Origin of the sequence: Caldicellulosiruptor sp. DIB 104C (assembly GCF_028198085.1) — a bacterium.
Taxonomy (GTDB): Bacteria; Bacillota; Thermoanaerobacteria; order Caldicellulosiruptorales; family Caldicellulosiruptoraceae; genus Caldicellulosiruptor; species Caldicellulosiruptor saccharolyticus.
This window is the reverse complement of the sequence record NZ_CP116337.1, coordinates 999132-1056802: the sequence shown is the minus strand read 5'-3', so window position 1 is coordinate 1056802 and position 57671 is coordinate 999132. Positions and strand designations below refer to the sequence as shown.

Here is a 57671-nt window from a genome sequence, read left to right as displayed (position 1 = left end):
TATACACTTTATCACCTTTCACATCAAAAGCATCTGGTCCCCCTGTTCCAGTCATATCTGAAACATATTCAATCCCTTTTTCAGACACTGGAATACTAACAACTTTTTCAAAGCTTGAAAACCATAGTTTGTCTTTTTCTTCTCCACTTCCAAGTGCTTTGCTTTTGACAGTTGAAAAGGATAAAATCGATAATAGAACCAGACTGCAAACTGTCAAATAAGTTATTATTTTTTTGAAATTTTTCATAGTAAATGCCCTCCTTTATTTTTATTTGCACACCCTCTTAAGCGCTCAAGAAGGTTAAAGCCTATGTTATTTGAAACAATCAAAATTTTCAAAGCCTTCAACTTTAATTCCTAATGGTAAGAATATTTTTTTACTCATATTTATTAAGATAACCGATATTATTTTATATTTGTAGTTACACCTATATTATACATCTGTAAAATTGACTTGTAAAGAAGTTTTAAAATATTTTTCAGATCATTTAATTTGTAAAGCTGTATATATAAAACCTCATATATAATCTTTTAGTTTGATTTTTTTAAACATGAAACAAACTTTAAAAAGCATCCTTGAATATACTTTAAACTTTGGTAATTAATCAAAAAGTAAGAGTTATTTCGATTTAAACCCAACTACCTTACACTCATAACAGTCATAACCTATATCTTCGTATCTATTTACTATTTCTCCTTTTGCGTTATATAAGATTAAGTCTTTCATCTTTTTATAACCGTCTACGATAACAATATATCCTTTATCACCTTTTACATTTTCTATTAGTTTTGTCCCATTTTCAAATTCAAATATCATTTTAGTGTAATTAGTAGGTTTTCGTGCACCTGTTGATGGTATCCAAGTGGAAGTATTTAGGTTGCAAAAATAAATGCTTTTACCTTTGTATTTGACCCGATTTACTCCAAATCCCATACTCATTGCTGGATCAGCAGGTGCATACCATAACGCTTTATTGTTTTCAACCAAACATAATAAATATTGGGGTGCATTATCGGTAGTCATATAAAATAAAAATAGATACCAATTATCATGTTTTTTATATTTAAGTACATTAAAATTCTTATTTTTAACCATATAAAAAGCATCTGACAATGCTGAAACAGCTATTTTTTGAGCTTTATGGTATTCATCTTCTTTTTTTGTAAAACCCTTTCTTGTGCACCCGCTTATATTTAGCATCATTAGTGTGAATAATAAAATATATGGAATAACTTTTTTTATCTTCAATGTATTCGCCTCCCATTTTATAATTTCTTAATTTCTTAATAAAAGCACACCTTCAGAAAAACATTAATAAACAGTGGAAAATATTCATAATCAAATTTCTATTCTGAAGGTGTGCAATCTTTGAAGATAGTGGGAAATAAGATTGTATCTATTACATTCTATTCTATTTCTCTAAAATAATACGGATTAAAATATCTTTTTGCACCTGTGTACTCTTGATAATAACGATAGGTATTTGGTGTATGCTGAGCAAATTTCAAGGTAGTTTTATCTACAAGAATTACTGTATGCTCAAATCTTCCGTCATTAGAAAAATCAATTTGCATTATTCCTCCATTATCTAATGAATTTACACTGTCTACTACAACAACGCGTGGTCCAGGTGTATCAATGGACTTAAAGCTTGTCATATAAGTCCAGAAAGCTTCAACACTCTCCCAATTTTTTGAGCCTCCACCAGGACCAGCATACCATCCTTCTTCATATGAACCAGGAACCATCATCACTTTGTTTAATATATCGTTCATAGTATCATTTGCTCCAAATCCATACCATAAAACTTGAGATGCAAAGTTTGTGCAATCTCCTCCTCCAGAGGTTGCATCATAAAACTTGGTATTACGGTTATATACGTATTTGTTTGCATATTCAACAGCCCTTGATGTACTATAATAATGATTTACTGCTGGCAAACTGAGAATTCCAACATTGTTTTTCAATTCAACATCACTGAAGTTTTTATATTCTTTTTTCAAATCAGGAGAAAATTCTTGATCAATCATTTCAGCTAATTCTTTCGGTTGAAATTCTCTTATTAATTTTTCTTTTGAAATTTCATAGAAACTTAGATCTTCATAATCATGTTCTGTAATTTTCCAGCCATCTTCCATTTTTATTAACTTAAATATATTTTCGCCACCACAAATAAAAGGTGGATATGCATTCTGTGCATCTAATTTTATTTCTAATATGATGTTTGCTTGATTACCGTTTATATCAATAGCTTTGTAATTGAACTCTAATGGAAATCGTCTCTTTTCGATGTAACAGTAACCTTTTTGATAAATATACTTTCTTCTTGCTGTTAAATTTTTCAGAGCTATTACTTTGTTTTGATTTTTGTATTTTAGTCATATCAAGGTAAGGTGTTATATCCTTATATTCCATTTGTAAATATGCATCGTACTGAGTATTGTAAAAAGATTCGATAATGTTTTTTATGTTATCTTCTTCAGAGTTTTTTAAAAAATATAAGTTTGCATAGGCAATGGAATTTGGCATTATTAGAATGAAGCATAATAAAATCAATACAATTTTTCTCATTTAAAATATCCCCCTTCTTTTAGTTCTATATGATTTTCAGATTAAATTAAATAATAAATTTTTTGAAACTATTATTTTCTGTTTAATCAGGAACTATTGAAAATAAGAATGTACGACATAACTTTTCGCCTCCATTTTTAAATATCATCATGTAAGTTATTATTCAATTCTAAACTCCCTATCTATTTGCTTTTTTATCTGCTCATAATCAGATTCTGGTAATTTTTGGTCAGTAGAGAATTCATAATGCATTAAGGCCCATTTGTCATAGATATGCTTTATTAATTTCCATGTCCCATCCTGCTTTTCTAATTCAAAAATATTTTCTCCATATGAAATAAACGGTGGATATGCTTCTTTTAGTTTTATCTCTAAGTCAATAACTACCTTGGCTTTGTTGCCATCAAGCTCTATGTTCTTATAATGAAGTTCATATGGAAAATGTCTCTTCTCAACATAACAGTACTTTTTTTCGTCTATATATTTTCTTCTGAATACTAACATTTTTAATGCAACAACTTTATTATGATTCTGTATCTTTGACATATCCAAGTACGGTGTTATATCTATATACTCCATTTGAAGATAAGCTTTGTACTGTGTTTCATAAAATCCTTCTATAGTTGATTTGATTGCCTCTATCTCATCGCTATCAAAACTCAAAATATCTTTTGCCCATATTTGAACAAATGCACTTAAGAATATTGTTGTTGATACTAACACCACAACAAACACCTTTGCACCTTTGCTCATTTTCCTTGCCTCCAAACTCATAATAAACCTAAATCTCTCAACAATGCTTTCTTTTCTACCTACCAGACCAAATGCCGCGCCGGCTCCACTGCCTATACTCACCAAAAGTGTGTTATAAAGTACCTCTGCATACCTTCTTTTGCCATCATTCTTAAGCTTTCTTATTACTTCTTCGTCACATGAATATTCACATTCTCTATTTAGCTTTAAAACTGCAAAATATACCAAGGGGTTAAACCAATGAAGTGCATTTATCAATTTGCTTAACCATTTAATTAGTACATCTTTTCTCTTGAAGTGCACAAGTTCATGTCTTATGATTAATCTTAAATCTTCTCTTACTATGTCCTTTGTAGGTATTACTAGGATCGGAGTAATTATTCCGATTAACATAGGTGTTTGTATAATATCACTTTCTAATATCTTTATCTTTTTGGGAATTTTTCTTAGATTGCAATACCTTTCAATCATTCTCCTGCAATATTCATTTGAACATTTTCGTGAACTTCTTATAACTATCACTTTAAACCAAATATACCTTATCAAAAACCATGCAAAAAATACTATGGCACCTACAAGCCAGACATAACCAGTAAATTCTACAAATTTTTCAGGGTTAAAATAACTAATATTTTTATAAGGCAGGGCAGTTAAAGCCCCACCTTGTGCTGTATTTTCTATTAGTTGTAAGTTCAATGCGCTGTTGTTACTGAGTTTTGAGGTTATATAACTATTGTTATCTAATGTAACACTCTGATTTAGCACTCTGCCTGATTTCTTACTAAGTAATACATACCATGGAACCATAAAACAAAAGAGCACTATTATCCAAATATAATACCTTGCTCTTGCACTCAAATACTCTTTAAAAATTTTACCTAAAATAGCAAATACAAAGATAGCTGCGCTCCCACCTAATGTCATTGATAAAACCCACTTGAAGATAACTTCTATATTCATCTTGTCTCTACTCCTCTTTTCCTAATAACTTCTTAATCTCATCAAGCTCTTCTTTTTTTAAGTTTCCACTTTCAACTAAAGCTACTATTAAATCTTTTACAGAACCGTTAAATAGCTTATTCAATATCCTTGCTGTTTCTATCTTTGCGTATTCTTCTTTGCTAATTGATGGACTGTAATAGTAAAGCTTATCCTTTTTCTCTTGCTTTATTGCCTTTTTCTTTGCCAGCCTGTCAATCAAGGTGTATATGGTTGATTTTTCCCATTTGATGTGTTTTTCTTTTAATCTTTGCACTATCTCTGGCGCGCTGAGTGCCTTTCCTTCTTCCCACAAAACCTTCATAACCTCTAACTCAGCTTCTGATGGCATTAATAAATCCTTGTTCATTTGCTTCACTCTCCTTTTACAATTGTAATTACATATATATTTTACAATAGTAAAAACCAATTTGTAAAGAGGTTTTTGAAAAGTTTTTTGGAGATTTTTATACAAAAAAATTCAAGCCTAAACATGTCTTTCTATTCTTCTATGCTGAAAATTAGTTATTAGAACTTATAGTATGATATTTTACCAAAAAATTGAGAAAATGTGCTTATTTTTTCGTTTAATCTTACAATTGTAGTGTTGCTACATGCGTGGTATTATAATAATAAATAAAAAACTATTCAAGAGGTGAGTCAGAAATGTTAGGAAATTAGTAAAAGTAGATTTAAAATGACTCTAATATAAAGCAAAACAAAATAGCAACAATAGTAATACAAAGGCAAAATTACTCAACGTGATAAGGATCTTTCTATTATTGTTAAAATTTAGAGATATATCAAGGAAGGAGTGAATCTGTGATGAAAAATTATAAGAAAATGATAGCGTGTTTGATAATCTGTAGTTTGATTTTATTCTCTTCTTTATCTTTTTTAACTATCAAAACCAGTGCAACTGATAGTAAAGAAGTTAAAGAAGACTTTAAGCTTTCCAACTTCAAGAAAATTGTAAGTATTCCTGTATCTGAAGAGGGAATCGAATACACGGGTTCAGCTGGGCGAAGTGGTCCCGAAGGTCCAAATGCCTTTGATGTCAAAGGAGACAAAGTATATGTACTTGACAATGTTCATCATAGGGTTTTAATATACAGTAAAACCAATGGAAACTTAATTGATAAAATATTTTTCCCAGAGAATTATTGGATTTACAATATGGCAGTTGATAAGGTAGGGAAGATATATTTATTTGATGCTGGGTTAAACAGTTTGATTACAATATTGAATGGTCAAGTCGAAGTCAAATCCTTAGAAAGACAAGTTTATTTGGAGCCATTATCTGATTTTGGAGTTAGTGAAGATGGACCATATGTCGTAATTTCAGATGAAAGAGGAATTAAAACAGTGATATTAAAAGATAAGAAAATAAATAACTTTATACCAGATTCTAATGGCACAAAAACTCTTACGATTGCAGAAGAGAAAAAAAATAATATGTCTTATGATAAAATTGTATGGAAGCTTAATTGGGAAAATGGAAAAGTAATAGGAGGGCAGATTTCTACATTAACAGGAAAAATTATACGTTTTGAATTTCCTTCAGGATTTGAGCAAGGAACTAACCGCTATATTGGAATGAGTGGAAATATAGTATATTGGAAATTGGAAAACAAAGATGGAATTTCGATAGTTGGATTTGACAGTGAAAGTGGTAAAATTGAAAGAGCTGTTCAAATTCCTCTTGATATTTATTATATTATTCCTCAACGGCCTATTGTAATTGATGAAGGAAATGTCTATGTACTGGTACCTTCTGAAAAGAGTGTAGATGTACTTACGGTTACTTCTTGGCAATCTTCTGAAGAATTTATTAAAAATACAGAAAAATACAAAAATGAAAATATTCCAAATGATACAGTAGTTCAATCTGAAAAATCGGTAGAAAAATATTTTTCTTCTATTACAAATAGCAGCATAAGCAGATCTCAAATAATTTCAACGGCTCAAAATTATCAGTGGCATCAGTGGTATTGTAATAAGGAGAACTATGATGGTTCAAAAGTAGCAAATCCAAATTAGTGGAAAAGACCTTGTTTTATAAAATCATATAACACATCCTATTACCAAGTTCCTTATTGTTGGGGTGGTTTTAGCTCTTTGACTGGTTTTGATAGTGAGATTAGTCAGGGATATGCAGCTGGAAATGTTGATACATCTCCTCAGCATGGTTATGTAGGAGGAACAGCAGGAGTTGATTGCTCAGGATTTGTAAGTAGGTGTTGGGGACTAGCTAGTCATCACAGTACAACACAGTTAAAAAGTGTGTCAATTTCATTGGGCAATGTAGGAGATTATTCTTTATTAAAACAAGGAGATATTCTCTTAACAAGTAACCATGTAATGTTGTATTACACAAGAAATGCTAATAATGAATATGTGGTATATGAAAGCACTACGGGTGGGTATGACCGAGTAATCTGTCGAGGGCATACTTATACTAATTTAGTTAACAATAAGTATGAGCCATGGCGCTATAAGTATGTAACTGATTGATAATCAATAATAAAGAACATTAATGACTGTTAGATAGTTATATTTTTAATAGGACTATCCAGAAATACAGCTGGATAGTATTTATTTACTGATATTAGAATAGTTGTTTTAAAAGGGGATAGAATGTGTAATATGAAACTAAATGTTTTAAAAATAAAAAATATCTATAAGAGTTTACCTTTAAGTATACTTATAACATTAATAATAGCAGGAATAATTTATTATGCTATTATAAGTCATCTAATAGGGAATATTTCAGAAAAAGTAGGCTATGTAGAGCGTTTTGATAAAACTGAAAATGGTAACTTTTTTGCTTTATTTTATGGCAAAATCAGGCATAGTAGTGGTAGAGAAGATTTACTTTTCAGAATTAAAATAGACTATAAAATGACTTCAGAATGGGGTTATTTCCCAACTCGTTTTTTTGCATGGGGAATAGAACAGGTAGCATATTGTAGTGCAAATCTGAAAAAGCTAATTTTAGTGGATTATAAATCCAAAAAAGAGGTTTATTGTAAGCAAATGCCAGAGGAAATAGAATATATTAGTGTAAATAAAGAAAGAAATGTGTTTGTTATTGCAACTCAAAAAGGGCTGTATCTTCTAAAGTCTCAACCTGCTTCAAAAAATAAAGAGTCTTCTGCGAATAACAGTTTTATATTAAAACAAGTTGCAAAGGGGTCATTTTGCTGGCCTGTTCTATCACCAGATGGAAGATATATAGCTTGTGGAGAGAACGATAATAAAGAAAATGAACTTGCTACATCATTGGTTGTGATTGATTTAAATAAAAATATCAAGAAAAAATTGCTTTCCGAAAGATTTGGAGATTTGCCAATCAATAATGTATATAGAATCATTTACTCTATTGCATGGAGCAGGGATAGCAGATATGTTGCTATCAGCACTACAACTCCTGCTGATCCAGCATGTATTTGGGTTTCAGTTGCAGACGTGTTAACAGGGAAAATAACAGAGTTTACGAAAAATACAGGGCTATGTAATCCACCGGGTTGTTTTACTTCCGAAGATAAGTTTATTTTCTCGCAGGGTGAACCACAGTATAAAGGATTTGGCGATTATTCTACTATCAAAGAACCTTTTAGAGCGAAATTGGTTTTTCTTGATTTTAAGAGAGGAAATTTAGAGTTTATAGAGGAAATTTCAAAAGATTTGAATGCATACTGGCCTATTTATGTAAATGGAGAAGTTTATTTTCTTGATAAAAACTCTTTTTTGACATCTGAGGGTTGTACAATTTATAAACTGGAAGGTAAAACAGTTAAGCGTTTGTTCGAAGTTAATGGTAACTTAGTGAATTATGATGTTATTAAAAATTAATTTTTCATTTTCGACAAAATTTAAATATTTGAGACTATGTAAAGTATAAGGACCTCCTTCTTGGTAAGAACCAGAATATAAACAAAAATATCCAAGAGGGAGGTCTTTTGTTATGGAAAATGTTTTAACAAAAGAGCAGCTCTTAGAGTTTATAAGAAAAAACAATATTCAGAGTGTAAGTGATATTTACGAAAGTTTAAAAGATTTGTTTAAGGATGTACTTCAGAGTTTTTTAGAAGCAGAGGTTAAAGAAACTCTATGTTATGAGAAATATGATGTTAAAAACAAATAAACTACTAATTCTCGAAACAGAAATACTCATAAGACTGTAAAAATAAGATTTGGAGAGATGGAAATTAATATTCCAAGAGACAGAGAAGGTGAATTTGAACCAAAGATAATTCCTAACTACAAAAGAAATGTTTCTGAAATTGAAGATAAAATATTAACTGCTTCTACAGAAGCAGTTAAAAACCAGATAAAAAAGAGAACATTGTAAATCAGTGTTAATTTTCTCCACAAAGTTAAAAATATATGCATAAAAAATAATAAAATGGTAATTCTAGAATAGAAAGTTGGCAATTAATTTCTGAATAATTATTTACCATGATGAATGGTTTATTTTAAATATACAAAGTTTAAGTTATTGAATAAATAATTATACCATTAATGTTACTATATAGAACTATGAATTATTCCACGTGTATTAAAAAGAAAATTTACAGTTTTCAATTTTTTGAGTATAGACCTCTATCAAATAAGTAATCATTATCCAGTCTACATGCTTCTTATATGTTCTAAAACCTCTTAACCTTACTTGTTCTAAATTGTACTCTCCTTTTAACTTCCCAAATAATCTTTCAATTTTTGTCCTTTGCTTATATAACCTTTTCCCTTCTTCACTTCTTAAAAATTCCATATTTTTTATCCTCGAAATATTTTTTATATTACTGAAATCCTTACTATTTCTCTTATTTACCGCTGCTACAAACTTTATCTCAAGTCTATCTGCCACCTCAAACCATTTCGCACAATCATAACCTGCATCTGCCAATATCACATCAAGCCAAATATCTTTGCTTCATACAAAAGTTCTATTACTTTTCTGTCATGGATATTTGCAAGTGTCAACCACCATACTATAGGTATAACTTCGTCTTCAATTGTTGGTAACACATGTAATTTATACCCATTGTAAAAACCTAAACTAACACATACTCCTATTTCTGCCTCTTTGTCACCCCTCGAGCTTCTCAAAGGTGTGTAAATCTATAGCACAAACTTTTGTCTGCGGAACTATTCTTCATGCTAAAATTCTTGCTATTCCTTCTATATATTCTTCTTCAATTACTTTTGCCCATTTCGAAAAATATAAATGATCAGGGCTCTTCTCTATCCCTATAACCTTTTTAAATTCTTCATCTTCATTTATCCTGTATTCTAATTCCCTGAAGTTTTTATCTTGTTTTTGACTTTGTAAACAAAACAAGCTATTATATGGCTTAGCTTAAATTTCTTCGGTCTTCCTCTCCTGCTGCTTTTTATTTTTAATACCAGGGCTTTTATTACTTTCTCAATTGTCATAAGTATATTTAAAAATTTTTGTTTTTGTTTTTTAATAAAATTAGTCATTACCATCCTCCTTAGTTAGGTGTTTTTAGTCTTCCCTTACTATATTTTACCTCAAGGAGGATGGCTTTTTATATATATCTATTTATTGTCTTTTCTGTTAATCTGTTTTATTCAACAAGCTTATATATTTTAAAAACATAGTTATTTATGCTAAACATGTTTACCATTCTTATTAATTTTAATTTCTCTTCCTTATTAAAACAATTTTTATTGATAAACCTTTCTTCACTCCCATTTAATGTTTTTTTTTAATCTCACCTCTAACTCTGCTTTTGATGGCTTTAATAAATCCTTTTTCATTTTTACATTACTCTCTTTTACAATTGTAATTACATATATATTTTACAATAGTAAAAACCAATTTGTAAAGAGGTTTTTGAAAAGTTTTTTGGAGATTTTTATACAAAAAAATTCAAGCCTAAACATGTCTTTCTATTCTTCTATGCCGAAAATTAGTTATTAGAACTTATAGTATGATATTTTTCCAAAAATGGGAGAATGTGCCTATTTTTTTGTCTGATCTTACTATAATTGGAGTATTTTTACATGCGTAGTATAATAATAAAATAAATAAACCACTCAAGAGGTGAGTCGAAAATGTTTAAGAGCTGATATTTAAAATTGTGATAGGCAATTATAATTTTTCAAATTTCTTAATCTAAGAAAGGAGTTGATTTGTAATGCAAATTAGAAAAATTAATTATCGCAAACTTATGAAAATCGCATTATTAACTTTATTTTTAGCGTTATCTTCTATTCTGTACAACTTGAATTTCGTAGCTGCTGAAAGCACATCAGGGAACAACAAAAGTGATATAATAATTTTAAAAACGGAAGTTATTCCATCTCAAAATGGAGAGAAGATAAGAAAAAATTATTTTTCAAATGGTGGCTATGAAGAAATTTGTATCGACAAAAATGGTAAAACCAAAAAATGGGTATCATATGATAAAAGCGGCAATTTACTGATTGAAATAATTTATGATGATTATGGTGGTGAAGTTATTCATTTACCTGATTGGTCGATTGAATTACTGAAAGAAAAGGAACTCTATATTGAATGTTTACAAAATGAACCTCTTTTGGATGAACCTGATGATGTCAAAATGGACGAACATGGCTTCAGGTTAAGCAATTTTTTAACTAAATAATCAGAGGGATAATAATGAAGAATAAACTAATAGTAAGCTTAATTGTATTAGTATGTTTTTTTATGACAAACATCAACATTCATGTTGATTGCACGAACAGAAATAATAATATAATTCTTTCTTCCACATGGTTAAAATCTTCTTTTGGAGTAAACCAAAATGCAATATTTGATGGGGATATACAAGAACTATTACAAGGTAGAAGACCTACTTTGTATCTTGTTTGGAAAGGTGGAAGAGGACCCAATCCTGAAGCAGCTATTTCACCCGATGGTAAATATATAGCAATTTCAACGTGGAACAGAGAAAGAGATTCACAGAATATTTTAATTGTTGATCTCAAAACAAAAAAAAGAATATTGGCTCACAAAAGATTTTAGTGAGCAATTTTTTATACATTGGCTGAATAATGAACTTTTATTAACTTTATAATGTTCCCCATAAACCTAACGGTAAGCTTAGTATCCAAAAATGGAATATCAAAACTAAAAAAATAACAAAAGAAATTGACACTAAAAGTCTTATTGTTGTTCCTAAGAATTCACAAATTAACACGATTCAATTTGTACCATCTGAAATTAATAATTGACTTATTTTTATCACCTGGATTCAAGAGAGTAAATTCAAAGAATATAATAAAAACAATGAAAAAGTCCTTTATTTCCCTATCTCTCCATACAATATTGTATGGTTTGATAAAAATAATTTAAAAGTAGTAGATACAACTTCTTATCCTACTATCAATAATTTATTATATCCGCCAAGATAACATTTTGATATAGCACCAAAAATGGAATATCTGCATTTATAACGGATATACAATCCATAAAAGAAGCATCATATCCTGAAAAAAATTTAATAAGAGTTATGAAATTAAATAGAAATAAAAGTTCATTTGAAACATTATTTAAGTTACATTCTACAAATAGTGTGGTACAATACGATTCAGTTAAATTTTTTGGCAATAACTATCTTATTTTCAGCGAAAAAGAAGTTAAAAATAATAAAGTAAAGTATAACGTTGTGGTATACAGTATTAAAGACAAAAAAATGTATAAATTTGAGCCTACATGGAATGATAAAAATATAGCACTTGTTAGTCACAAAGTGGTACCAGAAGAAATTTCATTAAGTTTGCTCATCAAGTAATAAGTTACAGGGGGTGTCTAAAAAGTTACATAGACACCCCCCTTATACAATTTTGATTAGTTTTATATATTACAATCGTAAAAACCAACTTGAAAAGAGGTTTTTGAAAAGTTTTTTAAAACTTTTGACGCAGAGTCATAAGAGAAATATGATTCATATTTGACAATCTATAACGATGCAGAAATCAGAATTAACACATAAAGAAGCTCCCTTTTCTTGGCATTTGTTTTTTATAATTTGTAAGCTATATAGCCAAGACAAGGGAGCTTCTTCTTGACTATGTCAGACTGAGGCATTTTAAGATAAAACAATTTTTTCGAACCTATCAAGTGCCTCATATAAAATATCTTCATTAATTTCGTAACCTAAAACATAATCACATACATCTTTTAATAAAACCATTCTTATAGAAGCATTTATATTCTTCTTGTCATATTTCATAATTGAGATAATTTGGCTCTTCTCAAATCTTTGAGGAAGTTTTATACTATTCTTCTCAAAAATTCTTATTAAAAGATCTACGTTTGACAAATCAAAATTAAATATCATATTCGAAAGTATCATCTCAGCAATCATTCCCAAAATAACAAATATCCCATGAGAAAAATAGTAATTGTAATACGTCTCTAATGCATGGCCTACAGTATGGCCAAAATTCAGAACTTCTCTCAAAAGTGATTCCTTTTCATCCTTTTCAACAACTTTAACTTTACAGTTAATAGATTTCTTTATCAACTGCATAGCAAGTATTTTATCTTGAAAAATCTCAAAAACATCTTTTTCAAATCTACCTTTCATATCCAAAATACTTTTATCTAAGGTAAAACCATATTTCATTATTTCACCAATTCCAGATAAAACTTCGCTTTTTGGAAGTGTTCCTAAAAACTGAGGGCAAATTATTATCATCTCAGGTTGATAAAATGTTCCAATCTGGTTCTTATAGGATTTATAATTAATTCCAGTTTTACCACCAATACTACTATCAACCATTGAAAGAAGAGTTGTTGGAACGTGAATGAGCCTCACACCACGTTTATATGTAGATGCTACAAACCCTACTACATCACCAACAACCCCTCCACCAATTGCAACAAACAATGCTCTTCTGTCTACATTGCTATCCAAAAGATAATCAATGGCTTTCAGGTAAGACTCTATTGACTTTGACTCCTCACCTTCATCAAAAAGGTAAAGGTAAGTAGGTTTAAGGCTATCAATAAAACCTTTGTAGAGTCTGTAGACCATCTTGTCAGTAAATATTACAAGATTTGAGTAGTTAAAATATGCAATATGTTCTCCAATTTTTTCAACTTCCTCAACAAAAACAATAGGAATGTTCTTTTCTTCCCTTTTCAAATTTAAGTAAATCCTATCTTCCATCCTACCCATCCTTTTTGTAAATTTTATAAAATAAAAGACAAGCCGGCACTTCTTATAATACCGGCTTTATCTTTTTTATGTTATTTAACTTTTACAACCTCATAGCATCTCGGACATACATTTAAATTTTCTTCGTTCTTTCCAACCATTGTATCGAATTTCCAACATCGTTCACACTTTAAGCCATCAGCCTTGTAAACTTCTACTTTAATCTGGTCGCTATCGCCTTCTTCAACCTCAAGCTGAGAAACAATCAGCACTTCCTGGATAATGTCTTTGTTTTCTTCTATGAATCTTTTTACATCACCTTTTGCAAAAATCTTTACTTTGCTGTCTAAAGAACTTCCAATAAGCTTTTCATTTCTTGCAATCTCAAGCTGTTTTGCAACAATGTCCTTTATTTCAATTATTTTGTTCCACTTTTCTTTCAAGGTTTCATCTTTTAATATGCTTTCGTCGACCTTTGGCCAGCTTGTCAAAAATACTGATTCAGCGTCTTCTTCTTTAAAAATAATATTTTGCCAAATCTCCTCTGCTGTGAAAGACAAAATTGGTGCAATAAGTTTTGTGAGGGCAACCAGTATTTCGTACATGACTGTCTGTGCAGATCTTCTGTCAAGGCTTTCACTTTTTGATGCATAAAGTCTATCTTTGTTTATGTCAAGATACAAATTACTCATGTCAATTACACAGAAGTTATGAACAAGATGATATACCTGATTATAATCATATTCTTCGTAAGCTTTTGTCACCTTTTCAATCAACTTATATAGCCTTTGTAATGCCCACTTGTCAATTTCTTTCAGGTTTTCACATCCTACCTTATCTGTCTTTGGATTAAAGTCATAAAGATTGCCAAGCAAGAATCTTGCTGTGTTTCTTATCTTTCTATAAATTTCTGTTAGCTGTTTTATAATATCCTTTGAAATTCTCATATCTGTTGTGTAGTCAGCCGACACGCACCAAAGCCTTAAGATATCTGCACCAAACTCATTGATAATATCAAACGGCGATATTACATTACCTTCTGACTTTGACATTTTCTTCCCTTCGCCGTCAACAACAAACCCATGTGTCAGAACAATTCTATATGGTGCTCTTCCCTTTGTTGCCACAGCTGTCAAAAGCGATGATTGGAACCATCCTCTGTACTGGTCGTTTCCTTCCAAATACATATCACATGGCCACTCTAAATCTTCTCTGCTCTCTAAGACATAAGCATGAGAAGATCCTGAGTCAAACCACACATCCATAATGTCAGTCTCTTTTTCAAACTCCATGCATCCACAAACAGGGCACTTTGTACCTTCTGGCAAAAGCTCTTTTACATCCTTAGAAAACCATGCATCAGAGCCTTCTTTCTCAAATATCTTTGCTATATAGTCAATTGTCTCATCAGTTATTAACTCTTTCCTGCAATTTTTGCAATAGAAGATTGGAATTGGCACACCCCAGATTCTCTGTCTTGAGATACACCAGTCTTGCCTGTCTGCAATCATATTGTAAATTCTATCTCTTCCCCACTCTGGCACCCATTTGACATCATCAACCGCCTTCAGTGCCTCTTCTCTAAACCCTTTAACAGATGCAAACCACTGCTCGGTTGCTCTGAATATAACAGGATTTTTACATCTCCAGCAGTGAGGATACTGGTGAGTTATCTTTTCAACACCTAAAAGATGACCTGAAGCTTCTAACTCCTTTGCAATTTCTTTGTTTGAGTCTTCATAAAAAAGCCCTGCAAACTTGCCAGCTTCTTTTGTCAAATATCCTTTATTGTCAACCGGAACAATTACAGGAATATTATATCTTTGACAGACCTCAAAGTCCTCTTCACCATGACCAGGTGCTGTGTGAACACAGCCAGTTCCTGCTTCCAAAGTAACATGCTCACCTAAAATTACTAAAGAGGTTCTATCCAAAAAAGGATGTTTGCATTTTACGTATTCTAAATCCTTGCCTTTAAACCTTGCAATCTCATGATATTGGTCAATTTTATTTGTCTTCATTACTCTTTCTACAAGCTCAGATGCCACAATTAAGATTTCATTCCCAACGTCAACCAAGCTGTAATCAAAATCGGCGTTTAGTGCAATTGCTAAATTGCCTGGAAGGGTCCACGTTGTGGTTGTCCAAATTACAATGTAAACCTTTTTGCCAGATAAATTCAAGTTAGCAAACAATCCCTTATCATCTATTACCTCAAATTTTACATAGATTGAATATGTCTTGTCTTCTTGATACTCTATCTCTGCCTCGGCCAAAGCAGTCTCACATGACGGACACCAATAGACAGGTTTTAGTCCTTTATAGATATACCCTTTTTTAGCCATCTCGCCAAAAACACGAATCTGCCTTGCCTCAAACTTGGGGTCTAATGTCATGTAAGGATTTTCCCACTCGCCAAACACACCTAAGCGTTTGAACTGATTTCTTTGAATGTCAATGTAACTTAATGCAAATCCCTTACACTTCTTCCTAAATTCAACAACATCGACTTCGTGTCTATTAACCCCAAGCTTTTTTATAACCTGCTGCTCAATTGGAAGCCCGTGAGTATCCCAACCGGGTATATAAGGTGTATAGTATCCTTGTAGTGCTTTGTACTTGTTCACAATGTCTTTTAACACCTTGTTGAGAGCATGTCCCAAATGAATATCCCCGTTTGCATAAGGTGGTCCGTCATGAAGTATGAATTTCTTTACACCTTTATTTTTCTTTAGTATTTTTTTGAATATCTCTTTTTCTTCCCAAAATTTCAAAAACTCAGGTTCACGTTGTGCAAGATTTGCCCTCATCGGAAACTCGGTCTTTGGTAAGTTCAATGTTTGACTCCAATCCATTTTATGTTTCATCCCCCTGCAAAATTTAATTAGTCATTTTGTAGTTCTTTGTCTACCATTTCAAGTGCACTGAGCTCTGTTTGAAGTAAATTCCTAAACTTATTCAAAAAAAGCTGATATCTTTTTTTAAGTTCGCCATATTCATATGTGATTTGCAAAACCTTGCTGTTTGCCTCTTCAATAATCTTCGATGCTTTCATTTCAGCTTCTTTTATTATGCTTTCTGCCTTCTGATAGGCAACTTTCTTTATCTCCTCTGCAGTTGACTGGGCAACAATTAAGGTATTTTGCAAAGTTTCTTCGATTGTCTTGTAGTTTTGGATATTTTCGTTCAGTAGCGCAATCTTGTCTTTCAGCTCAAGATTTTCTTTGTACAGAGCTTCATAATCTTTTAATACCTGTTCTAAAAATTCTTCCACCTCTTCAACACTATAACCACCTATATACACCCTTTTAAAGGTCTTAGATTCAATGTCTTGAGGAGTTAACATAAAAGTTTTACCTCCACAATGCAGAATTATGAAAACCTCAAAAGCTCAATACTAATTCTTCCCTTTTTGGTGGTTGTCAATACCTTCTCTACTTTTAATCTGCCATGATGCCTGACAGAAATCAAATCGCCTTCTTTGACCTCATACGAAGGCTTATCAATATACACCCAGTTCACAGCAACTTTAAACTGCCTCACAAGATCACTTGCATCTTCCCTTGAAATCCCAAAACCGTGGCTTACAATGGCATCTACTCTCATGGAAGGGACACTGCATACAATTCTTTTGCCACTATTTTGTATAAATTGTGAGATATCTATATCATCTTTGTTGACAACCTCTGTTTTTATTCTATCTCTTCCTATTCTGTCTATATGTGTTGTTATAAAAAGGCTCACTTCTTCTTTTACAAATACTAAAGCTTTATTTTCTTTTACCAATATGTCTCCAATCTTGTCACGCTTGAGTCCTTGACCTATAAACGTTCCCAAAATCTGTCTGTGAGAAAGTATTGTATCTGATTTAATCAAGATTATATCAATTGGAAAATGAGAAAAGTCCGTCTCTTCTAACCTACTGTCAAAAGAAAGTGCTAACACTTTTCTTTCACTATCTTCGTATCCTCCCCATATTTGATAAAAAAGATACGGATTTTCACCTTTTAAAATTATATCAATAGCATACTTTTGTGCATATGGAGATAGAAAATCCGAATATTCAATACCACCGTAACTTCTTTCTATCAAATTTTTGACTTTTAAGATTTCATATTTGTTTTCCTCAGGAATGTAATACATTCTCCTTTTGTCGCTCCACTTCAAGAAGTTAAATTCTAAATCAATATTGCATAAAATAACCACAAAAGTCTTCTTACAATCTCCAATAAAATAATTGCAATCAAGGGCGAAAAGTCAATAAACCCTATTCTGATGTACTTTTGAGATATTGATCTTATGGGGTCAAGTATAGGATTTACAATCATGCCAAGTACTCTTCTGTATTTGTTGTATGGGTCAACGATAACCCACGACAAAAGTGCATCTACAACAATACAAAACTCCACAAAAGCAATTGCCTTGTCAGCAAGTCCAAATATAAATCTTATCATCTACATCCTCCAAGCCATCAGGTAATATATTCCTATTTTAGCCAAGCAAATACTCCTTTTGTTCTAAACTCCTCTTTTAATTGCTCGTCTACCTCTAAATCAATGCTTCTTGGAACAACAACAAATATCTTTTTGCTGACCTTGTGAATCTTTGCGTCAAGAACATAAACAGCCCCGCTTACAAAGTCTATTATTCTTTGTATATGGTCCTCTGCAACCTGCTCCAAATTGAATACCACTATCTTGTTCTCTCTCAGCGCATCACATACCTTTACAACCTCATCAAAAAGCTTAAGATTATAAACTGTAACTTCTGTCTGATTTGCTTTTCCTATTGTTACAACCTTCGGTGTTTCATGCTTTGGCTTTACGTTTTCTTCTTTTGCTTTTGTACTCTCTTGTGGCTTGTCCTCCTCTTCAATCTCAATACCAATTAGATTTAAAAACTTTCTCTGAAGATTATCAAACATAACCAAAACCTCCTTAAGTTTTTGGTCTTTCACCAAATAGTTTTGTTCCTATTCTAACCAAAGTGGCACCTTCTTCAATTGCCACTTCAAAGTCATTGCTCATGCCCATTGACAACACTTCAATTTTAACATTATTATAATTTAATTTTTTATAATTTTCAAAGATTTCTTTCATCTTTCTAAAATACTGTCTCAACTTTTTCTCATCGTCTTCAATTGGAGGAATTGTCATAAAACCTTTTAAATTAACATGCTTGCATTCGCAAATATTCTCAATTAACTCCTCAACATTATCTGGTAAAACTCCACCTTTTGATTCCTCACCACCCACATTTACCTCTATCAAAACATCTATTTTCTTAGCTGCTTTTGAACATCTCTTTTCTAACTCCTGAATCTGTTCTACTTTTTCTATAGAATGAATTAATAAGACTTTATCATAAATATACTTAATCTTGTTTGTCTGAAGTCTTCCAATAAAATGCCATTCCAATTGAGGAAGTTCATTGTACTTTGGCAAAAATTCCTGAACACGATTTTCACCAAAAATCTTTATGCCTAACTCGTTTGCAAGTCTAATAGTATTAATATCAACACCTTTTGTTGCACCAAGTAGTTTTACTTCACTTGATTTTCTTCCACTTCGCAAACAAGCCTTTTCAATCCTTTCTTGAATCTCTTCAATGTTTTTCTTTAATTTTTCAGCGTCTATCATGAGTTCTCACCCATTTTCATTTAAATCTAATCTTCCCAAAATAACCACCTGCACCAAATTTTATGCTATAATGTCCTTTAATGTAACGCTTTAACTTTTCAAAAATACTATCACCAACAAAATATTTTAGCTTTTCATAGCTTTGATCATCATATAAAGCCTTTACAAAGTTTACTTCTGTTTTGAATACCTCAATTATCTTCTTCCTTGTTTTATCTCCAAATTCCTCAACCAATTCGAACGGAAATGTATAAAAGTACGGTGGTTTTTGGCTATCCATTTCACTTTTTTTGAGCATGGAAATTCTGTCTTCAACACCTAATACTATATTATCTTTCCCACAAAATGGACAGGTAGGCTGATTTTCTTTTATGTTGAATGAAAAATTGCAGTTTTTACAATATGATTTGTGGTATTTACCAAGTCGCGGATTTATACCATAGTTTGCAACAACCCTGTTTTCTTTTAAACTCTTTAGCAACCCTTCTGCAGAAAAATTTGGAATTTCAATTTCATTAAACTCTCTTGCTATGTTCTTTAAAGAGTGTGCATCAGAGTTTGACAAAAGAGTTCTACTTTGTGTATCAAAAAGGTCTTTTACCAGGTATGAATCAGCCGAAAGTCCAAGCTCAATTGTATGAATTTCAAGTATTCTGAATACCTCTTCAATTGCAAAGGCTGCTGAATAAAAACCTTTATAAGGTGTAAATGCATGTGCTGGCACAACAAAAAGTTCAAAATCCTTTGCAATCTTTTCAAAATCTTCAATATTTCCTTTGAAAACAGGACAGCTAAACTTAAGCTGATTAAAATACCTTTTACTTTGTTTTTTGAAATTGATTAGCTTATCAATACTTTCAAAAAAAATGAGGCAATGAAAATCATTTGAGTTATATCTCAGTTCAATCTCTGCAGCAGGAATAATCAAAATATTCTCATAGTACAAATTATTATCTTTGAGGAGTATTCTTCCACAATCTATTAGACTTTGTACTTCAGAAATTACATCATCACACAACAAATCAACAATTCCAATTACGTCTAACCCCTTTTCCTCTCTTGACACCTTTAAAATATTTTCAATTGTGAGCTCCTTTGAAGATGGTATTTTTATGTATCTTCCATTTGAAAAACCAATATGCACGTGAAGGTCAGCATATACTCTCATCCTTTATACCCTTGCTCCTCTAAATACATCTTTGCAAGAAGAAGACCTATTATTGTCTTTGCATCTTTAACTTCACCATTTTTAACCATCAAAATAGCTTCATCTAAGCTAACTTTAAAAACCTCAACAAACTCATCAGAGTCTGTGTGCGAACTGCCTTGAGAGAGTCCTCTTGCCAAGTACACATGTATAACCTCATTTGAAAATCCAGGAGTTGTATAGATTTCTGTGAGTTTTATAAACTCTTGTGCTCTGAGGCCTGTCTCTTCCTCAAGCTCTCTTTTTGCACATTCAAGCGGGTCTTCATTTTTGTCAAGCTTTCCGGCAGGAAGTTCTATAATAACCTTTTCAATTGGTTTTCTGAACTGTTTGATTAGCACAACATTATTTTCCTGGTCTACTGGTACAATAACTGCTGCACCTGAATGTAAGACAATTGCCCTCTGAGAAGTTTTCCCATCCGGAAGCAAAACCTTGTCTACCTTTAAGCTAATGAATGACCCATCATAGATGAGTTTAGATTCTATTGTCTTTTCGTAAAGGTCCATTTTCTACTTCATCTCCTTTGTAATTTTCTCAAGATATATTCTGCGGTGGCAAAAAGCTGTAGAAAATACTCCTTATCCTCTTCAAAACCTCTTCCCATTGTTTTTAGCAAAGATTTGTATTTTACAATTATATTATCGTCAATCTCATCAATATGTATTAAGTTATGTTTTGCTCTGTAATTGTTCAAAACCCTAAAAACCCTGGTAAAGAAGAGCTTGTCTTCAAATTCGAAAATAGGAATCTCTACAGAGGAATTTACATAACTTAGTATTGTAAGTGAATGATGGCTTATGAATTTATGTCTTTCTCTATTCTCACTTTTAGAAACTCTTACAGGAAAAACAACTTTTCCACCAAACCTTGATATATCCTCAATCACATTTACAGCCTTGTAAGCACTGAACCCAAATTTTGTCCCTGTACCTACAATCCCAGGAAGTGGTGATATAATCGCAACTTGGGTATCTAAACTTTGGGAAAATATAAGGGAATTTATCTCATTTATACACTCAAAATCTCCATTGAACGCCTCTTGACATGTTATTATATAATCAACAAAGTGGTTTTCTTTTAGGAATCTCAAATTATTAGAAAGCTTCGCATTTAGCATTCCCCAGTCATTTATTATCGCTGTAATTTTCATATTTCTGTAAAACTCTTTAAGATAAAGACAAATTGGTAAAAGCATACTGTGAAGCTCACATACTACAATAATTAAATCATCAAAACTTGGTACTCTATTGAAAAGTTCGGGATTTTTTTCTTCTTCCGTCAGTACTGAAAACTGCAATGGCGTGTACCGAAGTTTCATAATGTGCCCTTTTGAAAGATTACAAAATGAATCAGTAGGCAAGATATAATCATACCCGCCAGTTCCAAGTTTTAACTTTCTTGCTGTGATGTTTACTAAAACCTCTTGCCCTATAACAACTTTTTTATTTATATCCAAGAAATTTATTGCAAGAAAGACATCTTTGTCTTCATATTCAACCTCAACCACCTGGTAACCATTTGCAAGCTCACATTCTCTTTTCACAATCCCTTTTTTTATTTCAAACACCTTTTTCGTCTTCCCCTTTTTGTAGAAATCATCTCATCTCTTTAATCATACTTCTTGCAATCTCATCACACATGTTATTTAGTGTATCTGTGCTGTGACCTTTTACTTTTTCGAACTTTACATTGTGTACTTTAAGAAACTCAAGCAGCTCTTGCCACAAATCAATGTTTTTTACCTCTTCCTTTTCGGAGGTTTTCCAATTGTTCTTCTGCCATTTTCCTATCCAGTTTTGATTGATAGCATTTACAATATATGCAGAGTCAGTATAAACTGTCACTTTGCAAGGCTCTTTGAGAGCCTTCAATCCTTCAATTATGGCTTTTAGCTCCATCCTGTTGTTGGTAGTGTTTTCTTCAAAACCTTTTAATACCTTTTTAATACCTTTGTAAATTAGTATAGCACACCATCCACCAGGTCCGGGATTTTTGCTGCATGCTCCGTCTGTGTATATTACAACTTCTTTCATCTCTTTTCTCACACCTATAAAATACTTTTAGACCTCTCATAAGCTTTAATGATACCATCAATAATGGCACCCTTTAATGCTTTTCTTTCAAATTCAATAAGCCCTTCAATAGTAGTACCACCTGGAGATGTAACCATATCCTTTATTTGGTGAGTAGTTAACATATTATTTTTCATGTTAACTATTGTACCATAAAAAAGTTTTAAAACAAGGTCATAGCTTTCTTGTTTAGAAAACCCGAGTTTTACTGTTGCGTCTATATAGCTTTCAACAAAGTGTGCAACAAATGCAGGACCACTTCCAAAGAGTGCTGTGATAGCATCCATAAATTTTTCATCAACAACTATCACTGCTCCCATACTCTTAAAAAGCTCTGTAACTTTATCTTTTTCCTCCTGCAAAACACTTTCTGAAAAGCAAACTCCCAAAATGCCCTCTTCAACATTTATATTTATATTTGGCATAACTCTGACAATCTTCTTATTACCAACTACATCTTTTATTTTCTCAATTGAAATTCCTGCTGCAATGGATACAATAATCTTATCCCCTACCACATCTTTTATTTTTCTTAAGACATTGAATATGTCTTTTGGCTTTACTGCAATTATTATTATATCACAGTTTAAAACAACTTCATTTTCACTCATCAGTTTCGTTGCACCATAGAGCTCACTAAACTTGTCTGCCTTTGTCTCATCAACATCATAGCAGAACAACTGATGTTTTTGTGTTTTGGTTATTGAATATGCAATTGAGTTTGCCATATTGCCACAGCCGATAATTCCTATCTTCAATTTACCTCACCTCGTAATAAGTTGCTTGAGATTTGAAAATTTAAGCACTCTGAAAATAAAAAGAAAGATTGTGTAAGCTGCTATACAGCCAATTACCAACACACTTCCTTGCACAATGTTAGAACTTTCGGTAAGTATCCTAATTATTAAACTGCCTGTAATAACCATTATAGCACTTGAAATTACAATGTAAAGCAATTTGTTCACACTAAAAGCATCTATGTTTTGGTTTTTCAGCTCTAAAAAATTCACTAAGAAGATTACTGTATAGCACATTAGATTAGCTAAGATACAGCCTACAATGTTTAAGTTGTATATTACAATAAAGACAAACATACACGCAATTTTTATCACAATAGCAATTAATATACTTTTGACCGGCACTAAAAACCTACCTAAACCCTGAAGAACAGAAGTTGAAAATTGAACCAGTGATATTACTAATGTAAGCAAAGACGAAAACCTCAATACCTTGCCGCCTGTTGGACTATTAAAAAATACAAGATTAATGATAGTATCTGGAAAAAAGAAAAAGGCTGCAATACAAGGTATATTTATTAAAAGTACATATTCCAAACCTTGAGCTATAAGCTTTCTTTTTTCGGACAAGGTTTTGGCTGATGACATATATGAAATAATACTAATTGCCATTGAAATACTAAATGTAAGTGGAACATGAATTAATGTCATTGCCTTTCCTGAGAAAATACCAAAAAGCTCAGATGTAAATCTATTTGGATAATGTCTCATGTTCATAAAATAGGGAAAAAAGAGTGAATCAGTTATTGAAATAGCAGACATCAAAAATGAAGAAAGAGAAAAATAAAACGTAAGGATAATAATCCTTCTTGCTATTGGTAGACTTTCTCTAAAAAGTGGTTGTAAATTTTTATTAAGATGTATCTGCTGCTTTTTAAAAGCTGCATAAAGAAAAGCTAATGAAACCAAAGCTCCTAAGCTTGCACCCAAAAGTGCGCCTGCAACCGAAAGTGAAACGCCTCTTGCAAGTAAAATAATACACAGCACAAGACCAAAACCAACACGGCCTATTGATTCTAATATCTGGGATATTGAAGTTATATACATCTTTTTTATTCCATTAAAATACCCTCGGTAAGCCGACTGCACAGAAACAACAAAAAGCGCAGGTGCTAAAGCTAAATATGGAAAGAGCACATCAGAGGGCCATTTAAAAATTGCTATTATTCTCTTTGCAGCAATTACATACAAAAGAGAGAATAAGAACGAAAAGATTGTAATTGTAACCAGACTCATATAAAATACAACGCTAACAGACTCATAATCTTTTTCGGGATTGTAGGTTGAAATAAGCTTTGCAACTGCTAACGAAAAACCTGTCATGCTAAATGTCAAGATAGTAGTATAAATGGGATAAGGTAGTTGATACAACCCTATCCCATAGTCCCCAACTATATTTATAAGCGGTACCTTCAAAAAAATCCCTACAAACTTTGCAAAAATTGAACCTATTGATAGCACAAGGGCGGAATATATTAATCCTTTTTTCATGAGTTTTTTAAAAAATTTTTAGTCTTATTAATAAGTGTATGTATAAACTTCTTTTTTAAAAACTTCTTTTACTTTGCCTTGGAGGATTTTTTGAGCTTTAATCTCAATTTATCGCTTATCAGTGCAATAAATTCGGCATTTGTGGGTTTTCCCCTTTCTTGGGATGTTGAGTATCCAAAGTACTTGTAAAGAGCATCTACTTTGCCTCTTGTTGATGAAATTTCAATGGCATGTCGAATAGCTCTTTCAACTCTTGTTGGAGTTGTATTGTACTTTTCGGCAATCAAAGGATATAATGCCTTTGTAATACCGTTTATCAAATCAGCATCTAATGTTGCCTCAATTATGGCATCTCTTAAAAACTGGTAACCTCTTACATGCGCAGGAATACCAAGCTCTTTTAAAATCTCTGATACTTCACTCTCTAAGTCAACCTGGTTTATACTATTCTTTGTTGATGACTGATTGATCATTCCTTCTGGTAACTCTTTTTTAACGGGAAGGTTAAAAACAAGCTGCCTGACTCTTTCTATCATGACATTCAAGTCAAAAGGCTTTACAAAATAGTACAGAGCACCCATGTTAACAGCCTTTTGAGAAATGTTCTCTTGTCCAACTGCAGAGATTACAATTATGTTTGGTTTGGTTTTCATGGTAGATAAATTCTCAATCACGCCTATTCCATCTAAATAGGGCATTATAATGTCAAGCATTAAAAGATCAGGTTTTAGCTCCTCTACAACTTTTAATGTTTCAACTCCATCATAAGAGTTTCCCACAACCATAAAATCTGGCTGTGAATTGAAAACTTCAGTAAGAAGCATATTGAATTGTCTGTTGTCATCAGCAATGACAACTCTCAGTTTTTCCATATATCTCCCTCATTTTATTGTGTTATATACATAAAAATTCAACAATTGATGGAAACATCCTTTTAGCAATAACCGACAAATTTATCTTATTCTATTTGTCATATTTATCATATTTTCAATAAAAACAGCATAACCTTTATCTGGTTCTTTCATAAATACATGTGTAACAGCCCCTACCAGCTTGTTATCTTGGATAATCGGAGAACCGCTCATACCCTGAACAATTCCACCTGTAATCTTCATGAGTCTTTTGTCAGTAACTTTAACTACCATGGCTTTTGTCGAATTTCTGTAAAGTGGCAAAATTTTCTCTATTTTTACCTTGAACTTTTGTATACTATTTGAAACATCTGTTATAATATACCCATCACCAACACGAACATCTTGCGCTCTTGCAACCTCATAGTTAACCCCATATCTTAAAAAATCTTTATCTATTAATTTTCCATATACCCCAAACTGACTGTTAATCAGAATATTTCCAACAACTGCACTTTCATCAATATTTCCTATGACTTCACCAATTTCCTGGTATTCATTCTTTTTTATGTCGATTACCTCTGCTTTATAAACTTGACCTTCTTTCAAATCAAGTAGTATGTTTGTGTCGATGTCTGAAATTCCATGTCCAAGCGCACCAAACGTACCTCTTTTCTTGTCCACAAATGTAAGTGTTCCTATACCGCTTGTGCCGTCTCTAACCCAAAGGCCTATTTTATAGACTCCCTCACTGCTGAGTATAGGTTTGATTTTAACCTCCTTATAGTACTCACCTCTTTTAACTAAAAGTGTTACTGTTTTTCCCTGTGATGAATTTATTATTTTGAACAGCTGGTCACAATCTATTAGTTTTTGGCCATTTGCACTTATTATCTGGTCACCAATCTGAACTCCTGCTTCCCTTGCTGGAATTTTGGGCTTTGAATTTTCTGAATATACATAAGAATATCCTATCACTAAAATTCCATTTGTCATTAGCTTAATACCAACAAATCTCCCCATTACAATCAAATCTTTTTGTTCAATTATGGATATCTTTAGTACTTTTAAAGGAATAGTACCTATTCTCAGCTCACAGATAAGAGAGTTTGATTTGTTATTGAGGTAAAAGGTGCTTGTTTTAAATAGCAAATTGTTCTTGATTGTTTTTAAAACATTATTATTCACCGAACTTACATCTACAAAGACAGGAGTTTTTATAGATACACATTTATCTGACTTGTAACATGTTAGATAATCGGGGGTAATATTTAAGTATATAAAAAATAAAGTGGTTGCAATTAGATAAAAAAGAAAAATTGAAAATACTACTTTTTTCAATTTGTAACACCGTCTATAATCAAAATTCTATTAAAATATCCTCCCCACTCTTTTTCGAATATATTCTGAATAATTCTTTTTTAGACAAACTGAGCTTTTAATTGTTTTGCATGAAGAATTGAACTGTCAGTAATGTCCTCCCCCGAAAACATACGCGCAATCTCTTTCAGTGACTCATTTTCTTCTAACCTTTTTACACTCGAAACTGTTGACTGGTTTTTAATCTCTTTGTATACATAAAAATGAGTGTCAGCAGCAGCTGCAACCTGAGGCAAATGAGTAATACAAATGACTTGATGCTTTTTAGAAAGGTCTTTTAAAAGCCTTGCAAGCTTGCTTGCTGCAATGCCGCTTAGGCCACTGTCTATCTCATCAAATATTATAAGCAAAACATCATCCTTTTCAGCCATAATGGATTTGACGGCAAGCATTATTCTGGAAAGCTCACCACCAGAAGCAATATTGCTTAGGCTTTTTAGTTCTTGTCCAAGATTTGTTGAAATTAAAAACTCTATCTCATCTATCCCTTCTTCGTACAAATCCCTCTGTGAAAATGCAACTTTGAATTCCACATTTTTCATCTCTAATTGATCTAATAGCTCTAAAACCCTTTGTTCAAACTCTTTTGCGGCTTCTTTTCTAAACTTTGAAATATCATTTGCAAGCAAATAAAGCCTTTCTTCTATCTTTGAAATCTCGCTTTTTAACTCTTCTATCATTTCACTGTTCTTTTCGATTGCCATTTTTTGTTTTATAAGCTCTTGCTTGAAGTTCAAAACTTGTTCAAGGCTTCCGCCATACTTTTTCTTTAACCTATTTATCTTGTCAAGTCTATCAACTATTGCCTCTAACTCATGTTCATCTATTATGTAAGAGTCAGATTTCTTTGAGATAGCAAATGACATATCCTCAACTTCATAATAGATGTTGTTTAATCTTTCAATGATATCTTTAAAACTGTCATCAAACTTTGAGTTCTCACTTGCAAGTTTGATACAAACTTCTATAGACTCTATGAGGTTTTTATTAAAGATATGTAACATCCTTTCTGTATTATACTTTAGTTTTGAAATATTCTGTACAATATCCTTCTTTCTTTCAAGATCAATATCCTCTCCAAGACGCGGAGAGACGCTCTCGATCTCATTAATTTGATAATTGAGAATGTCTAAGTTTCTATCCTTCTCCTTCTCTTGGTCGATCAGCTCTTTCAGTACCTTACTTTTTTCTTGGTACTCATAAAAAAGCTGTCTATATTTATTTTTGAGCTCTTCCACATTCTTTCCACAAAACCTGTCTAAGTACATAAGCTGAATTTTCCTGTCGTTTAAAAGATGAGTTTCATTTTGCCCATGAATCTCGAAAATATGCTTTGTTATTTCTCTCAAATTTGACAATGTAACAAATTGGTTATTGACCTTGCATATACTCTTGCCATTTGAATATATCTCACGAGAAACAATAAGCTGACCGTCTTCAGGTACAACGCACATTGAGTTTAAAAGCTCAAGAGTGCTTTCTTTCTCTATATCAAAAACCGCCGAGACTAAAGCCTTTGTACAATTTGTACGAATAATCTCCTTTCTTGCCTTTGTCCCTAAAAGCAAGGAAAGAGAGTCAATTATTATCGATTTACCAGCTCCTGTTTCACCTGTCAGTATGCTCAAGCCTTTATCAAACTCTATCTCAAGCTTTTCAATTATAGCAATGTTTTCGATAAGTAATCTTTTTAGCATGATAATCAATCACCTTGACTCAAAATAGCTTTAATTCTCTCAACAATCTTTTCAGCCGCTGCATTTCCCTTTGTTGCAATAAAGATTGTATCATCGCCTGCTATTGTTCCTATGACCTCTGGCCAGTTCAGTGAATCGATTGCAGCGGCAGCGCCCTGAGCAGCCCCTGTTATTGTCTTTATTATAACAAGGTTGTCAGCTGTGTCATATTTTATAATCGACTCGGAAAACACCTTTATTAACTTTTCAGTAATGTTTGCCTCAGGTCCAGATAATACTGCATATTTGTATTTTCCTGTTTCTGTTAAGACCTTTGTAAGTCTGAGCTCCTTTATATCTCTTGAAACTGTCGCTTGAGTGACATCGTACCCTAACTCTCTTAGTTTTTCAACAAGCTCTTCTTGAGTTTCTATGTCCTCACTTTGAATTATCTCTAAAATCTTTTGTTGTCTTTCAGATTTCATTTTACAAACCTACACCTCTCTTTTTACTCTTTAATCTTTTCCCTTAACACCTCATAAAAGTTTTTCTTTTTAAATCTCACAAGTTTTAGCTTTTTTGATGAAATCCTACATTCCAGATACTCACCTTTTTTAAGCGTATCTGCAACTCTTCCATCGCTTACAACCAAAACCTCATCAGACTCGCTTTTTATCTTTACAACCCGGTCATCACCTAAAACTAAACTTCTTGAGCTCAAAGAATGGGGGCAAATAGGGGTGACAACCATCACCCCTAATTGTGGCTCAACTATTGGACCTCCTGCTGAAAGAGAGTATGCAGTAGAACCTGTTGCAGTTGCGATAATGATCCCATCGCTTCTGTACTCCTGTGCGAATACTTCATCTATATAAAGACTCAAATCTATAATATTGAATGTACTCCTGGCTAAGCAAATATCATTTAGTGCATAGAATATTTTGTCTTTAAAATGGGCTTCAACAAGGTGTCTCTCTTCAATAAAGTAATCATTGTCAATTATCTTTTTAATGGCAAAATGAATATTGTCGGCCACCTCTTCTGTCAGATACCCAACACGTCCACAGTTGATTCCAAGCACAGGAAGATTCTCTTTTGCAACCTTTTCAACAACATTAAGTAGAGTTCCGTCACCGCCAATTGTTATCAAAAAATTAACTTTTACACTATCTTTGTTTTTCTCATTCATAAGTACCCAGTCAATTTTCTCATTTTTAAGAACACTTACAATCTTATCCAAAATCTCCTTGCTGAGTTCTTTTTGGAAATTGGCAAATACTCCTACAATCATTTGTGTAATTTAACTCCTTAAAATTAAAAAGTTTGTGAATTAACCTGCTGGCCATGAGAATTTTCGCCCACCAAGTAGGTGAAAGTGCAGATGATTAACCGTCTGACCGCCATCTTCACCACAATTGACAACAATTCTAAAGCCTTTTTCTTTTACCCCAAATCTGTCAGATAGTTCTTTTGCAACAACAAATATATGACCTATAAGCTCTTTGTGGCTATTGTCAAGGTGATTTAAACTTTCTATGTGCTGTTTCGGTACAACCAGAATATGAACAGGAGCTGTGGGGTTTATGTCTTTGAAAGCACAAACATGTTCATCTTCATAAACTATCTCAGAGGGTATTTGTTTGTTCACAATCTTACAAAAGATACACTCACCCATCTTAACTTCCTCCCTCAATAGAGCTTTTGATTAGCTCAATTGCTCTTTGAGCTGCTAAATCTAAATTCTCAATTTTGTTGCCTCCGCCCTGAGCAAAATCAGGTCTTCCTCCACCTTTGCCACCAAGCACCTCACAAACATCTTTTACTGTTTTGCCGCAGTCTATACCCTTTTTCACTGCCTCTTTTGAACATGCCATCAGCACAATAGCCTTTTTATCTTGTTTTATCAAGTTCAAAACTATTGCCTTTGAATCCCTTTCTCGAATTCTGTCGGTCAAAAGCCTTATATAATCTGTATCCTGTGTCTCCTTCTTGTTTATAATCAGTCTAAACTCGCCAATTTGCAAACCTTCATTGTAGAGTAATGATAGCTCATTATCTACAAGCAAAAGTTTGTGCTTTTCTAACTCTTTTTCAAGAGCAGTTATCCTTTCCTCAAGCTGGTTGATTTTTGCAACAATTTCACTGTCGCTGTTTGCTTTGAGTTTGTTTCTTATATCTTTTAGCACCTTTTGATTATTTAGCATGAACTCATACACTTTATTGCCTGTTATAGCCTCAATTCTTCTAACACCTGCAGCAACGCTTGACTCTGAAATTATCTTAAACATTCCTATTTGTCCTGTGTTGTCAACGTGAGTGCCTCCACACAGTTCCATACTGAAATCGCCTATTTTTATAACCCTGACTATATTAGAATACTTCTCATCAAATAGTGCAGTTGCCCCCATCTTTATTGCTGAATCTAAGTCAGTCTGAATCTTTTCAACAGGAATGGCTTGTTGAATGATGTCATTTACCATCTTTTCAATCTCAACTATCTGCTCCTCACTCAATGGTTCAAAGTGAGCAAAGTCAAACCTGAGTCTTTCTGGTTCAACAAGTGAGCCGCTTTGCGTTGCATGCTCGCCAAGTATTCTTCTTAAGCTGCTGTGTAAAAGGTGGGTTGCAGTGTGATTCTTCATTGTAGCAAGCCTCAAATTCTTATTGACCTTCGCAAATATATTGTTGTCAACTGCAATCTCGCCTTTTATTACCTTCGCTTTATGAAGAATTGTCCCTTTTGGTCCCTTTTTGACATCTAAAACCTCTGCCACTCCACCTTTGGTCTCTAACACACCTTTGTCTGCTACCTGTCCACCACTCTCTGCATAAAATGGAGTTTTGTCTAAAATAATGTAACAGGTGTCTCCTTCTTTTGCATATGAAACTTCATCATCATTTGAGAAAATCTTTAATACCCTGCTCTGTGTTTCTAAGGTGTCATATCCAACAAAGACTGTTTCAACTTCATTTTCGATAGTTATATTGATATCTTTCCAACCAATATTTTCAAGTTCTTTCTGGGCCATGCGTGCTCTTTCTTTTTGCTCTTGCATAAGTTTGTCAAAGCCTTCTTGGTCAACAATTATTCCTTTCTCTGCAGCTATCTCTCTTGTCAGGTCAAGTGGAAAGCCATATGTGTCGTATAATTTAAAAGCAATTTCGCCTTTTAACACATTTTCTTTGTTCTTTTTTAACCTGTCAATCTCGTTTTCGAGAAGCTCAAGTCCAATATCAATTGTCTGGTTGAACCTACTTTCTTCATTATAGAGTACCTTTTTGATGTACTCACCTTTTTGAATCAGTTCAGGATACGGATTTTTATAGGCCTCTATCACAGTATCAACAATTAAATGTAAAAACGTCTCTTTCTTGCCAAGCATTCTTCCATGTCGTGCTGCCCTTCTGATAAGTCTTCTCAAAACATAGCCTCTACCTTCATTAGAAGGTAAAATACCATCACCAATCATGAAAACGGTACCTCTGATGTGATCTGTAATGACTCTGATTGATACATCTTTTTCACTATCTTTGCCATATTCACAACCAGTGATTTCACATATCTTGTCACGAATAGCCTTTACTATATCAATGTCAAACAATGAATCAACACCTTGCATAATTGCAGCAATTCTCTCAAGTCCCATTCCAGTGTCTATGTTAGGATTCTTGAGCTTGTGATAGACACCATTTTCATCTTTGTCAAACTGTGTAAATACAAGATTCCAAAACTCAACATACCTATCACAATCACAACCAATTCCACATGTCTCCTTGCCACAGCCCTTGTCCACGCCCCTGTCAAAATATATCTCTGAACAGGGACCACACGGACCTGTTCCTATCTCCCAAAAATTGTCTTCCTTGCCCATTCTTTTAATTCTGCCCTCTTCAAGTCCAACTTCTTTGTGCCAAATCTCAAACGCTTCATCGTCCTCTTCGTATATTGTCACCCAAAGCCTCTCTTTTGGAAGCTTTAAAACCTCTGTTACAAACTCCCAAGCCCAGGTAATTGCTTCTTTCTTGAAATAATCTCCAAAGGAAAAGTTTCCAAGCATCTCGAAGAATGTAGCATGTCTCGCAGTTTTACCGACTCTGTCAATATCAGGTGTTCTTATGCATTTCTGACATGTAGTTATCCTTCTTCTTGGTGGTTCTTCAATACCTAAAAAATAAGGTTTGAGTGGTGCCATACCAGCATTTATTAAAAGAAGGCTCTTGTCGTTTTTTGGAATTAATGAAAAGCTTGGCAGTCTCAAATGTCCTTTTGACTCGAAAAATTGCAGAAATTTTTCTCTTATCTCATCGGTGCTCATGTACATGTTCAATCAGCCCTTCTATTTAAAATTTTGAAAGGTGTTTTGAATTTTATATTTTTTCAATACAATCAAAATTTTATTAAAGCTAAAAAGCAAAGTCAACAAAATTTATTTCTTATCTTCTGGATTTACTCTTCTGAGTATATTTATAAAAATTATCTTTATTACTGCAGCTAATGGTATAGCAAAGAACATAGAAATAAAGCCAAATAGTTTATTCGATATTATTAGCACAATTATAATAGTTAAAGGATGCAGACCTAATCTTGAACCAATTATTCTTGGCGAAATCAAAAAACTGTCTATCTGCTGAAGTACTATCAAGAATACAACTACAACTATGGCCTTTATGTAAGAGTCAGAAAGTGCAATTACCACTGCAGGTATACTGCTAAATATCGGTCCAAAATAAGGTATTAGATTGCCAATACCAGTAATTATACCCAGCAGAGCTGCATATCTGACAGACAAAATAGAAAATCCTAAAAAGCTTAAAATTCCGATTATTATGGCATCCAAAAGCTGGGCTCTTATATACTGGTGCAGCACTTTATTGATATCGTTGAAAATAGAAATGCCTTCTTTTCTGTATTTCTCAGGCAATATCCACTTAATCCATTTTACAATCTTTGACCAGTCTTTCAAGATATAAAATGAAATAATTGGTATTAAAAGATAGTACAGAATATTTGAATAAAGATTTTTGAGAATATTTAAAAGAGTAGTTAGTACCTGTTTTGAGATGGCTTCAAAGTTTATTGAATTTGATCTTAGAATTTCATCCAAGTCAATATTTAGTTTATTAGAAAGTTTTGAATCTACATCTTTGAACCACTTGTTAAATACACTTATATACTCAGGGATGTTCTGTGTGAGCTGTTTCATCTCTGTGATAAATAGCGGAATAAAATAGACAAATATCAAAATCGCTATGCTAAAGGTGAAAATAAATGAAAGCAATATTGAAATATCACGTGATTTTATTTTAACCTCTAAAAAGTCAACAACCGGTTTAAGTAAATACGACAAAAAAAGAGCAATTATAAATGGAAGCAAAATAGGCCAAAAAGTTTTGATATTAATAAAGAAGTATATGACAAATGCGATAAAAATCAAAAGTATAAAGTCACAAAAATACTTTTTTAAAAACTTGCTTATTATCAATTACAACACCTCAAAACAAAATATATTTGTTTTGTTTTATAAACAAGGTATATAAAAAAGGAGGGAAGAGCTCTTCCCTATCCCAAAAGCTTGCTAATCAGTGAAGTCAATTTTTTTGCAACCATTTTCTTGACAAGTATATTTTTCATGTTCTTTGAAGAAGACTTACTCAGAGCCATTCCAATCAGGGCACCGATGACACTACCTGTAATAACATGCTTTGCAGAAATTAATTTCAAATATTAACACCTCAGCTTAATATTTTGTTCTCTTTTAATATTATTTCCTCAGGACTCAATATTATTTTTTTATTTTTGATATAGCTCCAAATACTTTCCACAACCTCATAACCAGTTATTTTAAGACTTTCAGAGTCAAACAATATGTCATCTACTATTCCAATTAAATTACCCCCCTCACCAATAACCTCTTTTGAAAGTATCTCATCTGCTTTGACTAGATAAGATTGCTCTATATATAAAACAGACCTTGAAACAATTAAAAGTTCATTATTTACTGATTCAACATCATTTGCCAGAATGTAAATATTAGATGGTACTCTAAATATTGCATTTTTCTGTATTTGAAAACCATGAATATTGCTATCTAAAAAAAACATATTACAAATATTTCCCAAAAATCTCCCATCTACTAAAACTGCTGTTCTGCCCTTTAATCTCTTGAAAGAAACTTGCATTTTATTTTTAAATCTATCCTTATTTAGCTGTCTAACTTTATATTATTCACAATATCAGCGATAGTTATAACAAAATCTTCTTTGTGCTCAGCAATTTTTTCCTCCTCTTCATATAAATCCTTGAGAGAAAGACCTATTCTTCGCCTTTGCTCATCAATTTCAATTATCTTTGCTTTTATTTTATCTCCAACTTTGTATAAACTGTGCAGTCTTTGGTTATAACCAAGTGGAATATTAGACACATGCACAAACCCATCCAGTTCACAGTCTAAAATCCAAACAACAAGTCCAAATGAAAGTACCTTTGTTACCTCTACATCTACAAGCATGCCTAAATACAAGTTTTTTACCTTTTTTATCCATTCATCTTCTTGGGTCTTTTTTATACTTAAGTAAATCTGCTTTTTTTGTTTGTCTATATCAATTACCCTTACCTTAACCTGTTCTCCTACCTTAAACAATTTTTTTACATCCTCAATTCTTTTAGAATAACTAATCTCACTTGCTGGCACAAAACCACGTAAACCTTCAAAATTAACTACAATTCCTTTTTGTCTTATCTCGGCTATTACTCCATCATAGTCTTTATTAAAATCAAGACTTTCTATAGCCTGCTGTATTTTTTTCTCTTGAGCTTGTCGCAACAGAAATTTTCTACTCCCAAAAGCTATCTTTTTATCGGTATCAATATCAACAATTTCAACTTCAAAAACTTTTCCTATGATAGAAGATGACACCTCTTCTGCCCATTGGGAAATGGGAACAAACACATTAATTCCTCTGAACTCACCTACAATACTCCTTTCTCTAATCTGTTTTACAACAATCTTAATCGGCGTTTTGCTCTCAAACTTTGCCATAAGTTCATTAAATCCGTAAATACTGTCAGCTTTCAGTTTTGACAATACAACATTTCCTTCTTCATCAGACTCTTTAATGACCACAGCTTCAATTATTTCATTTTCTTTAAATATGTTTTTTAGGTTTACATTGGCATTTTTGAAAATCTCATTTTTATAGATTATCCCTTCTGCCTTATATCCAATATCAACAAGCAGGTAGTCTTGTTCAACCTTTATTATTTTTCCTTTTACTATCTCACCTCTTTTTATTTCTGCAAAACTTTTGTCAAGAAGCTTCGCAAAGTCTTGATTATCTATCTGGTTAAATCTCTTTTCAAGTATTTCTACTATTTCATTTATCTGCTCTTGTGAAGTAGAAGCTCCAGCTGTTATCCCAATCTTTTTTACCTTAGCAAAATCAATACCATCTAAATCTTGAGGTCTTTCTATAAAAAACGTTGGCTTAATGTCTTTAATTGCCTGATACAATTTGTTAGTATTAGAGCTCTTTTTATCTCCTATAACAAGCATCACGTCAACGTCGCGTGCAAGAACTTTTGCCTCTTCTTGTCGGGTTATAGTAGCTTTGCAAACTGTGTCAAATACCTTGTAGTCTGTATTGTTTTCAATGTACTCTTTTATTTCACACCACTTTGCATTGTCAAAGGTGGTCTGGCATACAACAACAGCATTTCTACCTAATTGGCTTATGGCGTCCTTGGCTTTTTCTAAACTATCTATAACTATGCACTTTCTGCCTTTTTCAACATGACCTATTATACCCTTGACTTCTGGATGATTTATATCGCCAACAACTATCACATCCAAGCCATTTTCAGAGTTTTCTCTTACAATCTCATGAATTTTCTTGACATATGGGCATGTAAAGTCATAGACCTTAGAGGCTCTCTTTTCAATCTCAGAAAACTCTTTCATTGAAACACCATGTGAACGAATAAATACAATGTCATCTTTTTCAATTTCATTTATATTTTCAATTACCTTGACATTCAATTCTTTAAGTTTTTCAATAACATAACTATTATGTATAAGCATACCATAGACCTTTACACTTTTGTCCTTGTTTGCTTTAACCCAAGCAATAACTCCATTTACTGCTCTTTCAACTCCAAAACAAAAACCTGCATTTTTTGCCACTTTAATAATCATCTTGACCTACTTCTCCTTTTTCTTATTGTTTGTTTTTAAAATAAGCTCTTTAATATTTTGCATAATCGTATCAACTATTTTCTGATTGTCCTCATCTGTATTTGTAAACTCAAGAGGTTTACCAATTCTAACCGTTATCTTGCCGAACAGTCTTACCTTGCCACAAATTGCAACTGGTAACACTTTTGCTCCAGTTGCTTTTATGACTGTGGCAACCCCTTTTTCTCCTCTTAAAACTATCTCACTTGTTCTATTTCTTTTACCTTCGGGGAATATTCCCAAGATGTTATTGCTCCTTATAACTTCTATTGCTTTTCTAATTGCACCAATATCACTCTTTCCTCTTTTGACAGGAAAAGCTCCAAACGCTCTTATAATGGGTGAAAGCCACCATATTTTAAAAAGTTCACTTTTTGCCATAAAATAAACCCGCTCATCAAATATCAGAATGATTAACACAGGATCAAGGTAACTTCTATGATTTGCACAAATAATATATGGAGCATTTGGAATATTTTCTCTGCCTTCAACCCTTATCAAGAAAATACATTTTAAAATACCATATGCCACCTTTCGAATAATATTGACAAGGAATTTATACTTCATTTCCTATCACCTTATAAAATAGCTCTAAAACCTTTTGTAAAACTTCTTCAATTGTCAGGTTAGTAGAGTCAATTACAATAGCATTTTCTGCAACCCTAAGCGGTGCAAGCTCTCGTGTCATATCATTAAGGTCTCTTTGCTTTATCTCATCAAGAAGTTGATAATAATCAACTTCATAGCCTTTTTCCTTTAATTCTAAAAATCTTCTCTTTGCTCTTTCCTCTGCTGTTGCTGTCAAGAATATCTTAAGCTCAGCATCAGGTAAAACATGTGTGCCAATGTCTCTTCCGTCCATTATCACGCCTTTTTGTTTTGCCAAATCCTGTTGAATTTTGACAAGCTTCTCTCTTACCTCTTTTATTTTGGATACATCAGAGGCATACATTGAAACAGTTGGCTGTCTTATTTTTTCTGTAACATCTTCTCCATCTAAAAACACAAGCTGATTTCCACCAATAATCTTAATTTGGATATCTGTGTTGTTCAAAACTTCAAGTATTTTCTCTATTTCATTTGATTTTATATTACTATTTAGAACCTTCAATCCTATCGCTCTGTACATTGCACCAGTGTCGATGTGAATGTATCCAAGTTTTTTAGCTAAAAGTTTCGAAATGGTACTCTTTCCAGCCCCAGCAGGACCATCAATGGCTATGTTGATTTTTTTCATCTACTTCCCCCTCTGTTAATTCAAATCTTCTCTCAAAGACCTTGCTCTTTTCAAATAAACATGTTTGGGTTTGATAACTGAATCTTTCTGGATAAGTACAAGGACTCTTATACACTTTTCAAGCGCACCTTCAATGTCAAGTTCTTGAGCGCATATCAATGGCACATCTGTAAAACCCATTAGTCTTGCTGCATATGCAGGAAATGTTGATTTTAAATCCTTTGTCATTGTAAATAAAATAAAAACAATATCATCTTTTTTGATCTGATTTTTTTCAATAATCTCATTTAAAAGCTCTTGTGTTGATTGAATTATATCCTCTTTCGAATCTGTATCAACCGTAGTTGCTCCTCTGATTGCAAAAACCAATTTTCTTTCCCCCTACAAAAGCTTTTTTATATAACCCTGTGACCAAGCCCAATAGCAACTTCGTTAAGATGTAAAAGCCCTATTCCAAAAAAAATTGCAACTGCAACATGCTCATTATACCTTGCAATGCCAATCTTTCCTCCCACGTTTAGACCTATTGCTTTTTGCATAATCTGAGATATTGCCTCCCTTGTTGCCCCAGCTACTGCCCCCTCTTCCTGATGCACTTCCGCTATTACCCCTTCTCTTTTAGCTGCAACAACCGCCCTTTCTATTATTTTCATCACCGATGTGATAAATTCTCCACCGAAGTCAACTGCCGCACATCTAATTCCAATTTTTCCGAAATCATCTTGAATCTTTTTTTCTTCTTGTCTGCTTTGGCTCAAGGCTATCAAAATAGCTGCTCTTGAAACCTCCCTGCTACCAAACTCCTTTTTGTCCATACTCTCTGTACCCCACTTTTTGAAAATTATATCATTGGATATCTTTGAATAGTTTGCAAATGAGACATATCATTTAAAAGACTAAGCATTCTTCTATTTTCCTTTATATCTACAATGCTCAAGCTGGCATTGCCAAACCAACATTTTCTATAAAAATCCAATGGTAACTCTAAAAGGTAAATAATAGAAAGTTTTATTATTCCTCCATGTGTAACTATGACAACGTTTTTATAGGGTTTATTCAAAATATCTTCAAAAAAGCTCTTTACTCTTTCCATAACGTTATATAAGCTACCTTCACCAGGAAAAGTAGCTTTTTCAGGGGCATCTTTCCATAATTTGTATTGGTCAGAATACCTTTCTTCAAGTTCTTCAAAATTCAAACCTTCCCACTCACCAAAGTTTATTTCGTTCAGTTTGTCTGTAAGTTTTAATGGTATATTCGGATGAAAACTTTTAATTTGGTTTGCTGTCATATACGCTCTTTTTAATGTGCTTGAGAAAATAATGTCAATCTTTTCACTCTTTAGGCGTTCAGCAACCTTTTTTGCCTGCTCAATCCCTGTTTGATTTAAATCTGTATCGATACAGCCTTGGACCATATTATACTTATTCCAATCTGTTTCACCATGTCTAACAAGATAGAACCTTTTCAAGCTTCATCACCTATTTTTCCTTTTCATATACCTGAAATTCATCCCAAATCTCTTCTAATTTTTCAAGTGTCTTTGCAACCTCATCCTTTTTCCTAAGTCCTGTTGCAACAATCAATGCATTGATTACACTCAAAGGTGCAACCAGTGAATCAGCAAATGAAACCATGTCACTTCTGCATATTAGAACGTAATCGCTATACTTGCAAAGTGGTGAAATTTTGCTGTCTGTAAGTGATACAATTCTTGCACCTTGCCTTTTTGCATACTGTAAAACCTTCAGTGTGCGTTTAGAATATCTTGGAAAACTGATACCTATAATGAGGTCATCACTTGTAATTCTGAAAACCTGTTCAAATATGTCGCTTATACCACTTGTTGTTATTACCTTTACATTATCTAAAATCATGTTTAAATAAAATCCTAAAAAATCAGCAAGCGCAGCTGAACTTCGAATTCCAATGATGTATATTCTTTTCGCACCCACAATCTCATCAACAACCCTATTGAATGTCTGCTCATCAATCTGCTCTAATGTTTGTTTAATCTTGTCCATGTCCGAAAGAAGGACACTTTTTAAAACCTCCTTCTCGTTTATCCTGCTTGCAGAAAGCTCTATCCTTTGCACTGATGTCAGTTTGCTTTTCATAAGTTCTTGCAATGCACGTTGAAACTCTGGATAGCCATCAAACCCCAATCTCTCAGCAAATCTGACAACAGTTGACTCACTCACACCTACACAGTTGCCGAGGGCAAGCGCTGTCATATAAGCAGCTTTTTCTCCATGCTCTAAAATAAACTGGGCAATCTTTTTCTGCCCTTTGCTAAATTCTGGCATAAGTTCAATAATCCTCGATTCTAAATCTTGACTCATCTCTGCATTTCTCCTTACGTTTGGTAAATACTGATGACAATCTTATTGTGGTTTTTTGAAAGTCCCACAATGATATTCTTGTCTTTGAGACTTTTGTTCATAAAATCTATTATCTTATAAAGTGGTGCATCTTCTTCAAACTCCATTGATGATATTAGTTCAAGTTTTTCATTTTCCATGGTTATTTTAGCCCTTCTTTCTTATTTGTTTTTGTCTTTGTTAATAATTATATCATAATGCCACTTTTGTTATAAGAGAATTTTAAAAAAGAAGAGGAAAGCACTTAAAAAGTTTGTGCTTTCCTCTATATAGGATAGACCTTGTTTTCTTGTACAAGCCCAAAGTCAATTTTGTACTTTTTTGCAGCTCTTAATTTAAAATAGTTTTCAGCGAGTTGCGGAAATAAACAATATGTGACAACATCTGTGTCATTTTCAATATACTCTTTTATTCTCTCTTTGGCATTTTCAAGTTCAGGCGGTAGCAAATCCGCTGGCCTTGTTTCAATTTCTTGCTCGTTCCCCAAAATCTTTTTCTTAACCTCTTCGTTAACCTTAGCAGGCGGTCGGCCATATTCACCTTTGAAATACGCTTTTGTCTCCTTTGTAACAAGTTTATATCTCTCGCCAGCTATGACATTTAAAACAGCTTGAGTTCCAACAATCTGGCTTGTTGGTGTAACAAGAGGAGGGAACCCAAAGTCTTCTCTGACCCGTGGCACCTCTTCTAAAACTTCATCAAGTTTGTCTTCATGCCCTTGTTCTTTTAGCTGAGATATAAGATTAGAAAGCATTCCACCAGGAATTTGATAATGCAAAGCATTTATGTCAACACTCAATACTTTTGGGTCAAGAAGTCCTTTTTTCAAATACTCTTCTCTGAGAGTTTTAAAATATTCACTTGCCTGATTAATTCTATCAAAGTTAAGTTCAGGGTCAAACTTTGTGCCTTTGAGAGCATATACAATTGTCTCAGTGGGTGGCTGAGACGTACCTAAGGCAAGGGGAGAAAGTGCTGTGTCTATACCATCCACCCCTGCTTCTATTGCTTTAAGATACGTCATTGAACCAAAACCTGTTGTGTAATGTGTATGAATGTGTAAAGGGATGTCAATCTCCTCTTTTAAAGCTTTCACAAGATTATACGCTTCAAACGGCGAAAGTAGTCCTGCCATATCCTTAATACAAAGCGAGTCTGCACCTAAACTTTCTATGTCTTTTGCAAGCCTTACATAATTTTCGATTGTATGATAGGGTGATATTGTGTATGAAATTGCAACCTGAGCGTGGGCGCCTTCACTTTTTGTTGTTTTCAAAGCTACTTCAATATTTCTAAGGTCGTTAAGAGCATCAAATATTCTAATAATGTCAATCCCATAGAATATAGCCTTTTTTACAAACTCAACTACAACATCATCAGGATAATGCCTATATCCTACAAGGTTCTGGCCTCTCAGAAGCATCTGCAGCTTTGTCTTTTTAAATGAAAGTTTTAATCTTTTTAACCTTTCCCAAGGGTCTTCATTGAAAAATCTCAAGCAAGCATCAAATGTAGCACCGCCCCAGCACTCAATTGAGTAATATCCAATCTCATCAAGTACAGGAGCAATCTCTAACATCTGGTCTGTTGTCATCCTGGTTGCAATAAGTGACTGGTGGGCATCTCTCAAAATTGTCTCTGTTATTTTAATTCCCATAACAATAAACCTCCGCAAAGTTAATCAATTTCAAATAACAAATCACCTTTCGAAACTTTTTGCCCTTCTTTGACATATATCTTTTTTATCCTACCTTCTGTTGTTGGCAATATTTCGTTTTCCATTTTCATAGCTTCAAGGACCAAAACGGGGTCTTTGAGAGAAACCACTTCACCTTCATTTTTAAGAATTTTTACAATTGTACCAGGGAGCTGAGCATGCACAGCATTTTTGTTCGAAGACAAATTATGGGTATTTTCTTGACTATGCTCTTTTTTTGGTACCTCAGCTGGTTTTTCCATCTGAAACTTGGGTCTTGAAAAGCTTAAGCTATCTTTTTGAGAATGTGTAATTTCTTCTACTTCAACTAAAAACTCTTGGTCATTTATCCTGACTTTAAATTTTCTCATATGTCCTTTACCTCCATTTAAACAACATTTGACTTTGTTCGAGCATCATCTGTCTTGAGATCTTTTTCCATTTATTTCCTTTCTTTGTTACATTAGTAATTCTAAAGTTGCCATCCTCTAAAATCACAGCAAGACATGCACAAATGCATGCAAGCTCTTCTCTTGTAACAGTAGCTGTGCCACTTCGCGAAATAGACATATACAAACACTCCTTTTTTTGTTATTCTAAATAGCTGTTTTAAAGTGGAATATTGCCATGTTTTTTAGGTGGTCTTGATTCTCTTTTTGTTACTGATATATTTAAAGCTTCAATTATCTTATTTCGAGTATACTTAGGTTCAATAACATCGTCAACATATCCTCTTGCAGCAGCAATGTAAGGGTTTGCAAATTTCTGTGTGTACTCTAAAATTCGTCTTCGTCTTTCCTCTTCAGGATTTGAAGCCGCTTGAATCTCTTTTCTGAAGATTATATTTGCAGCACCATCTGGACCCATAACAGCTATTTCAGCCGTTGGCCAAGCAAAAACAAAATCTGCTCCTATATGTTTACTGCTCATAGCTATATAAGCTCCACCATATGCTTTTCGTAAAATAACATTAATTTTAGGAACTGTTGCTTCTGAGTAAGCATACAAAACCTTTGCACCATGACGAATTATCCCATTGTGCTCTTGGTTAACACCTGGTAAAAAACCAGGTACATCCGTAAATGTCACAATTGGAATGTTAAATGCATCACAGAATCTAACAAATCTTGCTACCTTGTCTGATGAGTCATAATCTAAAACACCTGCATTTACTTTTGGCTGGTTTGCAACAATTCCAACACTAAAACCACCTATCCTACCAAAGCCCACAACTGCATTTTGAGCAAAATATGGTTGTACCTCTAAAAACTCTTCATTGTCAACAACTTTATATATAATGTCTTTCACATCATATGCCTTGTTTGGCTCATCAGGAATGAGATTTTCAAGCTCTGGTATCACTCTTTTCTCTGAATCTGAAGATATTACATATGGCGGGTCATCCATGTTATTTGAGGGTAAGAATGATAAAAGATATTTAATCATATCAAGTAATGTGTACTCATCTTCTGCTATAAAATGAGCAACACCACTTTTTGAATTGTGAGTAAAAGCACCTCCAAGCTCTTCAAAAGATATCTCTTCGCCTGTCACTGCTTTTATTACCTGAGGTCCTGTAACAAACATCTGGCTTGTCTTGTCAACCATAAAAATAAAGTCCATAATTGCAGGGGAGTATACAGCCCCACCTGCACAAGGGCCCATTATAGCAGCAATTTGGGGAATTACACCAGAAGCCATAGTATTTCTGAAAAATATCTCGCCATAGCCGGCCAGTGCATCTACCCCTTCTTGAATTCTTGCACCGCCAGAGTCGTTAATACCAATTACAGGACATCCATACTTCATAGCCAAATCTAAAACCTTACATATTTTCTTTGCATGCATCTCGCCAAGTGAACCGCCTATAGATGTAAAATCTTGTGCATATACAAATACCTTTCTGCCGTTTATGGTTCCATACCCTGTAACAACTCCATCTGATGGTACATATGTTTCTTTCATATCAAACTCCTGGCATCTATGTTCAACAAACATGTCAATTTCGCTAAAACTTCCTTGGTCGAGTAGATACTCAATCCTCTCTCTGCAGGTGAGTTTTTTGTTTTCGTGTTGTTTTTTTACTTTATCTTCTCCACCAAGCTTTAGTATCCTCTCGCGTCTTTGCCTGAGTTCTTTTAGCTTGTCTGTCATCAAAAATCCTCCTTGAAAATAGTTTATCATGTAGTATTAATATCTGGTATTAATATATTATACTAATTTCTATTTTATAACACAAAGAAACTTTTAGCAAGAAATTTTTGTATAAAAACGCAAAAAGGGCGTGACTAAATTTCTCATTTAAGGTGAGCAAATTTAGTCACACCCGTGTTCTGTTCACATTTTTTTATTTTCTCACTCGATTAAAAGGATAAGTTCTCTCACAATCTTTGCGGCAAGAAGAGATGTCCTGTCTGATATATCATAGTAAGGAGAAACTTCTACAACGTCAGCACCCACAATGTCGAGCTCTTTCATCTTCAAGATTATTTCCAAAAACTGCGATGAGGTCAACCCCCCTGGCTCAGGTGTTCCAGTACCAGGTGCAAATGCCGGATCAACAACATCTATATCAATTGACAAATAGACCTTTTTGTTTCTTAATTTTTTAATTATCTCAAAAAGTTTTTCTGTTTCGTAAACAAAAAATATATTACTGTTTTTTCTTGCAAATAATATCTCTTCCTCAGAGCCAGACCTTATGCCAAATTGGTATAGATTATTAAACCCAATAACCTCTCCTGCCCTTCTCATTACTGTCGCATGAGAAAACTTTTCACCCAGGTAGTCATCTCTCATATCAGCGTGAGCATCAAAGTGTAAAACAACAAGGTCACCATATATTTCTTTTGCTGCCTTTATTAGTGGAAAACTGATAAGATGCTCTCCACCCAAAAAAATAGGAGTTTTGTCATCACCAAATATTTTCCTTGCAAACTCATATATTATGTCAATGGATTTGCCCACATTTCCAAATGGAAGCTCTAAATCTCCCATATCACAAAAAGCTTTATTAAACAAATTCTTATCTTGGTATACTGAATACTCCTCAAGCCCAACTGAAACTTCTCTTATTTTGCTTGGTCCAAAACGCGAACCAGGCTTAAAACTCACAGTAAAATCCATGGGTATTCCAGCAAGTACAACCTTACTGTTTTCATAATCATTCGATGAGCACAGAAAAGAGTTCTTATAAAGATTAAAACTCATTCATTTCCCCTCTACTCAATGATTTTCTGAACAAATGTAGGCAATGCAAAAAGTGCCTTGTGAAGTTCAGGGTTGTAATATCTCGTATCAATTCTCTTTATCTTTGAGGTGTCAATCTCAAGCGGATCATATTTTTTAGAACCCATTGTAAAGCTCCAAAGTCCACTTGGATATGTTGGAATAAAACCAAGATACAGTCTTGTTATTGGAAAAATAGATTTTATTGAATGAAATACATTTCTAATTAAATCTTGGTCATAAAATGGAGACTCTGTTTGTGCAACAAAAAGTCCATCTTCTTTTAGACACTCATATACTGCTTGGTAAAAGTTGCTTTCAAATAATCCCACTGCTGGTCCAACAGGATCAGTTGAATCTACTATTATGACATCGAACATATTTTTGTTTTCAGAAACAAACTTTATTCCATCTGTGATTATAACCTCTGCCCTCTTGTCATCAAGTGCACAGCTTATCTCAGGAAGATATTTCTTGCTCGCTTCAATTACCTCTTGGTCAATCTCTATCAAATATGCTTTTTCAACCTCTTCATGTTTTAATATCTCTCTTATGACTCCACCATCCCCTCCACCAATAACTGCAACCTTTTTGGGATTAGGATGAGTAAACAATGGAACATGTGCTATCAACTCATGATAACAAAACTCATCAACAATTGTTGTCTGCACAGCCCCGTCCAAAACAAGCATTTTGCCAAATTGTTTTGTCTCAAGTATTGCTAAATCTTGATACTTTGTCTTTGCTGTGTATATGGTCTTAGTTATCTTACATGTAAACCCTAAATCCGGTGTTTGTTGCTCGGTAAACCACAATTCCATCTCAGCCAATTTTTATAACCTCCTCACCTTAAACTTTAAACAACAGTGAATATATTACAATATCCTTATTCAGAATTCAAGTTATTAATTTTTTCTTCCAAGTCCATCAATATACTTTAATATCTTATTTTTTTCAATGACCTCTGAAAATGAAATATACTCAGAAGCCAAATTTAAAGCTGCTACAACAAATAATGCTATCCATATCACAACATTGTTTACGCTTATATTATAAAGCTTGCTTATAATTACAAAAAATATATATCCTATCAAATTTGAGCCTGCATCGCCTAACATATACACTTCTTTTATATCACCAATAAAAATAGGCACCAATAAAATCAAAAGTGAAATGTAAAAAGGACTCCAATTAATAAAAAATCCAAAGAGTACTAAGAAAACAAACAGTGCCTTTATACACCTGCCAGGTCGCAAATCAAATAGATTAAACAGGTTCACAGAAAGCGATCCAAAGATTGTGTACAAAACTGCTTTAAACATATCCTCTGTAAGATATAAGATCCCTGTAAAAAGCACAAAAGGAATCACTATCATCTTTAAAAGTCCTGTTGAAAGTTCATGCTCTTTCAAAAGCCTTTTGATATGTCCTTTAAATCCTTTGCTTTTATTATCACCAAATATGTCATCAATAAAACCTACTGCTGAGATAGCCAAAAAGCTCAACCCAATAACTAAAAAATTTATTTTGGAGACATAACAGTATATGAAAAAGGTATAAAAAGTCAATACAAATCCTAAAACAATACCAATACCGCATGGAATTTTTTTACCTTTATAATTTTGTTTGAGTAACCTCTCTTTTTTCTTAAAATACACCACCGAAACATACAGAAACAAAATCTCAGTCAGAATTGACAATGCAAGTATATATGCATAAATTTTTTTACAACCTCCACCATTTAGAAATAAAAACTATAAATATATCCTTTAGCTGATGCAATTTATGTAAAAGATCTCGTACACTTTTCCCTTTTTCATCATGAGTAAAGTCAAATGGAACTTCTACCATCTCATAACCTTTTTTCAGAAAATCTATCAAAGTTGAAACTTCTACACCATATCTTTTAGGAATATACTTTATTTCATCAATTGCAGAAAATGGGATTATTCTCTGACCACTCAAAGAATATTCAACAGTTCTGCCAGTATAAAACTTGACAACAAACTTTGCGAATGCCTTTACAACTCCAAAACCTCTCTTTTTTACATTTATAGGATAACCAATAACAATCTTATTTCCATTGAGAAATACATTTTTTAAAAACTTCTCCACACTCTTTTTATCAACTTTCAAATCACTATCCAAAAGAACTACCTTGTCACATTTTTCATTTTTGAGATAGTCAAAAGCTGTCTTCAAAGCTGCACCTTTCCCCTTGTTTTTCCCATGCCTCAATAAAATACACTTCTCATTTGAAACGTTTATCTTTTCTTTTGAACCATCATCAATTACAATTACCCTATCTACAAAAGAAAAACTACCTACCATTTCAATTAATTCATAAAAAGATCTAGGCGGATTGTAGGTTGGTATTACAACAGCCACTTTCAAGACTTTTTTCTTCCTCTCTTAGATTTTAAGTAAAAATCTCTATTGAGTTGGCAATGTAGCATTTTGATATTTCTCAAGCTCAACAAGCAAACTTGCCCTTCGTTTTTCTAAAGCCTTCTTTGCATCTTCAACATTTATAAAATTGGTAGGTAATATAGAAGTTGCCTCCTTTTTTGTACCATAATTACCACTATTCCCTCTGATTAGCTCAATTAAAGAAACCCTGCCACTTACCTCATCCACGTTGTCAACCGTGCTAAGCCCCATACTTTTATAGTATTCACAATAATTTATCTCGCTGTATGACTGCTGAAGTCCTATTACATTTAAACTGTCTATATCATTTAAAAATTCGACTATCTTTCTATCAAGTTTATTAAAATTATTGTTTTGAGCTGTGTTGCCCCCAGCTAAAATGATGGTATCTGATATTCCTGACAAAAGCCTGTTCTCTTCTATATATCTCTTTTCAACAAGTTTTTTTACCAAATCACTCTTTATATCAAAGACAGAATATATAGCAATATCTTTTATGGCATCATCAGGGAATTTATAATCGCTGAAATCAACTGACAATTCCTTCTCGGTGTTTTCAATATTTAAAAATGAACTTTTGATTTTTATGACCTTGTTTATTTTAATTCCATTTTTTCTCAAAAAATCTATCAAATCATTATAAGAATAATCTGTAGATGTAATTATCAAGCTCACAGCTGACTCAGTCTTTCCTATTTTAAGATAAGCACTCACAAGTGCGTTATTTATCTTATCCTTCTGTGCAATTTGGTTTTTGTACTCATCAATCTCTTTGCTAAGTCTGTCATTTTCTTTTTTTAAAGCCACAAGATTTTTATCTATTATATTCAGCTGCTGCTGAAACTGTTTTTGAACAAATTTTTCACTGTTCAAGGAAAAACCAATTACAATCCCAATACCCAAGGCAAGAAAGATAGAAGCAATAGTTATTATAAAGTATTTTACTCCTATTCCATTCATTGGTCTTACCTCAAGATTACTCTTAGTTTTAACTGAATCAAATAAAAGAAATACTGAAAAGGAGGAGTTACCATTAAAATTGCCAATATTGGAATTAAAGCAGAAAGTATCAAAACTCCTATATACTTTAAACTCACTTTTTCCGTGTAGAGTTTCGACACACCTCGTGCATCGACAAGCTTTGAACCAATTTTGAGCCTAACCAAAAAGGTACTGGACATACCTTTCCTTCCCTTTTCTAAAAAGTCAAGCATGCTGCTATGTGAACCAACTGAGACTATCAGCTCAGCACCTTTTTCATACGCCAAAAGTAAAGCTACATCTTCACTTGTTCCAGGACATGCAACAACCTTTGCTTGAAGCCCTAAGGACTCAATGCGCTTTAATCCTGGTGCGTATCCGTTTGGATATGAGTGGACAACAATCTCATCGCACATAAATAGACTCTCTTCTGAAACGCTATCCATATCTCCAATTATTATATGAGGTTTAATTTTCTCTTGCAGCAACGCATCTGCAGCACCATCCACTGCTATTATTACAGGTTTTACCTCTATAATATAGTTTTTTATGGCTTTTATATCTTTTTTAAAGCTACTACCACGCGTAACAACGAGAACATGTCTTCCAGCAATCTTGGTCTTGAGCTCAGGCATTTCAAACTGTCCTAATATGAATCCTTTTTCCCTTTTTGCATATTCAAAAGTATTTTCTATAAAATCTTCTAATAGATTTTCCATTTCTTTGAAACTCTTTTGGTAAAAATATTCAAATTCATCTTTTTTCAAGTATTTCGCCATACACAAATACTTACCATTTAGATATATCTTATCTTCTTTAATTTCCAAAAGATCGCCTTCCTTAATTTGGTTAAATATATCTTCACCTAAATCGTCAATAATTGTCACACCATTAGAAAGAAGAATCCTTGCTCCAAGGGCAGGAAATCTTCCTGTAAAGGATTTAGCACAGTTTACTATAATCTTTACTTTCTTTTCTAAAAGCGAATAAGCAGCAACCTCATCAATGTCTTCATGTAATATTACTGGTATATCATCTGGTTTGAGGCGCTTAACTAAATTTTTTGTCTTTCTGTCAATCTTAACCTTTCCTTTTACCATTATTTATCACTCTTATTTTTTTGAAGTTGGGGATTAACAATCTCACGCCATGACAAGTCTCCCCTGTCAAGTGCTTTTATCAAAAGTTCTGCTGTTGCTATATTTGTTGCAAGTGGAATGTTGTGAACGTCGCAAAGTCTCAAAAGAGCATTCACATCTGGCTCATGAGGCTGTGCTGTCAGAGGATCTCTTAAAAATATCACCATGTCTATCTGGTTGTACGCAATCAAAGAGCCTATTTGCTGGTCACCACCAAGCGGCCCTGGTAAAAATCTGTGGACCTCAAGTCCAGTTGCTTCTTGAATTAGCCTTCCAGTTGTACCTGTTGCGTATAAAGTGTGTTTCGAAAGTATGAATTTATACGCTATAGCAAACTGAACCATGAGTTCTTTCTTTTTGTCATGCGCAATAAGTGCTATATTCATCTTCTTCACCTCAAAACATAGTTTTTATATTTTCTCTGTAGATATTCTGAACTATCCCAAGCGATGCCATGGAGGTAAGCATAGAACTTCCTCCATAGCTTATAAAAGGTAACGGAATTCCTGTTACAGGCATAATACCAAGTGTCATAGCGATATTTACAAACATTTGGAAACCGAACATTCCAGCAATTCCTGCTACAATATATGAACCAATCTTATCTTTACAGTCAGATGCTATTTTGATTAGATTTATAATCAACAATGAGTAAAGTACTATTATTATTACGCATCCAATAAATCCTATTTCCTCACCTGCAACTCCAAATATGAAGTCTGATTCTTTGACAGGTAGATAATTCAATCTATTGATAGTACCCATAAAAAGTCCTTTTCCAAATAACCTGCCAGAACCTATTGCAATTTTTGAATACATGACTTGCCAACCTTTACCTAATGGATCAAGTTCTGGATTAAACAAAATTCTTACTCTATCCTTTTGATAATCAAGAAGTATAAACTCCCACGCAATGGGTATGAACACAGCAAGTGCCCCCATTGCTATATAAAAGTACCGAAGGCTTAAACCTGCCACAAACAGAATTGTCACAATTATTGCAACAAAGACCGAAGCTGTTCCTAAGTCAGGTTGTTTGAGAACAAATACTATAGGTATGATAGCAAAAAACAAAACTTTTGCAAGATTTTTAAAAGCATTAATGTTTTCTTGCATTGAAACAGCCTTTGCAAAAAATATTACTATTAAAAGCTTAGAAATCTCAGATGGCTGGAACGATAAAGGTCCAATTTTAATCCACCTTTGGCCGCCCAACACATTTATTCCGTTGATATCAACATAAAGAAGTAGTCCTATCATTATCAAATAAATAATAACATAAAAGTTGGTCAGAATTCTATAGTCAATTATTGAAAATACAAAAAATAGAACAAAACCTAAACAAAACCAAATAACTTGGGACACTACCAGCTTATACTTACCTGTGTCAAGTATATTGCTTGCACTTGCAATCAATACAAAACCTATGACACACAGCAAAATCATCAATACTATTAAAAAAACATTATACCTTTTTTTTATTGTTTCCTCATTCTGAACAATCATCAATTTTCAGCCTCATCATTAATAATTTCTGATTTTTTAACAGACTTAATTGGTATATTTGCAACTAAAGCAGGTACAAACTCACCTTTTTGTTCAGATGGTGTCCTTGTTATTTGAATTTCTAACAGCTTATCATCAATTACTATATATTTTTGTATCGCATTTAGTATTTCATTTTTAATAAGCTCTAATAGCTCAGGCGAGACATTTGCCCTGTCATGAATTAAAACAAGTTTTAACCTTTCCTTTGCAATATCTTTTGAAGATTGTTTGTTAAAAAACTTATTGAAAAATTCAAACATTAACAATTCCTCCTAAGAATTATTTAAACCAAATAACCTCTTTATTCTGCCAAAAAAACCTAAGTTTTCTTCATTGCTCACAATGGGAATATCCTCACCTAATATTCTTCGGGCTATATTTCTATACTCCTGGCCGGCTTTTGATTTTTCGTCTGTGACAATTGGTTCTCCTTTGTTTGTAGAGATAATGATCTTCTCATCATCTGGGATAATCCCTAAAAGGCTAATTGACAATATCTCTAAAATGTCATCAATGTCCATCATATCCCCGCGTTTTACCATGTCAAATCTAATCCTATTAATGATAAGCTTTGGGTTATGTAATTCATAAGCCTCTAAAAGACCAATTATTCTATCAGCATCTCTGACAGCTGAAACCTCAGGAGTTGTTACAACAATTGCCTTATCTGCACCAGCAATTGCATTTTTGAAACCTTGTTCAATCCCCGCTGGACAGTCAATTAAAATAAAATCAAAATCTTTTCTAAGTTCATTACACAGATTTTTCATCTGTTCAGGTGAAACAGCAGTCTTATCCTTTGACTGAGCAGCTGGCAGAAGATAAAGTCCTTCAAACCTTTTGTCTTTGACCAAGGCTTGTTTTGGCTTGCATCGTCCTTCCACAACATCAACTATGTCAAAGACTATTCGATTCTCTAAACCCATCACAACATCTAAGTTTCTAAGACCAATGTCTGCATCAATTAAAAGAACCTTTTTACCAAGTATACTCAAGTAAGTCCCCACATTGGCAGTGGTTGTTGTTTTACCAACACCACCTTTACCAGATGTAATTACATATACCTCTCCCATTCTTTAAAACTCTCCTTTTTATTAAGTTTTTAAAATTGACTTACAGGCTTTATTACAATTGTGTCATCTTCAATGTACGCAACTTCTGGGACTCTTTCTTGCTCTTGATTCTGTTCGTCAGGTGCTCTGGCAATTATATTTGCAATTCTAATTTGAACGGGATTCATCTCAATGGCGAACACAACTGCATCTTTGTTGCCTGATGCTCCTGCATGCGCCACACCTCTCAAAGCTCCTAATACAATAATGTTATTTGCTGATATGACTTCAGCCCCTGGGTTTACATCCCCAATTATTATTATATCTGTATCTGATTTTACAACCTGCCCTGACCGTAACGTACCTTTGTATATTTTTGCATCTTTAGAGCTGGTTGAAAATAACATCTTCTTCTCATCTGACTCATTTGACATTGGCACAAGGTGATGAAAGTTAATTTCGTCCCACGGGAATATTATATCATGTACTCCTCCAAATGTCTTCATGATATCTATCAATTTTTGCAATTCATAACTATTTAGTCTTCTTCCTATAAATTGAATTGGAATTTCATAACCTGAAAAGAAGTTTTTACCATTAACAATCTTCTGCTTAAAGTAATCACAAATGGTATCAAAATCACAGCTATTGTCCAAAATAACAGCTATTCCTTTTCCAAAACCTTTCAATACAACTGGTTCACTCAAACCTGTTTCCCCCTTTTAATGCGATGTAGCGCCTTGCCCATTTTGCAAGTCAAAATAGCTATCAATTATATCCCTTGCAACATATGCAGCATAAGAACCATGTCCACCATTTTCTAACACAATAGCAAAGGCAATTTGCGGATCATCATAGGGAGCAAAGCCGACAAACCAACCATGTGCATCCGAAGAGGTAGAATACTGTGAAGTACCTGTCTTTCCTGCAACAGTAAAAGGCAAATCTTTAAACGCTTGTCTTGCCGTACCTCCTTCTTCACTTGTGACACTCTTCATCCCTTCAAAAACTGCTTGTTTTGTAGCAAGCGACATATTGACCCTACTCAAAACCTTTGGTTTTGAATTGTAAATAACCTTTCCATTTGCATCAACAATTTTATCTATCAGATTTACCTGATACCTTGTTCCGCCATTTGCAACAGTTGCAATAAAGCTAGCCATCTGAACGGGAGTAAATGCATTTATAGACTGACCAATTGCTGCTAAAACTGTGTCACCAGGATACCATGGCTGGTTGAATATATTCTTCTTGTTTTCCTCATTTGCAAGAATACCATTGGACTCTCCATCAAGTTGGATATTTGTTTTTCCGCCCAGTCCAAACAAATTGGCATACTTGTCAATCCTGTCAATTCCAAGCCTTCTACCAGTTTCATAAAAAAACACATTGCATGAAACCTTCAACGCATCGACAACATCTACCCATCCGTGTGTTCTGCGGTACCTATTCCACAGCCAACAAGCTGGCATAAAACCAGATTTTGCATAGTACATGTATCGGCCCGTATCTAATATTTTCTCGTTGGGTTTTATCACACCTTCTTGCAAGCCTGCTATTGCCGTCAAAATCTTAAAAGTTGAACCAGGTGGATAAACACCTGCAATAGCTCTATTAAACATTGGCCTGTTAGGGTCATTTATTAGTTTATTCCACTCATTTATTGTAATTCCTTTTATAAATATGTTTGGGTCATAAGAAGGATAGCTTGTGAGTGCAAGGACATTTCCTGTTTTTACATCAATCACAACAGCTGCTCCTGCTGTTGCCTTTGGGAATCTTTCTCCAAACTCTCCGTTTCTTATTTTTTCTAATACATTTTTGAGCGAGTTATAAGTAACCTGCTGCAATTTGTCATCAATTGTGAGGTAAATATTTGCTCCTTTTATTGGCTCTTTTTCAACCTTGACATTATTTATTCTCCCAAACTTGTCAACTTCAATAAGCTGTATTCCATCTTTGCCACGCAAATAATCTTCATATTTCTTTTCTATTCCCTCAACGCCAATGAGACTGTCTGCTGAATATCCTTTGTCTCTTAACTTTTCATATTGCTCTTGTGTAATTTTCCCTACTCTTCCTACGACAAAAGCATTATAAACTGCATCTTTATAAACTCTTACTGCCTTCACATCTATGTTGACAAAAGAAAATTCTTTTCGTCTTTCCTCTATTTGTGCAATAGTTTTCATTGAAATATCTATTGCTATTGTAACAGGTTGGTACATCTGATAATAATTGTAAAATAACATATCCTCAATTGCCATAACCTGAAGGGTCAGGTTCAAATCAAGATTGTCTGGGATGTAAAACCTTTTTCTAAGAAGATTAAATGCTTGCTCAGCGGTATAATTTAAAGGTATATTCCTGTCCTTTTTCCATTGGTATTCAACCTTTTTAGCAAGTTTTTTGTCATTTATACCAAAGTCAAATCTTATAGGATTTATAGCAATCTTGAACTGATTTAATATCTTGTCGTTATTTTTATTTAAAATCTTAACAATTTCAATGATCTTTCTTGTAAACTCCTTCTTCTCCTCTTCTGTTCTAAGCTGCTGAGTTTTTAAAATCTGCAGGACATATGCTGGTCTGTTGTCAGCAAGAGGCCTTCCGTTTCTATCAAAGATGATTCCCCTTGGCGCCTCTAAATTTGCTTTTTGCATAATTCTTCTCTCTGAAACCTCATAATAATAGTTGCCCTTGATTATCTGAAGATAACCTAACCGAATAATTAAGATAGTTGTCATGCATATAAAAAGTATGTATAAAAATGTCCACCTATTGAAAACTTTCTTTTCTCTTAATTTTTCAATGAATAATATCTTCATTCTTCTTTTAAATTTCTCCCCTTTTTAAGTCTGAGAAGATATTTACTCTCTTTTGATATAACAAGGTAAATAAATATTCCAGATATTGAGTCTAAAATGAACTGAATCACTGAGGTACTTAAAATCAAAGACACATTAGGTATGGTTTTGTTTACATAGCTCTCTATTAAATACTGTAAAAGATTTTTAGACAGCAAAAAGCTGAAAAGATAGATTAAAAAGATTTCTATTCTCTCCAAATAGATCCTCTCTTTTAATCGTTTGTTTACAAATAGGAGCGCAACCATTAGGAAGACATCTATAAAAAAGCTGTTGGTAAATATGGAACAAAATATAAAAATTAAAATCATATTTGCAATTAGAGCATCTGTAAACTCAAAAAAAATTACATTACACACAAGAAGTGGAATGTACAATAATATTGAATTTCCCTTTATATACACAATTTCTTGTAAAACCGTCTGCAGCACAGTCGCTCCAATTATATTTGCACCGTATAATATTACCTTATTTTTAAACAATTCACCTAACACCTACCGAAAAATTTATACCTTTTACTTTTTTTAGTACCATGACATACTCTATATTTTCGATATCTACCGCAGGCTTTATCAGTATGTTCTTCGTAAGTTCAAACTTGTCATTTTTTATTTGGACAATCTTTCCTATTACAATGCCTTTTGGAAATATCTCACCCATTCCAGATGTAATGACAACATCATTTACTTTGACCTTCGAATCTTTTGAAACATATTTCAGTTCACAAAGCCCTTTTCCCATAAGGTTAAGATTTCCCCTTACAACTCCAATATCCCTTGTTCTTACAACCATGGCAGATGCCGAGAAATCTGCATCTAATAAAGTCTCAACCTTTGCCCAATTCAGGCCACAGTCAACAATACTACCAACTAAGCCTCGGTTGTTCACAACCACCATATTCTTTCTAATTCCATCTTTCAAACCTTTGTCTATAATAAAATAACTTAACCACCCCTCAGACGACCTGAGTGTGACCCGTGCCACTTCATAATCAGCAGCTGTTTCAATTTGATTTTTAAGCCCAAGAAGTTCTTTTAACTTTTTGTTTTCACTTTTTATTTCTTCAATTGTTACTCTATCAGTGCTTAGTTTGTCAAGCTGTTCTTTTAAATGTTTATTTTCGGCAATAATCTGATTCAAATGTGTAATACCATTTATATATTCCTTTATACTTCTAATTATTTTAACAACCTTAGAATTGACAGGAACATAGCCATCTTTCATCTTTTTCGAAATTATATTTGAGCCATAGTTTTGGATAGAAATTATAGTTGCAATAATGCTAAACAAAAAAGACACTATAATAATTATTGCAATGAAAACATTCTTTTTCAAAACATTTCATCCTCCACTATCTTGAGCTCCTATTAATCATAACCTTCTGCAATGTTTCAAGCTCTTCTAACGCCTTTCCTGCTCCAAGCGCAACACAGTCAAGTGGTCTTTCTGCTATGTGAACAGGCAAACCTGTCTCTTGCTTAATTAGCTTATCAAGCCCTTTTAAAAGTGCTCCTCCACCTGTTAACATTATCCCCCTTTCCATAATGTCTGCTGCAAGCTCAGGAGGAGTCTTCTCAAGGGTCTGTTTAATTGCATCAACTATTGCCATAACAGGTTCTCTTAAGGCATCCCGTATCTCAGATGAAGAAACCTTTATTGTCTTTGGAAGGCCAGTTATTAAGTCTCTCCCTTTAATTTCATACCATTCTTCTTTTTCCAATGGATATGCTGAGCCAATTTTTATTTTTATTTCTTCTGCTGTTCTATCACCAATCATAAGATTGTATTCTTTCTTTATATAATTTGAAATAGCTTCATCAAACTCATCACCAGCAATTCTCAAAGATTTGCTGGTCACAATACCACCAAGCGAGATTACTGCAACCTCAGAAGTCCCACCGCCAATATCAACCACCATACTCCCTGCTGGCTCGTCAATCGGAAGACCAGCACCAATTGCTGCTGCCATTGGCTCTTCCATTATATAAACCTCTTTTGCACCTGCTTTATATGCTGATTCCTCTACTGCTCTTCTTTCAACCTCAGTCACTCCTGATGGGACACAAATAACCACTCGTGGCTTAAGACCCAACAAAGATTTTTTGTATGCTTTTTCTATAAAGTATTTTAGCATAACCTGAGTTGTATAAAAATCCGCAATAACTCCATCTTTTAGCGGTCTGATAGCTACAATATTTCCAGGTGTTCTTCCAATCATTTCTTTTGCTTCATTGCCAACCGCTAAAATTTTTCCTGTATCCTTTTGAACAGCAACAACAGAAGGCTCGTTTACAACAATGCCCT

62 protein-coding genes and 2 pseudogenes (2 of these 64 cut by a window edge) are annotated in these 57671 nt (G+C 33.4%); 7 read left to right on the top strand and 57 right to left on the bottom strand.

From position 1 onward, the window contains the following. The 6 genes from PGC14_RS05250 to PGC14_RS05225 form a co-directional block, all read right to left on the bottom strand. Positions 1-247 carry the 5' end (the start) of a hypothetical protein gene (locus PGC14_RS05250; protein ID WP_271629714.1) on the bottom strand. Its footprint begins 800 nt before the window's first position, so only the first 247 of its 1047 coding nucleotides appear in the window; the start codon lies at positions 245-247; the stop codon falls past the left edge of the window. Between the two features lie 372 nt (positions 248-619). Continuing rightward, complete coding sequence (locus PGC14_RS05245; RefSeq protein WP_271629713.1) at positions 620-1249, bottom strand: hypothetical protein; 630 nt, start codon at positions 1247-1249, stop codon at positions 620-622. A gap of 158 nt (positions 1250-1407) precedes the next feature. After that, entirely contained in the window at positions 1408-2139 is a 732-nt protein-coding gene (locus PGC14_RS05240) for an amidase domain-containing protein (RefSeq protein WP_271629712.1), read from the bottom strand. A gap of 106 nt (positions 2140-2245) precedes the next feature. Continuing rightward, positions 2246-2572, bottom strand: a complete 327-nt coding sequence (locus PGC14_RS05235) for a hypothetical protein (protein WP_271629711.1) — start codon at positions 2570-2572, stop codon at positions 2246-2248. A gap of 159 nt (positions 2573-2731) precedes the next feature. Next, positions 2732-4285 (bottom strand): M56 family metallopeptidase, encoded by a 1554-nt coding sequence (locus tag PGC14_RS05230; RefSeq protein WP_271629710.1) that lies wholly within the window; start codon positions 4283-4285, stop codon positions 2732-2734. Between the two features lie 7 nt (positions 4286-4292). Further along, entirely contained in the window at positions 4293-4673 is a 381-nt protein-coding gene (locus PGC14_RS05225; protein ID WP_039764009.1) for a BlaI/MecI/CopY family transcriptional regulator, read from the bottom strand. Between the two features lie 455 nt (positions 4674-5128). Between PGC14_RS05225 and PGC14_RS05220 the strand changes: the two genes are divergently transcribed. The 4 genes and pseudogenes from PGC14_RS05220 to PGC14_RS05205 all read left to right on the top strand — a co-directional run. Next, on the top strand, positions 5129-6343 hold the full coding sequence (locus tag PGC14_RS05220) for a YncE family protein (RefSeq protein ID WP_271629709.1): 1215 nt from the start codon (positions 5129-5131) through the stop codon (positions 6341-6343). Positions 6344-6421: 78 nt separating this feature from the next. Beyond that, positions 6422-6817 (top strand): hypothetical protein, encoded by a 396-nt coding sequence (locus PGC14_RS05215; protein WP_051109281.1) that lies wholly within the window; start codon positions 6422-6424, stop codon positions 6815-6817. 132 nt (positions 6818-6949) lie between these two features. Beyond that, positions 6950-8158: a hypothetical protein gene (locus PGC14_RS05210; protein WP_271629708.1), complete on the top strand. Its 1209-nt coding sequence runs from the start codon at positions 6950-6952 to the stop codon at positions 8156-8158. Positions 8159-8270: 112 nt separating this feature from the next. After that, positions 8271-8642, top strand: a pseudogene (locus tag PGC14_RS05205) (transposase); the annotation flags it as partial. Between the two features lie 222 nt (positions 8643-8864). Here PGC14_RS05205 and PGC14_RS05200 read toward each other — a convergent pair. After that, positions 8865-9790, bottom strand: a pseudogene (locus PGC14_RS05200) (transposase). 680 nt (positions 9791-10470) lie between these two features. Here PGC14_RS05200 and PGC14_RS05195 point away from each other — a divergent pair. From PGC14_RS05195 to PGC14_RS05185, 3 genes are all read left to right on the top strand, one after another. Then, positions 10471-10941, top strand: a complete 471-nt coding sequence (locus PGC14_RS05195) for a hypothetical protein (protein ID WP_271629707.1) — start codon at positions 10471-10473, stop codon at positions 10939-10941. Positions 10942-10955: 14 nt separating this feature from the next. Next, a complete protein-coding gene (locus PGC14_RS05190; protein WP_271629706.1) occupies positions 10956-11321 on the top strand; it encodes a hypothetical protein in 366 nt (121 codons plus the stop codon). A 487-nt stretch (positions 11322-11808) separates the two neighbouring features. Next, on the top strand, positions 11809-12090 hold the full coding sequence (locus tag PGC14_RS05185; RefSeq protein ID WP_039767767.1) for a hypothetical protein: 282 nt from the start codon (positions 11809-11811) through the stop codon (positions 12088-12090). A gap of 297 nt (positions 12091-12387) precedes the next feature. Here PGC14_RS05185 and aroB read toward each other — a convergent pair whose 3' ends face one another. The 50 genes from aroB to PGC14_RS04935 form a co-directional block, all read right to left on the bottom strand. Next, positions 12388-13473 (bottom strand): 3-dehydroquinate synthase, encoded by a 1086-nt coding sequence (aroB, locus tag PGC14_RS05180; protein WP_039767765.1) that lies wholly within the window; start codon positions 13471-13473, stop codon positions 12388-12390. An 80-nt stretch (positions 13474-13553) separates the two neighbouring features. Then, positions 13554-16316: an isoleucine--tRNA ligase gene (ileS, locus tag PGC14_RS05175; RefSeq protein WP_271629705.1), complete on the bottom strand. Its 2763-nt coding sequence runs from the start codon at positions 16314-16316 to the stop codon at positions 13554-13556. A 29-nt stretch (positions 16317-16345) separates the two neighbouring features. Then, positions 16346-16807 carry a DivIVA domain-containing protein gene (locus PGC14_RS05170; RefSeq protein WP_011917432.1) on the bottom strand — a complete coding sequence of 154 codons (462 nt, stop codon included), beginning with the start codon at positions 16805-16807 and terminating at the stop codon, positions 16346-16348. Between the two features lie 26 nt (positions 16808-16833). After that, on the bottom strand, positions 16834-17604 hold the full coding sequence (locus PGC14_RS05165; protein ID WP_011917431.1) for an RNA-binding protein: 771 nt from the start codon (positions 17602-17604) through the stop codon (positions 16834-16836). Between the two features lie 35 nt (positions 17605-17639). Continuing rightward, complete coding sequence (locus PGC14_RS05160) at positions 17640-17915, bottom strand: YggT family protein (RefSeq protein ID WP_011917430.1); 276 nt, start codon at positions 17913-17915, stop codon at positions 17640-17642. Positions 17916-17947: 32 nt separating this feature from the next. Next, on the bottom strand, positions 17948-18385 hold the full coding sequence (locus tag PGC14_RS05155) for a cell division protein SepF (RefSeq protein WP_011917429.1): 438 nt from the start codon (positions 18383-18385) through the stop codon (positions 17948-17950). A gap of 13 nt (positions 18386-18398) precedes the next feature. Then, positions 18399-19100, bottom strand: coding sequence for a YggS family pyridoxal phosphate-dependent enzyme (locus PGC14_RS05150; RefSeq protein WP_011917428.1), 702 nt, complete (start codon positions 19098-19100; stop codon positions 18399-18401). Between the two features lie 16 nt (positions 19101-19116). Then, positions 19117-20268, bottom strand: a complete 1152-nt coding sequence (locus PGC14_RS05145; RefSeq protein WP_271629704.1) for an endonuclease Q family protein — start codon at positions 20266-20268, stop codon at positions 19117-19119. Beyond that, positions 20265-20816 (bottom strand): NUDIX domain-containing protein, encoded by a 552-nt coding sequence (locus tag PGC14_RS05140; protein ID WP_011917426.1) that lies wholly within the window; start codon positions 20814-20816, stop codon positions 20265-20267. The genes PGC14_RS05145 and PGC14_RS05140 overlap by 4 nt, the downstream gene beginning before the upstream one ends. Before the next feature lie 8 nt (positions 20817-20824). Continuing rightward, positions 20825-21877 carry a DUF3866 family protein gene (locus PGC14_RS05135; RefSeq protein WP_271629703.1) on the bottom strand — a complete coding sequence of 351 codons (1053 nt, stop codon included), beginning with the start codon at positions 21875-21877 and terminating at the stop codon, positions 20825-20827. Between the two features lie 28 nt (positions 21878-21905). Next, positions 21906-22343 (bottom strand): ribonuclease HI, encoded by a 438-nt coding sequence (gene rnhA / locus PGC14_RS05130; RefSeq protein ID WP_011917424.1) that lies wholly within the window; start codon positions 22341-22343, stop codon positions 21906-21908. 14 nt (positions 22344-22357) lie between these two features. Further along, entirely contained in the window at positions 22358-23140 is a 783-nt protein-coding gene (proC, locus tag PGC14_RS05125; RefSeq protein WP_039767758.1) for a pyrroline-5-carboxylate reductase, read from the bottom strand. A 6-nt stretch (positions 23141-23146) separates the two neighbouring features. Then, positions 23147-24670, bottom strand: coding sequence for a putative polysaccharide biosynthesis protein (locus PGC14_RS05120; protein WP_011917422.1), 1524 nt, complete (start codon positions 24668-24670; stop codon positions 23147-23149). A 68-nt stretch (positions 24671-24738) separates the two neighbouring features. Beyond that, positions 24739-25542: a sporulation transcription factor Spo0A gene (gene spo0A, locus PGC14_RS05115; RefSeq protein WP_039767756.1), complete on the bottom strand. Its 804-nt coding sequence runs from the start codon at positions 25540-25542 to the stop codon at positions 24739-24741. 81 nt (positions 25543-25623) lie between these two features. Continuing rightward, on the bottom strand, positions 25624-26862 hold the full coding sequence (gene spoIVB, locus PGC14_RS05110) for a SpoIVB peptidase (RefSeq protein ID WP_271629702.1): 1239 nt from the start codon (positions 26860-26862) through the stop codon (positions 25624-25626). Between the two features lie 80 nt (positions 26863-26942). Continuing rightward, a complete protein-coding gene (gene recN / locus PGC14_RS05105; RefSeq protein ID WP_271629701.1) occupies positions 26943-28598 on the bottom strand; it encodes a DNA repair protein RecN in 1656 nt (551 codons plus the stop codon). Between the two features lie 5 nt (positions 28599-28603). Continuing rightward, complete coding sequence (locus PGC14_RS05100) at positions 28604-29062, bottom strand: arginine repressor (protein WP_011917418.1); 459 nt, start codon at positions 29060-29062, stop codon at positions 28604-28606. Positions 29063-29085: 23 nt separating this feature from the next. Beyond that, the gene (locus tag PGC14_RS05095; RefSeq protein ID WP_127351840.1) at positions 29086-29868 is read right to left on the bottom strand and encodes an NAD(+)/NADH kinase; all 783 of its coding nucleotides are present in this window, start codon (positions 29866-29868) and stop codon (positions 29086-29088) included. A 39-nt stretch (positions 29869-29907) separates the two neighbouring features. Further along, entirely contained in the window at positions 29908-30252 is a 345-nt protein-coding gene (locus PGC14_RS05090) for a histidine triad nucleotide-binding protein (RefSeq protein WP_011917416.1), read from the bottom strand. A gap of 1 nt (position 30253) precedes the next feature. Next, the gene (gene alaS, locus PGC14_RS05085; RefSeq protein WP_271629700.1) at positions 30254-32899 is read right to left on the bottom strand and encodes an alanine--tRNA ligase; all 2646 of its coding nucleotides are present in this window, start codon (positions 32897-32899) and stop codon (positions 30254-30256) included. A gap of 105 nt (positions 32900-33004) precedes the next feature. Continuing rightward, on the bottom strand, positions 33005-34060 hold the full coding sequence (locus PGC14_RS05080) for an AI-2E family transporter (protein WP_039767749.1): 1056 nt from the start codon (positions 34058-34060) through the stop codon (positions 33005-33007). A 77-nt stretch (positions 34061-34137) separates the two neighbouring features. Next, the gene (locus PGC14_RS05075) at positions 34138-34299 is read right to left on the bottom strand and encodes a hypothetical protein (RefSeq protein WP_193353827.1); all 162 of its coding nucleotides are present in this window, start codon (positions 34297-34299) and stop codon (positions 34138-34140) included. 11 nt (positions 34300-34310) lie between these two features. Further along, on the bottom strand, positions 34311-34757 hold the full coding sequence (locus PGC14_RS05070) for a PRC-barrel domain-containing protein (RefSeq protein ID WP_011917412.1): 447 nt from the start codon (positions 34755-34757) through the stop codon (positions 34311-34313). 23 nt (positions 34758-34780) lie between these two features. After that, complete coding sequence (gene ispH / locus PGC14_RS05065; RefSeq protein ID WP_271629699.1) at positions 34781-36769, bottom strand: 4-hydroxy-3-methylbut-2-enyl diphosphate reductase; 1989 nt, start codon at positions 36767-36769, stop codon at positions 34781-34783. Between the two features lie 6 nt (positions 36770-36775). After that, positions 36776-37375 (bottom strand): lysophospholipid acyltransferase family protein, encoded by a 600-nt coding sequence (locus tag PGC14_RS05060; RefSeq protein ID WP_051109344.1) that lies wholly within the window; start codon positions 37373-37375, stop codon positions 36776-36778. Beyond that, complete coding sequence (gene cmk, locus PGC14_RS05055) at positions 37365-38045, bottom strand: (d)CMP kinase (protein WP_039767744.1); 681 nt, start codon at positions 38043-38045, stop codon at positions 37365-37367. The genes PGC14_RS05060 and cmk overlap by 11 nt, the downstream gene beginning before the upstream one ends. A gap of 15 nt (positions 38046-38060) precedes the next feature. Next, the gene (gene aroH / locus PGC14_RS05050) at positions 38061-38414 is read right to left on the bottom strand and encodes a chorismate mutase (protein WP_011917408.1); all 354 of its coding nucleotides are present in this window, start codon (positions 38412-38414) and stop codon (positions 38061-38063) included. A gap of 26 nt (positions 38415-38440) precedes the next feature. Further along, a complete protein-coding gene (locus tag PGC14_RS05045) occupies positions 38441-38860 on the bottom strand; it encodes a HutP family protein (RefSeq protein WP_039767742.1) in 420 nt (139 codons plus the stop codon). 26 nt (positions 38861-38886) lie between these two features. Beyond that, positions 38887-39516 carry a histidine phosphatase family protein gene (locus tag PGC14_RS05040; protein WP_039767740.1) on the bottom strand — a complete coding sequence of 210 codons (630 nt, stop codon included), beginning with the start codon at positions 39514-39516 and terminating at the stop codon, positions 38887-38889. Positions 39517-39526: 10 nt separating this feature from the next. Next, a complete protein-coding gene (locus tag PGC14_RS05035) occupies positions 39527-40387 on the bottom strand; it encodes a MurR/RpiR family transcriptional regulator (protein WP_039767738.1) in 861 nt (286 codons plus the stop codon). A gap of 14 nt (positions 40388-40401) precedes the next feature. Beyond that, the gene (locus tag PGC14_RS05030; protein WP_127351850.1) at positions 40402-40566 is read right to left on the bottom strand and encodes a DUF4264 family protein; all 165 of its coding nucleotides are present in this window, start codon (positions 40564-40566) and stop codon (positions 40402-40404) included. A gap of 125 nt (positions 40567-40691) precedes the next feature. After that, positions 40692-42083, bottom strand: coding sequence for an oxaloacetate decarboxylase subunit alpha (locus tag PGC14_RS05025; protein WP_271629698.1), 1392 nt, complete (start codon positions 42081-42083; stop codon positions 40692-40694). Between the two features lie 20 nt (positions 42084-42103). Then, positions 42104-42493 carry a biotin/lipoyl-containing protein gene (locus tag PGC14_RS05020; RefSeq protein WP_011917402.1) on the bottom strand — a complete coding sequence of 130 codons (390 nt, stop codon included), beginning with the start codon at positions 42491-42493 and terminating at the stop codon, positions 42104-42106. 7 nt (positions 42494-42500) lie between these two features. Further along, a complete protein-coding gene (locus PGC14_RS05015; protein WP_271629697.1) occupies positions 42501-42692 on the bottom strand; it encodes a hypothetical protein in 192 nt (63 codons plus the stop codon). Between the two features lie 39 nt (positions 42693-42731). Beyond that, on the bottom strand, positions 42732-44276 hold the full coding sequence (locus PGC14_RS05010) for an acyl-CoA carboxylase subunit beta (RefSeq protein WP_271629696.1): 1545 nt from the start codon (positions 44274-44276) through the stop codon (positions 42732-42734). 201 nt (positions 44277-44477) lie between these two features. Next, the gene (gene speB / locus PGC14_RS05005) at positions 44478-45332 is read right to left on the bottom strand and encodes an agmatinase (RefSeq protein WP_011917399.1); all 855 of its coding nucleotides are present in this window, start codon (positions 45330-45332) and stop codon (positions 44478-44480) included. An 11-nt stretch (positions 45333-45343) separates the two neighbouring features. Then, entirely contained in the window at positions 45344-46171 is an 828-nt protein-coding gene (gene speE / locus PGC14_RS05000) for a polyamine aminopropyltransferase (protein WP_041722845.1), read from the bottom strand. An 84-nt stretch (positions 46172-46255) separates the two neighbouring features. Continuing rightward, a complete protein-coding gene (locus tag PGC14_RS04995) occupies positions 46256-46846 on the bottom strand; it encodes a hypothetical protein (RefSeq protein ID WP_271629695.1) in 591 nt (196 codons plus the stop codon). Positions 46847-47075: 229 nt separating this feature from the next. Beyond that, on the bottom strand, positions 47076-47738 hold the full coding sequence (locus tag PGC14_RS04990; protein WP_271629855.1) for a glycosyltransferase family 2 protein: 663 nt from the start codon (positions 47736-47738) through the stop codon (positions 47076-47078). A gap of 45 nt (positions 47739-47783) precedes the next feature. After that, positions 47784-48740, bottom strand: a complete 957-nt coding sequence (locus PGC14_RS04985; RefSeq protein WP_271629694.1) for a copper transporter — start codon at positions 48738-48740, stop codon at positions 47784-47786. A 5-nt stretch (positions 48741-48745) separates the two neighbouring features. After that, positions 48746-49861: a putative cytokinetic ring protein SteA gene (gene steA, locus PGC14_RS04980; RefSeq protein ID WP_271629693.1), complete on the bottom strand. Its 1116-nt coding sequence runs from the start codon at positions 49859-49861 to the stop codon at positions 48746-48748. Further along, positions 49861-50286, bottom strand: a complete 426-nt coding sequence (gene mgsA, locus PGC14_RS04975; RefSeq protein WP_039767716.1) for a methylglyoxal synthase — start codon at positions 50284-50286, stop codon at positions 49861-49863. Before mgsA ends, steA begins: the two co-directional genes overlap by 1 nt. Before the next feature lie 10 nt (positions 50287-50296). After that, a complete protein-coding gene (rodA, locus tag PGC14_RS04970; protein ID WP_271629692.1) occupies positions 50297-51406 on the bottom strand; it encodes a rod shape-determining protein RodA in 1110 nt (369 codons plus the stop codon). Next, positions 51406-51708 carry a cell division topological specificity factor MinE gene (gene minE, locus PGC14_RS04965; protein ID WP_011917391.1) on the bottom strand — a complete coding sequence of 101 codons (303 nt, stop codon included), beginning with the start codon at positions 51706-51708 and terminating at the stop codon, positions 51406-51408. The genes rodA and minE overlap by 1 nt, the downstream gene beginning before the upstream one ends. A gap of 12 nt (positions 51709-51720) precedes the next feature. Further along, on the bottom strand, positions 51721-52521 hold the full coding sequence (gene minD / locus PGC14_RS04960; RefSeq protein ID WP_271629691.1) for a septum site-determining protein MinD: 801 nt from the start codon (positions 52519-52521) through the stop codon (positions 51721-51723). Positions 52522-52550: 29 nt separating this feature from the next. Further along, positions 52551-53207 (bottom strand): septum site-determining protein MinC, encoded by a 657-nt coding sequence (gene minC / locus PGC14_RS04955; RefSeq protein WP_127351862.1) that lies wholly within the window; start codon positions 53205-53207, stop codon positions 52551-52553. 15 nt (positions 53208-53222) lie between these two features. After that, positions 53223-55328: a penicillin-binding protein 2 gene (gene mrdA / locus PGC14_RS04950; protein ID WP_271629690.1), complete on the bottom strand. Its 2106-nt coding sequence runs from the start codon at positions 55326-55328 to the stop codon at positions 53223-53225. Continuing rightward, positions 55325-55849: a hypothetical protein gene (locus PGC14_RS04945; RefSeq protein ID WP_039767710.1), complete on the bottom strand. Its 525-nt coding sequence runs from the start codon at positions 55847-55849 to the stop codon at positions 55325-55327. Before PGC14_RS04945 ends, mrdA begins: the two co-directional genes overlap by 4 nt. Before the next feature lies 1 nt (position 55850). Beyond that, the gene (mreC, locus tag PGC14_RS04940) at positions 55851-56702 is read right to left on the bottom strand and encodes a rod shape-determining protein MreC (RefSeq protein ID WP_039767709.1); all 852 of its coding nucleotides are present in this window, start codon (positions 56700-56702) and stop codon (positions 55851-55853) included. Between the two features lie 16 nt (positions 56703-56718). Continuing rightward, positions 56719-57671: the 3' portion of a rod shape-determining protein gene (locus tag PGC14_RS04935; protein ID WP_011917385.1), read on the bottom strand. 79 nt of this gene lie beyond the right edge of the window; only the last 953 of its 1032 coding nucleotides appear in the window; the start codon falls outside the window, past its right edge — the gene reads right to left on this strand; its stop codon occupies positions 56719-56721.

What these genes read in the sequence shown, in the direction of transcription:
- ileS (WP_271629705.1), bottom strand. Translation starts at nt 16,316, where the DNA reads ATGGATTGGAGTCAAACATTGAACTTACCAAAGACCGAGTTTCCGATG.
- PGC14_RS05210 (WP_271629708.1), top strand. Translation starts at nt 6,950, where the DNA reads ATGAAACTAAATGTTTTAAAAATAAAAAATATCTATAAGAGTTTACCT.
- PGC14_RS05045 (WP_039767742.1), bottom strand. Translation starts at nt 38,860, where the DNA reads ATGGACAAAAAGGAGTTTGGTAGCAGGGAGGTTTCAAGAGCAGCTATT.
- PGC14_RS05150 (WP_011917428.1), bottom strand. Translation starts at nt 19,100, where the DNA reads ATGATAGACGCTGAAAAATTAAAGAAAAACATTGAAGAGATTCAAGAA.
- rnhA (WP_011917424.1), bottom strand. Translation starts at nt 22,343, where the DNA reads ATGAAAGAAGTTGTAATATACACAGACGGAGCATGCAGCAAAAATCCC.
- spo0A (WP_039767756.1), bottom strand. Translation starts at nt 25,542, where the DNA reads ATGGAAAAACTGAGAGTTGTCATTGCTGATGACAACAGACAATTCAAT.
- rodA (WP_271629692.1), bottom strand. Translation starts at nt 51,406, where the DNA reads ATGATTGTTCAGAATGAGGAAACAATAAAAAAAAGGTATAATGTTTTT.
- PGC14_RS05145 (WP_271629704.1), bottom strand. Translation starts at nt 20,268, where the DNA reads ATGAGAGTATATGCTGACCTTCACGTGCATATTGGTTTTTCAAATGGA.
- PGC14_RS05030 (WP_127351850.1), bottom strand. Translation starts at nt 40,566, where the DNA reads ATGGAAAATGAAAAACTTGAACTAATATCATCAATGGAGTTTGAAGAA.
- PGC14_RS05100 (WP_011917418.1), bottom strand. Translation starts at nt 29,062, where the DNA reads ATGAAATCTGAAAGACAACAAAAGATTTTAGAGATAATTCAAAGTGAG.
- PGC14_RS05015 (WP_271629697.1), bottom strand. Translation starts at nt 42,692, where the DNA reads ATGTCTATTTCGCGAAGTGGCACAGCTACTGTTACAAGAGAAGAGCTT.
- PGC14_RS05220 (WP_271629709.1), top strand. Translation starts at nt 5,129, where the DNA reads ATGAAAAATTATAAGAAAATGATAGCGTGTTTGATAATCTGTAGTTTG.
- PGC14_RS05140 (WP_011917426.1), bottom strand. Translation starts at nt 20,816, where the DNA reads ATGGACCTTTACGAAAAGACAATAGAATCTAAACTCATCTATGATGGG.
- ispH (WP_271629699.1), bottom strand. Translation starts at nt 36,769, where the DNA reads ATGATTATTAAAGTGGCAAAAAATGCAGGTTTTTGTTTTGGAGTTGAA.
- PGC14_RS05230 (WP_271629710.1), bottom strand. Translation starts at nt 4,285, where the DNA reads ATGAATATAGAAGTTATCTTCAAGTGGGTTTTATCAATGACATTAGGT.
- PGC14_RS05170 (WP_011917432.1), bottom strand. Translation starts at nt 16,807, where the DNA reads ATGTTAACTCCTCAAGACATTGAATCTAAGACCTTTAAAAGGGTGTAT.
- PGC14_RS05155 (WP_011917429.1), bottom strand. Translation starts at nt 18,385, where the DNA reads ATGTTTGATAATCTTCAGAGAAAGTTTTTAAATCTAATTGGTATTGAG.
- alaS (WP_271629700.1), bottom strand. Translation starts at nt 32,899, where the DNA reads ATGTACATGAGCACCGATGAGATAAGAGAAAAATTTCTGCAATTTTTC.
- steA (WP_271629693.1), bottom strand. Translation starts at nt 49,861, where the DNA reads ATGGTAAAAGGAAAGGTTAAGATTGACAGAAAGACAAAAAATTTAGTT.
- PGC14_RS05010 (WP_271629696.1), bottom strand. Translation starts at nt 44,276, where the DNA reads ATGACAGACAAGCTAAAAGAACTCAGGCAAAGACGCGAGAGGATACTA.
- PGC14_RS05165 (WP_011917431.1), bottom strand. Translation starts at nt 17,604, where the DNA reads ATGTATTACATTCCTGAGGAAAACAAATATGAAATCTTAAAAGTCAAA.
- PGC14_RS05185 (WP_039767767.1), top strand. Translation starts at nt 11,809, where the DNA reads ATGAAATTAAATAGAAATAAAAGTTCATTTGAAACATTATTTAAGTTA.
- cmk (WP_039767744.1), bottom strand. Translation starts at nt 38,045, where the DNA reads ATGAAAAAAATCAACATAGCCATTGATGGTCCTGCTGGGGCTGGAAAG.
- PGC14_RS05190 (WP_271629706.1), top strand. Translation starts at nt 10,956, where the DNA reads ATGAAGAATAAACTAATAGTAAGCTTAATTGTATTAGTATGTTTTTTT.
- PGC14_RS05240 (WP_271629712.1), bottom strand. Translation starts at nt 2,139, where the DNA reads ATGGAAGATGGCTGGAAAATTACAGAACATGATTATGAAGATCTAAGT.
- PGC14_RS05060 (WP_051109344.1), bottom strand. Translation starts at nt 37,375, where the DNA reads ATGAAGTATAAATTCCTTGTCAATATTATTCGAAAGGTGGCATATGGT.
- PGC14_RS05035 (WP_039767738.1), bottom strand. Translation starts at nt 40,387, where the DNA reads ATGAGTCAAGATTTAGAATCGAGGATTATTGAACTTATGCCAGAATTT.
- PGC14_RS05070 (WP_011917412.1), bottom strand. Translation starts at nt 34,757, where the DNA reads ATGCAAGTTTCTTTCAAGAGATTAAAGGGCAGAACAGCAGTTTTAGTA.
- PGC14_RS05235 (WP_271629711.1), bottom strand. Translation starts at nt 2,572, where the DNA reads ATGAGAAAAATTGTATTGATTTTATTATGCTTCATTCTAATAATGCCA.
- PGC14_RS05225 (WP_039764009.1), bottom strand. Translation starts at nt 4,673, where the DNA reads ATGAACAAGGATTTATTAATGCCATCAGAAGCTGAGTTAGAGGTTATG.
- PGC14_RS05195 (WP_271629707.1), top strand. Translation starts at nt 10,471, where the DNA reads ATGCAAATTAGAAAAATTAATTATCGCAAACTTATGAAAATCGCATTA.
- minD (WP_271629691.1), bottom strand. Translation starts at nt 52,521, where the DNA reads ATGGGAGAGGTATATGTAATTACATCTGGTAAAGGTGGTGTTGGTAAA.
- speE (WP_041722845.1), bottom strand. Translation starts at nt 46,171, where the DNA reads ATGGAATTGTGGTTTACCGAGCAACAAACACCGGATTTAGGGTTTACA.
- minE (WP_011917391.1), bottom strand. Translation starts at nt 51,708, where the DNA reads ATGTTTGAATTTTTCAATAAGTTTTTTAACAAACAATCTTCAAAAGAT.
- PGC14_RS05025 (WP_271629698.1), bottom strand. Translation starts at nt 42,083, where the DNA reads ATGGGAATTAAAATAACAGAGACAATTTTGAGAGATGCCCACCAGTCA.
- PGC14_RS05160 (WP_011917430.1), bottom strand. Translation starts at nt 17,915, where the DNA reads ATGATAAGATTTATATTTGGACTTGCTGACAAGGCAATTGCTTTTGTG.
- aroB (WP_039767765.1), bottom strand. Translation starts at nt 13,473, where the DNA reads ATGGAAGATAGGATTTACTTAAATTTGAAAAGGGAAGAAAAGAACATT.
- PGC14_RS05095 (WP_127351840.1), bottom strand. Translation starts at nt 29,868, where the DNA reads ATGATTGTAGGAGTATTTGCCAATTTCCAAAAAGAACTCAGCAAGGAG.
- PGC14_RS05090 (WP_011917416.1), bottom strand. Translation starts at nt 30,252, where the DNA reads ATGGGTGAGTGTATCTTTTGTAAGATTGTGAACAAACAAATACCCTCT.
- mrdA (WP_271629690.1), bottom strand. Translation starts at nt 55,328, where the DNA reads ATGAAGATATTATTCATTGAAAAATTAAGAGAAAAGAAAGTTTTCAAT.
- PGC14_RS04985 (WP_271629694.1), bottom strand. Translation starts at nt 48,740, where the DNA reads ATGAATGGAATAGGAGTAAAATACTTTATAATAACTATTGCTTCTATC.
- recN (WP_271629701.1), bottom strand. Translation starts at nt 28,598, where the DNA reads ATGCTAAAAAGATTACTTATCGAAAACATTGCTATAATTGAAAAGCTT.
- mgsA (WP_039767716.1), bottom strand. Translation starts at nt 50,286, where the DNA reads ATGAATATAGCACTTATTGCGCATGACAAAAAGAAAGAACTCATGGTT.
- PGC14_RS05020 (WP_011917402.1), bottom strand. Translation starts at nt 42,493, where the DNA reads ATGAGAAAATTTAAAGTCAGGATAAATGACCAAGAGTTTTTAGTTGAA.
- PGC14_RS05120 (WP_011917422.1), bottom strand. Translation starts at nt 24,670, where the DNA reads ATGAAAAAAGGATTAATATATTCCGCCCTTGTGCTATCAATAGGTTCA.
- speB (WP_011917399.1), bottom strand. Translation starts at nt 45,332, where the DNA reads ATGAGTTTTAATCTTTATAAGAACTCTTTTCTGTGCTCATCGAATGAT.